Source organism: Chitinophaga caseinilytica, assembly GCF_038396765.1.
Lineage (GTDB): Bacteria > Bacteroidota > Bacteroidia > Chitinophagales > Chitinophagaceae > Chitinophaga > Chitinophaga caseinilytica.
Genome location: NZ_CP150096.1, coordinates 2646929 through 2703262 on the forward strand (window position 1 = coordinate 2646929; position 56334 = coordinate 2703262).

General features: G+C 54.1%; 57 protein-coding genes and 1 riboswitch (1 of these 58 running past the window's edge). Of the genes, 36 read left to right on the forward strand and 21 right to left on the reverse strand.

Annotation, left to right across the window (positions count from 1 at the left end; genetic code table 11):
• The first annotated feature begins 52 nt into the window (after positions 1-52).
• The 3 genes from WJU22_RS11075 to WJU22_RS11085 all read left to right on the forward strand — a co-directional run bounded on the left by WJU22_RS11075 (position 53) and on the right by WJU22_RS11085 (position 1421).
• The gene (locus WJU22_RS11075; protein ID WP_341843300.1) at positions 53-268 is read left to right on the forward strand and encodes a hypothetical protein; all 216 of its coding nucleotides are present in this window, start codon (positions 53-55) and stop codon (positions 266-268) included.
• Between the two features lie 109 nt (positions 269-377).
• Complete coding sequence (locus WJU22_RS11080) at positions 378-920, forward strand: hypothetical protein (protein ID WP_341843301.1); 543 nt, start codon at positions 378-380, stop codon at positions 918-920.
• 81 nt (positions 921-1001) lie between these two features.
• Entirely contained in the window at positions 1002-1421 is a 420-nt protein-coding gene (locus WJU22_RS11085) for a hypothetical protein (RefSeq protein ID WP_341843302.1), read from the forward strand.
• Positions 1422-1804: 383 nt separating this feature from the next.
• Here WJU22_RS11085 and WJU22_RS11090 read toward each other — a convergent pair whose 3' ends face one another.
• Positions 1805-3418: a S41 family peptidase gene (locus WJU22_RS11090; protein WP_341843303.1), complete on the reverse strand. Its 1614-nt coding sequence runs from the start codon at positions 3416-3418 to the stop codon at positions 1805-1807.
• 114 nt (positions 3419-3532) lie between these two features.
• On the opposite strand from WJU22_RS11090, the gene WJU22_RS11095 reads away from it, so the two are divergent.
• From WJU22_RS11095 to WJU22_RS11135, 9 genes are all read left to right on the forward strand, one after another.
• Entirely contained in the window at positions 3533-4387 is an 855-nt protein-coding gene (locus tag WJU22_RS11095) for an N-acetylglucosamine kinase (RefSeq protein WP_341843304.1), read from the forward strand.
• Between the two features lie 4 nt (positions 4388-4391).
• Complete coding sequence (locus tag WJU22_RS11100) at positions 4392-4787, forward strand: hypothetical protein (protein ID WP_341843305.1); 396 nt, start codon at positions 4392-4394, stop codon at positions 4785-4787.
• The gene (locus WJU22_RS11105) at positions 4700-5203 is read left to right on the forward strand and encodes an N-acetylmuramic acid 6-phosphate etherase (protein WP_341843767.1); all 504 of its coding nucleotides are present in this window, start codon (positions 4700-4702) and stop codon (positions 5201-5203) included. The genes WJU22_RS11100 and WJU22_RS11105 overlap by 88 nt, the downstream gene beginning before the upstream one ends.
• A 21-nt stretch (positions 5204-5224) precedes the next feature.
• The gene (locus WJU22_RS11110; RefSeq protein ID WP_341843306.1) at positions 5225-5788 is read left to right on the forward strand and encodes a hypothetical protein; all 564 of its coding nucleotides are present in this window, start codon (positions 5225-5227) and stop codon (positions 5786-5788) included.
• A 104-nt stretch (positions 5789-5892) separates the two neighbouring features.
• Positions 5893-6576: a succinate dehydrogenase cytochrome b subunit gene (locus WJU22_RS11115; protein ID WP_341843307.1), complete on the forward strand. Its 684-nt coding sequence runs from the start codon at positions 5893-5895 to the stop codon at positions 6574-6576.
• Between the two features lie 21 nt (positions 6577-6597).
• On the forward strand, positions 6598-8571 hold the full coding sequence (locus WJU22_RS11120; protein WP_341843308.1) for a fumarate reductase/succinate dehydrogenase flavoprotein subunit: 1974 nt from the start codon (positions 6598-6600) through the stop codon (positions 8569-8571).
• Positions 8572-8600: 29 nt separating this feature from the next.
• A complete protein-coding gene (locus WJU22_RS11125; protein WP_341843309.1) occupies positions 8601-9344 on the forward strand; it encodes a succinate dehydrogenase/fumarate reductase iron-sulfur subunit in 744 nt (247 codons plus the stop codon).
• Positions 9345-9553: 209 nt separating this feature from the next.
• The gene (locus WJU22_RS11130) at positions 9554-10942 is read left to right on the forward strand and encodes a Gfo/Idh/MocA family oxidoreductase (protein ID WP_341843310.1); all 1389 of its coding nucleotides are present in this window, start codon (positions 9554-9556) and stop codon (positions 10940-10942) included.
• 144 nt (positions 10943-11086) lie between these two features.
• Complete coding sequence (locus WJU22_RS11135) at positions 11087-13141, forward strand: S9 family peptidase (RefSeq protein ID WP_341843311.1); 2055 nt, start codon at positions 11087-11089, stop codon at positions 13139-13141.
• Positions 13142-13230: 89 nt separating this feature from the next.
• On the opposite strand, the gene WJU22_RS11140 is transcribed toward WJU22_RS11135, so the two are convergent.
• Positions 13231-13797, reverse strand: a complete 567-nt coding sequence (locus WJU22_RS11140) for an HdeD family acid-resistance protein (protein WP_341843312.1) — start codon at positions 13795-13797, stop codon at positions 13231-13233.
• 140 nt (positions 13798-13937) lie between these two features.
• On the opposite strand from WJU22_RS11140, the gene WJU22_RS11145 reads away from it, so the two are divergent.
• The gene (locus WJU22_RS11145; RefSeq protein WP_341843313.1) at positions 13938-15578 is read left to right on the forward strand and encodes an ABC-F family ATP-binding cassette domain-containing protein; all 1641 of its coding nucleotides are present in this window, start codon (positions 13938-13940) and stop codon (positions 15576-15578) included.
• Positions 15579-15679: 101 nt separating this feature from the next.
• On the opposite strand, the gene WJU22_RS11150 is transcribed toward WJU22_RS11145, so the two are convergent.
• Complete coding sequence (locus WJU22_RS11150) at positions 15680-16072, reverse strand: response regulator (RefSeq protein WP_341843314.1); 393 nt, start codon at positions 16070-16072, stop codon at positions 15680-15682.
• A gap of 270 nt (positions 16073-16342) precedes the next feature.
• Positions 16343-17302, reverse strand: coding sequence for a hypothetical protein (locus WJU22_RS11155; protein WP_341843315.1), 960 nt, complete (start codon positions 17300-17302; stop codon positions 16343-16345).
• A gap of 233 nt (positions 17303-17535) precedes the next feature.
• Here WJU22_RS11155 and WJU22_RS11160 point away from each other — a divergent pair, with 233 nt between their 5' ends.
• Together WJU22_RS11160 and holA are read left to right on the forward strand one after the other, a co-directional pair.
• Positions 17536-18135 carry a ribonuclease H-like domain-containing protein gene (locus tag WJU22_RS11160; RefSeq protein WP_341843316.1) on the forward strand — a complete coding sequence of 200 codons (600 nt, stop codon included), beginning with the start codon at positions 17536-17538 and terminating at the stop codon, positions 18133-18135.
• 30 nt (positions 18136-18165) lie between these two features.
• On the forward strand, positions 18166-19164 hold the full coding sequence (gene holA / locus WJU22_RS11165) for a DNA polymerase III subunit delta (protein WP_341843317.1): 999 nt from the start codon (positions 18166-18168) through the stop codon (positions 19162-19164).
• On the opposite strand, the gene WJU22_RS11170 is transcribed toward holA, so the two are convergent.
• Positions 19153-20088, reverse strand: coding sequence for a bifunctional riboflavin kinase/FAD synthetase (locus tag WJU22_RS11170; RefSeq protein WP_341843318.1), 936 nt, complete (start codon positions 20086-20088; stop codon positions 19153-19155). The two genes, holA and WJU22_RS11170, sit on opposite strands and share 12 nt — an antisense overlap.
• Positions 20089-20186: 98 nt before the next feature.
• On the opposite strand from WJU22_RS11170, the gene WJU22_RS11175 reads away from it, so the two are divergent.
• On the forward strand, positions 20187-21365 hold the full coding sequence (locus WJU22_RS11175; RefSeq protein ID WP_341843319.1) for an AIR synthase related protein: 1179 nt from the start codon (positions 20187-20189) through the stop codon (positions 21363-21365).
• Between the two features lie 100 nt (positions 21366-21465).
• On the opposite strand, the gene WJU22_RS11180 is transcribed toward WJU22_RS11175, so the two are convergent.
• The 3 genes from WJU22_RS11180 to WJU22_RS11190 all read right to left on the reverse strand — a co-directional run bounded on the left by WJU22_RS11180 (position 21466) and on the right by WJU22_RS11190 (position 23882).
• A complete protein-coding gene (locus WJU22_RS11180; RefSeq protein ID WP_341843320.1) occupies positions 21466-22062 on the reverse strand; it encodes an energy transducer TonB in 597 nt (198 codons plus the stop codon).
• Between the two features lie 108 nt (positions 22063-22170).
• Complete coding sequence (locus tag WJU22_RS11185) at positions 22171-23496, reverse strand: M56 family metallopeptidase (protein WP_341843321.1); 1326 nt, start codon at positions 23494-23496, stop codon at positions 22171-22173.
• Positions 23493-23882 (reverse strand): BlaI/MecI/CopY family transcriptional regulator, encoded by a 390-nt coding sequence (locus WJU22_RS11190; RefSeq protein ID WP_341843322.1) that lies wholly within the window; start codon positions 23880-23882, stop codon positions 23493-23495. Before WJU22_RS11190 ends, WJU22_RS11185 begins: the two co-directional genes overlap by 4 nt.
• Before the next feature lie 369 nt (positions 23883-24251).
• On the opposite strand from WJU22_RS11190, the gene WJU22_RS11195 reads away from it, so the two are divergent.
• The 4 genes from WJU22_RS11195 to WJU22_RS11210 all read left to right on the forward strand — a co-directional run bounded on the left by WJU22_RS11195 (position 24252) and on the right by WJU22_RS11210 (position 27772).
• Positions 24252-24944, forward strand: coding sequence for a cell division ATP-binding protein FtsE (locus tag WJU22_RS11195; protein ID WP_126247308.1), 693 nt, complete (start codon positions 24252-24254; stop codon positions 24942-24944).
• 113 nt (positions 24945-25057) lie between these two features.
• Positions 25058-25330: a 30S ribosomal protein S15 gene (gene rpsO, locus WJU22_RS11200; RefSeq protein ID WP_341843323.1), complete on the forward strand. Its 273-nt coding sequence runs from the start codon at positions 25058-25060 to the stop codon at positions 25328-25330.
• 86 nt (positions 25331-25416) lie between these two features.
• A complete protein-coding gene (locus WJU22_RS11205; RefSeq protein WP_341843324.1) occupies positions 25417-26589 on the forward strand; it encodes a hypothetical protein in 1173 nt (390 codons plus the stop codon).
• Positions 26590-26596: 7 nt separating this feature from the next.
• Entirely contained in the window at positions 26597-27772 is a 1176-nt protein-coding gene (locus tag WJU22_RS11210; protein WP_341843768.1) for a S1 RNA-binding domain-containing protein, read from the forward strand.
• A gap of 128 nt (positions 27773-27900) precedes the next feature.
• On the opposite strand, the gene WJU22_RS11215 is transcribed toward WJU22_RS11210, so the two are convergent.
• On the reverse strand, positions 27901-28476 hold the full coding sequence (locus tag WJU22_RS11215) for a hypothetical protein (RefSeq protein ID WP_341843325.1): 576 nt from the start codon (positions 28474-28476) through the stop codon (positions 27901-27903).
• 96 nt (positions 28477-28572) lie between these two features.
• Here WJU22_RS11215 and prmA point away from each other — a divergent pair, with 96 nt between their 5' ends.
• The 3 genes from prmA (at position 28573) to WJU22_RS11230 (ending at position 31101) form a co-directional block, all read left to right on the forward strand.
• Entirely contained in the window at positions 28573-29394 is an 822-nt protein-coding gene (gene prmA / locus WJU22_RS11220) for a 50S ribosomal protein L11 methyltransferase (RefSeq protein WP_341843326.1), read from the forward strand.
• A gap of 118 nt (positions 29395-29512) precedes the next feature.
• Positions 29513-30154 (forward strand): glycerol-3-phosphate 1-O-acyltransferase PlsY, encoded by a 642-nt coding sequence (plsY, locus tag WJU22_RS11225; protein ID WP_341843327.1) that lies wholly within the window; start codon positions 29513-29515, stop codon positions 30152-30154.
• A gap of 140 nt (positions 30155-30294) precedes the next feature.
• The gene (locus WJU22_RS11230; RefSeq protein WP_341843328.1) at positions 30295-31101 is read left to right on the forward strand and encodes a M48 family metallopeptidase; all 807 of its coding nucleotides are present in this window, start codon (positions 30295-30297) and stop codon (positions 31099-31101) included.
• A 71-nt stretch (positions 31102-31172) separates the two neighbouring features.
• On the opposite strand, the gene WJU22_RS11235 is transcribed toward WJU22_RS11230, so the two are convergent.
• Both WJU22_RS11235 and topA read right to left on the reverse strand, forming a co-directional pair.
• Positions 31173-32042, reverse strand: a complete 870-nt coding sequence (locus WJU22_RS11235; protein ID WP_341843329.1) for a transglutaminase-like domain-containing protein — start codon at positions 32040-32042, stop codon at positions 31173-31175.
• A 44-nt stretch (positions 32043-32086) separates the two neighbouring features.
• Positions 32087-34438 carry a type I DNA topoisomerase gene (gene topA / locus WJU22_RS11240; RefSeq protein ID WP_341843330.1) on the reverse strand — a complete coding sequence of 784 codons (2352 nt, stop codon included), beginning with the start codon at positions 34436-34438 and terminating at the stop codon, positions 32087-32089.
• Between the two features lie 210 nt (positions 34439-34648).
• Between topA and WJU22_RS11245 the strand changes: the two genes are divergently transcribed.
• From WJU22_RS11245 to WJU22_RS11270, 6 genes are all read left to right on the forward strand, one after another.
• Complete coding sequence (locus WJU22_RS11245) at positions 34649-35410, forward strand: Rossmann-like and DUF2520 domain-containing protein (RefSeq protein WP_341843331.1); 762 nt, start codon at positions 34649-34651, stop codon at positions 35408-35410.
• Positions 35411-35489: 79 nt separating this feature from the next.
• Positions 35490-36011 carry a 3-deoxy-D-manno-octulosonate 8-phosphate phosphatase gene (locus tag WJU22_RS11250; protein WP_341843332.1) on the forward strand — a complete coding sequence of 174 codons (522 nt, stop codon included), beginning with the start codon at positions 35490-35492 and terminating at the stop codon, positions 36009-36011.
• Positions 36012-36044: 33 nt separating this feature from the next.
• The gene (locus tag WJU22_RS11255) at positions 36045-36986 is read left to right on the forward strand and encodes a geranylgeranylglycerol-phosphate geranylgeranyltransferase (RefSeq protein ID WP_341843333.1); all 942 of its coding nucleotides are present in this window, start codon (positions 36045-36047) and stop codon (positions 36984-36986) included.
• A 1-nt stretch (position 36987) separates the two neighbouring features.
• Complete coding sequence (locus tag WJU22_RS11260; protein ID WP_341843334.1) at positions 36988-37557, forward strand: Maf family protein; 570 nt, start codon at positions 36988-36990, stop codon at positions 37555-37557.
• 82 nt (positions 37558-37639) lie between these two features.
• Entirely contained in the window at positions 37640-38539 is a 900-nt protein-coding gene (locus WJU22_RS11265; protein WP_341843335.1) for a hypothetical protein, read from the forward strand.
• Between the two features lie 364 nt (positions 38540-38903).
• Positions 38904-39497, forward strand: coding sequence for a hypothetical protein (locus WJU22_RS11270; protein WP_341843336.1), 594 nt, complete (start codon positions 38904-38906; stop codon positions 39495-39497).
• Between the two features lie 77 nt (positions 39498-39574).
• On the opposite strand, the gene WJU22_RS11275 is transcribed toward WJU22_RS11270, so the two are convergent.
• The 4 genes from WJU22_RS11275 to WJU22_RS11290 all read right to left on the reverse strand — a co-directional run bounded on the left by WJU22_RS11275 (position 39575) and on the right by WJU22_RS11290 (position 43700).
• Positions 39575-39997 (reverse strand): hypothetical protein, encoded by a 423-nt coding sequence (locus WJU22_RS11275; RefSeq protein ID WP_341843337.1) that lies wholly within the window; start codon positions 39995-39997, stop codon positions 39575-39577.
• A 251-nt stretch (positions 39998-40248) separates the two neighbouring features.
• Entirely contained in the window at positions 40249-41151 is a 903-nt protein-coding gene (locus tag WJU22_RS11280) for a hypothetical protein (protein ID WP_341843338.1), read from the reverse strand.
• Positions 41152-41334: 183 nt separating this feature from the next.
• Positions 41335-42519 carry a homoserine dehydrogenase gene (locus tag WJU22_RS11285; RefSeq protein ID WP_126247278.1) on the reverse strand — a complete coding sequence of 395 codons (1185 nt, stop codon included), beginning with the start codon at positions 42517-42519 and terminating at the stop codon, positions 41335-41337.
• A gap of 2 nt (positions 42520-42521) precedes the next feature.
• Positions 42522-43700, reverse strand: a complete 1179-nt coding sequence (locus WJU22_RS11290; RefSeq protein ID WP_341843339.1) for a PLP-dependent aspartate aminotransferase family protein — start codon at positions 43698-43700, stop codon at positions 42522-42524.
• 210 nt (positions 43701-43910) lie between these two features.
• A riboswitch (SAM riboswitch) is annotated at positions 43911-44023 on the reverse strand.
• 121 nt (positions 44024-44144) lie between these two features.
• Between WJU22_RS11290 and WJU22_RS11295 the strand changes: the two genes are divergently transcribed.
• A complete protein-coding gene (locus tag WJU22_RS11295) occupies positions 44145-45620 on the forward strand; it encodes a DUF2851 family protein (protein WP_341843340.1) in 1476 nt (491 codons plus the stop codon).
• On the opposite strand, the gene WJU22_RS11300 is transcribed toward WJU22_RS11295, so the two are convergent.
• Complete coding sequence (locus WJU22_RS11300; protein WP_126247272.1) at positions 45593-46000, reverse strand: OsmC family protein; 408 nt, start codon at positions 45998-46000, stop codon at positions 45593-45595. The genes WJU22_RS11295 and WJU22_RS11300 overlap by 28 nt on opposite strands.
• 164 nt (positions 46001-46164) lie before the next feature.
• On the opposite strand from WJU22_RS11300, the gene WJU22_RS11305 reads away from it, so the two are divergent.
• Both WJU22_RS11305 and lipA read left to right on the forward strand, forming a co-directional pair.
• Positions 46165-46992, forward strand: coding sequence for a hypothetical protein (locus WJU22_RS11305; protein ID WP_341843341.1), 828 nt, complete (start codon positions 46165-46167; stop codon positions 46990-46992).
• Between the two features lie 30 nt (positions 46993-47022).
• A complete protein-coding gene (lipA, locus tag WJU22_RS11310) occupies positions 47023-47916 on the forward strand; it encodes a lipoyl synthase (protein WP_126247268.1) in 894 nt (297 codons plus the stop codon).
• 162 nt (positions 47917-48078) lie between these two features.
• Here the strand turns inward: lipA and WJU22_RS11315 are convergent, their stop codons facing one another.
• Positions 48079-48798: a hypothetical protein gene (locus WJU22_RS11315; RefSeq protein WP_341843342.1), complete on the reverse strand. Its 720-nt coding sequence runs from the start codon at positions 48796-48798 to the stop codon at positions 48079-48081.
• A 98-nt stretch (positions 48799-48896) separates the two neighbouring features.
• Between WJU22_RS11315 and WJU22_RS11320 the strand changes: the two genes are divergently transcribed.
• A complete protein-coding gene (locus WJU22_RS11320; RefSeq protein ID WP_341843343.1) occupies positions 48897-49805 on the forward strand; it encodes a phosphodiester glycosidase family protein in 909 nt (302 codons plus the stop codon).
• A 3-nt stretch (positions 49806-49808) separates the two neighbouring features.
• On the opposite strand, the gene WJU22_RS11325 is transcribed toward WJU22_RS11320, so the two are convergent.
• Positions 49809-50213, reverse strand: a complete 405-nt coding sequence (locus WJU22_RS11325) for an SdpI family protein (protein WP_341843344.1) — start codon at positions 50211-50213, stop codon at positions 49809-49811.
• Positions 50214-50261: 48 nt separating this feature from the next.
• The gene (locus tag WJU22_RS11330; RefSeq protein WP_341843345.1) at positions 50262-52967 is read right to left on the reverse strand and encodes an AsmA family protein; all 2706 of its coding nucleotides are present in this window, start codon (positions 52965-52967) and stop codon (positions 50262-50264) included.
• A 95-nt stretch (positions 52968-53062) separates the two neighbouring features.
• On the opposite strand from WJU22_RS11330, the gene WJU22_RS11335 reads away from it, so the two are divergent.
• The 3 genes from WJU22_RS11335 to WJU22_RS11345 all read left to right on the forward strand — a co-directional run bounded on the left by WJU22_RS11335 (position 53063) and on the right by WJU22_RS11345 (position 55190).
• Positions 53063-53653 (forward strand): RNA methyltransferase, encoded by a 591-nt coding sequence (locus WJU22_RS11335; RefSeq protein WP_341843346.1) that lies wholly within the window; start codon positions 53063-53065, stop codon positions 53651-53653.
• Positions 53653-54108 (forward strand): TlpA family protein disulfide reductase, encoded by a 456-nt coding sequence (locus WJU22_RS11340; RefSeq protein WP_341843347.1) that lies wholly within the window; start codon positions 53653-53655, stop codon positions 54106-54108. Before WJU22_RS11335 ends, WJU22_RS11340 begins: the two co-directional genes overlap by 1 nt.
• Before the next feature lie 476 nt (positions 54109-54584).
• A complete protein-coding gene (locus tag WJU22_RS11345; RefSeq protein ID WP_341843348.1) occupies positions 54585-55190 on the forward strand; it encodes a hypothetical protein in 606 nt (201 codons plus the stop codon).
• 5 nt (positions 55191-55195) lie between these two features.
• Here the strand turns inward: WJU22_RS11345 and WJU22_RS11350 are convergent, their stop codons facing one another.
• Positions 55196-55804, reverse strand: coding sequence for a hypothetical protein (locus WJU22_RS11350; protein ID WP_341843349.1), 609 nt, complete (start codon positions 55802-55804; stop codon positions 55196-55198).
• A 201-nt stretch (positions 55805-56005) separates the two neighbouring features.
• Positions 56006-56334, reverse strand: the final stretch of a protein-coding gene (locus tag WJU22_RS11355; RefSeq protein ID WP_341843350.1) for a ribonucleoside-diphosphate reductase subunit alpha. Its footprint extends 2044 nt past the window's final position; 329 of the gene's 2373 nt are visible here — the last part of the coding sequence; the start codon falls outside the window, past its right edge; it ends in the stop codon at positions 56006-56008.

Consider the following 56334-nt stretch of genomic DNA (forward strand, 5'->3'; position numbering starts at 1 on the left):
GCACAGTCATTGCGCGGATAGGGAATATTAAACCATCAAAACCATATCTCAGATGAAAAAGTTATTCCTGCTCGCATTCGCCGCCGGACTTTTCGCGGCCTGCAACAACAACGCATCCAACAACGCTGATTCTACTGCTGTTCCGACCGATTCTCCGGCGATGGAAGAAACATCGCCCATGCCGCCGGACACTTCCATGCAAGCCACTGACTCTACCAGCCTGAACCAGGCGCCGGCTACCGACAGTGCTGCCGCACCGAAGCAATAGTTTCGTACGTTGAAAACGCATATAGATCCTCCCGGCTCCTGGCCGGGAGGATTTTTGCTGTTTGGCACAGCAATTGTTCAGATGGGAAACTAACTAACCGGAACGAGCAATGAAACGAAGCCTGATAACGATGTTGCTGCTTTGCAGCCTGCATGTGTTTGCCACCGCCCAGAACGACCCCGGGAACTATGTGTTCCGCTTTCCCGGTACAGACCTCCGCGGCCTGGCCCAGCTCCCGCAAGCCACGCGCGACAGCATCCTCACGGCCTTCTCCCGCTTCGACCCCGCCACGCTCGATTTCTCGCAAGCTTCCCCGCAACACGGCGCCGCGCTGCGCTCCGTGCTCATAGATATGATGGAAACGGTACGCACCGTCATCCGCGACCCTGCTTCCGCCGGTGAAATGGACCGCAAAATGACCGTTCTCCAGCGTAAAATGGATGAAGTCCAGGAAAATATCATCGAGGAAGATGCCCTCAAACAGCTGAAACAGACCTACGAAAACGATCGCGCCCGCCGCACCCGCGAATTCGAATTGCGCGCCTATGGCAGCGACCGTGAGCAGAAAATGGCTAAACGCCAGCTGGAACAGGAGCTGCGCGATCTCCGCAAAGACTACGAAGAGGAGCGGGCGCGCGTCCGGCATCGATGATTCCCCCTTTCATGTCATAGGCCCGGTAGCAGGGAACCCTTATTTTTGGGTCAGAATACCCTATAACCGAACCGTACGCCTATGAAATCCGCACCCTTCTGGTATGCCTTGCGCATATGGCTGGCCAGTGTGGCCATTTCGCCGCTGATTTTCATTATCACCATTTACGACCGCATGCCGGGCAGCATCCTGCTCGATTTTGTGCTGTCGCTGCTCTTGCTGGCCGTGTCCATGCTTTTCGGGCTCCCGTCGCTATTCGTTTTCGGATGGTTGATGGCCCGCAAATTCGCCACCGGGGCAGACGAGCCCGAGCTGAGAAGCTACGCTTCGCGCTGCGCGCCGTTCGTGCTGGCGTTTAACTTTTTAATGCTGTGGGTGATTTTACGGTCTGACGTGCTCGCCGATCCCTGGTTTTACCTCCGGCTGGTGGGCGTGTACCTGCTCACGACCCTGTTCTGCATCCGGTACATGCGGCTTTTGGAAATCACCGGTAAGCATTAAGATACTGCTGCAACGGGACTGGGAATGGCAAAAAAAGATTGATGTGGAAAGGCTTTCGGGCGCTATCGTTTTTTATCCGGTAAAAGATAAAAAATGATAAACGAAACAAATACGATTAAGGCGGATAAGGTCACGTAATACTTCATCGTGCTGCAAAATAAATGCATGCCAGTGGAATTTATGTCGCCCGGGCGTTAAATTTTACGGATGGAAAAAGAGGCAAAGGATGTTCATGACTGCTTTTTCTTTTTATCAGGCAGCAGGACGTAAATAAGGTATATCGCGAAAAGGATGCGAATGATATAGGGGAACATGCTGCAAAATTACGAAAAAAGCCGGAGAGGAAAGGTTCCGCTCCGGCTTTTGACTTGTTATCGGGATAACTACTTGGTTTTCTGCAGTTCCTGCACCGCACGGGTGATCGCGGGATCGCCGGCGTTCGCTACTTCGTAGAAGCCCTCCGTCCGCCAGCGTTGGCGCGCCAGCAAGGCTTTGATACGGGTACGGATCTCTTCGTTGTCTTTCGCCGAAGCGCGGTCCATTTTCACACCTTCTTCCGTGGCCAATGTCCGGAAACCGGCCATCATCTTATCATTCACCTGCCAGTCGCGGTTGAACGACGACGCGTCCTTGAAAGCGGCGAATTCAGCGGCGTTGGCGGTATAATATTGATACACGTAATCGCCGAAAACGTTGCGGTTGTACAGTTCGGTGAGCAGTTCGGAATAACGGGTGGTATCGAAGGGGATGAAAATATCCGGGGTGATGCCGCCGCCGCCGTAAACGATCGCGCCGCTGGGGCCGGGTTTACGGAATTTGAGGCTGGAATCCACCGGGCGGATGCTGTCGCCGTTCACGAATTCGCCATGGCTGTATCGGTTGGCGATATCCTCTTCATAGGCTTCACGGCCGTTTTCGTAGCTTTTCTGGATGCTCCGGTTGGAAGGCAGGTAATACCGCGCGATGGTGAGCCGGAGGGTAGCGCCATTGTCCAGCTCGAAAGGCTCCTGTACCAGGCCTTTGCCGAAGCTCCGGCGGCCGATGATGATACCTCGGTCCCAATCCTGGACCGCACCGGCCAGCACTTCGCTGGCGGAAGCGGAGCCTTCGTCGATGAGGATAGCCAGGTTCCCTTTCTCGAACGCGCCGGGGCGGGAGCAGGTGTAATCCTGGCGCGGGGAGTTTTTACCCTGCGTATAGACGATGAGTTTATTGCCGTCGAGCACCTCGTCGGCCAGTCGGGTAGCCGCATCCAGCAGGCCGCCGCCGTTCTGGCGAAGGTCGATCACCAGCTGCTTCATGCCCAGTTTTTCCAGTTTGCGGGTAGCTTCGAGGAATTCGGTGTAGGTGGTAGCGGCGAATTTGCTGATCTTGATGTAACCCACGGTGGGGGCCGTCATATACGCCGCGTCTACGCTGTTGAGGGGAATAACGCCGCGTTTGATGGTGATGTCCAGTTCCCGGGCGCCCCGGAGCATGCGGGTTTTAACGGTGGAATTGCGGGGGCCGCGCAGCAGTTTGCGGATGGCTTCCGCCGTGATGTTCTTCCCGGCCACGTTCACGGAATCGTCCACTTTCAGGATTTTGTCGCCCGTAAGCACGCCCGCCGCATCCGATGGGCCGCCGGCGATCACGCTGAGGATGTTGACGGTATCCTTGATGATGTTGAATTCCACCCCGATGCCTTCGAAGTTGCCGTCGAGGTCTTCATTCACCTCCTGCACGTCTGCCGGGGGAATATATACCGAGTGGGGATCGAGGTGGGAGAGGAGACCTTCGATGGCGTCTTCCTGGATGGTGGCCACGTCGAGCGTGTCTACGTAATTATATTTCAGGAGGTCGATCACTTCCTGCAGGGAGCTTCTCCTATTGACGAAAAAACTGACGGAATCACCGTTCCGGGCCGCGGGCATCTTGTGCCCCAGGTACATCCCCAGTGCCAGCACACCGGCAAACATCAGGGGCAGCCAAACTTTTATTCTTCTGTTGTCCGACATATGATTATTTAAAACGTTGAGGGGAATCCACCCTTTTGTTTAACTTGTGACAAAAATAACATATTCACAAGCAAAACATCTACATCTCAATCTTAATTTCATAAACGATCGGATATGCCTTCGAAAGTTAAGCTGGTGGCGGATAGTGGGTCCACCAAAACGGAATGGTGCCTGACGGACGGCAAGAAGCGGCAGACCTGGATGACGCAGGGCCTCAGCCCGTATTTTCTTACCAGCGTACAGATAGAAGAGGCCATCCGGGCGGAGTTGCTGCCGCAGATGGACGATGTTTTGCCCGACCAGGTCTATTTCTACGGGACCGGCTGCAAGGCGGAAAACAACGTGAAACTGGTCCATAAAGCCCTCCATACCGTGTGGCCAAAGGCCAAAGTGGAGGTTACGCACGACCTGATGGGGGCCGCCCGCGCCCTGTGCGGCCACGAGCCCGGCATCGTGAGCATCCTCGGCACCGGCTCCAATTCCTGCTATTATAATGGTAAAGAGATAGAAAAGAACAACCCGGGCCTGGGGTTCATCCTGGGCGACGAAGGCTCCGGCGCCTATCTCGGGAAGAAAGTGCTCCAATATTACCTGTACGATACCTTCGACGGGGACCTGCGCTACCGGTTCGACCAGAAGTTCGGCATCCAGCGCGACGAAATCCTCGATAACGTCTACCGCAAACCCCTGCCCAACCGCTATCTCGCGTCTTTCACGCCCTTCCTGGCCGAAAACCGCGGGCATTTCATGGTCGAAAATATCCTGGAAGACAGCCTCAACGAGTTTTTTTTCAATCACCTCTATAAATACCGCGAAAGCTGGACCGTGCCCCTGCACTTCACGGGCAGCGTTGCCTTCCACTTCCGCGACGTCCTCGAAACCCTCTGCAACCTCTACGAACTGCAGCTGGGAAGGGTGCTCAAAAACCCGATGGACGGACTGGCATTGTATCACGAAGATCAAGATTAACCTTATGGCATTCACTAAAGTCACAGAGCAGCCGAGCCAATACCGCCACCTGGAAACCATGACCGTTCAGGAAGTGCTCACCAATATCAACAACGAAGACAAAACCGTTCCCCTGGCCGTGGAAAAGGCCATCCCGCAGATCACCAAGCTCACGGCCGCCATCGCCGACAAAATGCTGGCGGGCGGACGCCTCTTTTATATGGGCGCCGGCACCAGCGGCCGCCTCGGCATCCTCGATGCTTCTGAATGCCCGCCCACATACGGCGTGCCCCAGGGGCTGGTAGTTGGGCTCATCGCCGGGGGGATTCCGCCATCCGCCGGGCCGTTGAAAATGCGGAAGACGACCGCGAGCAGGGCTGGCGCGACCTCCTGCAGTGGAACATCACCGATAAAGACGTAGTAGTAGGCATCGCCGCCAGCGGCACCACGCCCTACGTGATCGGCGCCCTCAAGGCCTGCCGCGAAAACGGCATCGTGACCGGTTCCATCTCCTGCAACCCCGGCTCGCCCGTTTCCGAACATGCGGATTTCCCCGTTGAAGTAGTAGTAGGACCCGAGTTCGTGACCGGCTCCACAAGAATGAAATCCGGCACGGCGCAGAAGCTCGTCCTCAACATGATCTCCACCACCGTCATGATCCAGCTTGGCCGTGTGGAAGACAATAAAATGGTGAACATGCAGCTCAGCAACGAAAAGCTGGTAGACCGCGGGGTAAAAATGGTGATGGAACAGCTCCAGCTCGGCGATTATGAAACGGCCAAAAGCCTGCTCCTGGAATACGGCAGCGTGAAGCGCGCGGTTGAAAGCAGAAAATAAAAAATTACATAAATTGCCGCCATGCATGAGATAGAACCTTTTTATAACTGGCGACATCTGTACACAGCGGAAGAAGACGAGCTGTCGCCGTTCTATGGCCGCGAATACAGCGAATTCGAATTTACCAATACGGTTTATAACTATTACGTCCACCCGCAATGGGACGATTTCGGCGCGCCCAACCTGTACATGAAGCTCCTGTTCGCCGATTACCAGTTCAACTATGCCATCATCGAGCTGATCGGGGAGTGGAACGATGCGGTGGAGAACAACATCATGACGCTCAAGCGCGACGTGATCGACGTGCTCATTTCACATGGTATCAATAAATTCATACTGATCGGTGAAAACGTCCTCAATTTCTATTCTTCGGATGACTGTTATTATGAAGAGTGGTGGGATGATATCCGGGACGACGGGGGCTGGGTGGTGTTGCTGAACCTGCCGCAGCAGACGCGGGAGGAGTTCGAGAGCGCGCGGCTGGAGAATTATGTCCATTTGCTGGACGAGCCGAAGTGGCGAACCTTTCTGCCGCAACACTTGTTTAATCTCGTGGACAACTGGGTGATGAAGCGGCTGGAATAAGCATTTTTCGTGACATTTATCATTTGGTTTTAATTTTTCATGTTATAAATTTGCCCGACATTTCACTTATTTATTCATACTAAAGGAAGCTTAGAACGTATCTTATGAAATGGTCGCAATTCTTTTCAACCTCCATCGGTAAGAAACTGCTGGTAGGAGCCACCGGCTTTTTTCTGTGCACATTTTTGATCGTGCACCTGGCTGGCAACCTCTCGCTGATGAAACACGATGGTGGTCAGGCCTTTAATCTGTATGCGGATTTCATGGGACACAATCCCCTGATCCAGACGCTGGCCTGGGGGCTTAAAGTGGTGATCCTCATCCACGCTTTCCTCGCCATTCAGCTCACCATCCGCAACCAGGCCGCCCGGCCGGTGAAGTACGCCGTTAAGCCCGGCAACAAAACTTCATCCTGGTTCAGCCGCCAGATGGCGATCATGGGCAGCATCCTCCTCATCTTTATCGTTGTCCACCTCGCCAATTTCTGGTGGAAGATGCACTACGGTTCTTTGGACAGTGCTACCTACGACGGCAAGGAAGTAGGCGATCTGTACGCGGCGGTATGGTTTACATTCGAGAACATCTGGCTGGTGGTGTTGTACGTGATCGGCATGATCGCACTGTCTTTCCACCTGGTCCACGGTTTCAAAAGCTCGATGCAGACTTTCGGGTTTAATCACCCGAAGTACAACGGCATGATCAATTTCATCGGCCTCTGGATTTTCGGAATCCTGATCCCGGTCCTTTTCGCGGTGATCCCCGTGTACATTTACATTAATCAAATCTGATAAAGCTAAAGCAAGGATATTATGTTGAACGCAAAAATTCCTGCTGGCCCTCTGGAGACCAAATGGAGCAAATATAAAAGCACCGTGAAGTTGGTAAACCCGGCCAACAAGCGGAAACTCGAGATCATCGTGGTAGGTACCGGCCTGGCCGGCGCTTCCGCAGCCGCAGCCCTCGGTGAGCTCGGGTATAAAGTAAAAGTTTTCTGCTTCCAGGACAGCGCACGCCGTGCACACTCCATCGCGGCGCAGGGAGGCATCAACGCAGCCAAGAACTATCAAAACGACGGGGACTCCGTTTTCCGTCTTTTCTACGATACCGTGAAAGGTGGCGACTACCGTGCCCGCGAGGGTAACGTGTACCGCCTGTCTGAAGTGAGCGGCAATATCATCGACCAGTGCGTGGCGCAGGGGGTTCCCTTCGCCCGTGAATATGGCGGATTGCTCAGCAACCGTTCGTTCGGCGGCACCCAGGTGCAGCGTACCTTCTACGCCGCCGGCCAAACCGGCCAGCAGCTGCTGCTCGGGGCTTACTCCGCCCTGGAGCGCCAGGTAGCCCTCGGTACCGTAAAACAATACACCCGCCACGAAATGCTGGAAGTGGTGAAAATAGACGGAAAGGCCCGCGGCATCATCGCCCGGAACCTGACCACCGGTAAACTGGAACGCCACTTCGGCCATGCCGTCCTCATCTGCTCCGGCGGATACGGCAACGTGTTCTTCCTGAGCACCAACGCCATGGGCTCCAACGTTACCGCCGCCTGGAAGGCCCACAAAGCCGGCGCCTTCTTCGGTAACCCCTGCTTCACCCAGATCCACCCCACCTGCATCCCCGTTTCCGGCGATCACCAATCCAAACTCACCCTTATGTCTGAGTCGCTCCGTAACGACGGCCGCATCTGGGTGCCCAAGAAAAAGGACGATCAACGGAAAGCGACCGATATTCCCGAAGAAGAGCGCGACTATTACCTGGAGCGCCGTTATCCCGCCTTCGGTAACCTCGTTCCCCGCGACGTGGCCTCCCGCGCCGCCAAGGAAAGATGCGACGCCGGCTTCGGCGTAGGCACTTCCAAAATGGCCGTTTACCTCGATTACGCCGACGCCATCAAACGTTACGGCACCATCGAAGCCGGTAAACGCGGCGAAGAGAACGCTTCCGAAGACGAGATCATCAAAATGGGTAAAGGCGTGGTAGCCGAGAAATACGGCAACCTGTTCGATATGTACGCCAAGATCACCGGCGAAAACCCGTACGAAACCCCCATGCGCATATACCCCGCCGTGCACTACACGATGGGCGGCCTGTGGGTAGACTATGAGCTGATGACCACCGTTCCCGGCCTGTACGCCCTCGGCGAAGCCAACTTCTCCGACCACGGCGCCAACCGCCTCGGTGCCTCCGCACTCATGCAGGGCCTCGCAGACGGTTACTTCGTGATCCCCTACACCATCGGCAACTACCTGGCAGACGATATCCATACCAAAGCCATCCCCACCGACCACCCCGCTTTTGTTGAAGCGGAAAACAAGGTGAAAGGCACGCTGGACACACTCATGAACATCAAGGGCAAACACTCCGTGGACCATTTCCACAAAGCCCTCGGTAAAATCATGTGGGACAAATGCGGTATGGCACGCAACGCCAAAGGTCTGGAAGAAGCGATCAAGGAAATCCAGGCGCTCCGCGAAGAGTTCTGGAAAGACGTGCGCATCCCCGGAGAACAGAACGAACTGAACCCCGAACTGGAAAAAGCCGGCCGCGTAGCCGACTTCCTGGAACTCGGCGAGCTCATGTGCCGCGATGCCCTCCAGCGCAACGAATCCTGCGGCGGTCACTTCCGTGAAGAATACCAGGACGCTGAAGGCGAAGCCAAACGCGACGACGAGAACTTTGCTTTCGTTGCCGCATGGGAATATAAAGGCCCCAGCAACTTCGACCTGCACAAGGAAAAACTGGAATTCGAGATCGTTCATCCGACCCAGCGTAGCTATAAATAAGTTTGATAAGGGATATAAAACTGTAAATTATGAAGCTCACATTAAAAGTTTGGCGCCAGAAAAATGCCCAGGACAAAGGCCGCTTCGAAAACTACGAAGTGTCCGACGTTTCGAAAGACATGTCGTTCCTGGAACTGTTCGACGTCCTCAATGAGCGTTTGATAAACGAAGGAAAAGAACCGATCGCATTCGATCACGATTGCCGTGAAGGCATCTGTGGCGCATGCTCCATGTATATCAACGGCCGTGCGCACGGTCCGTGGGAACAAACCACCACCTGCCAGCTGCACATGCGTGCCTACAACGATGGCGATACCATCGTGGTGGAGCCCTGGCGCGCTGCGGCTTTCCCCGTGATCAAAGACCTGACGGTAGACCGCTCCGCGTTCGACCGTATCATCCAGGCCGGCGGTTACATTTCCGTGAACACCGGTAACGCGGTAGACGCCAACGCCATCCCCATCGAGAAGCACGATGCCGACATGGCGTTCGCTGCTGCGGCATGCATCGGATGCGGCGCCTGCGTAGCGGCCTGTAAGAACTCCTCCGCGATGCTCTTCACTTCCGCCAAGGTTTCCCAACTGGCATTGCTGCCGCAGGGCCACCCCGAGCGCACTTCCCGTGCGGAAGATATGGTGATGCAGATGGACAAGGAAGGGTTCGGTTCCTGCACCAACACCGGCGCCTGCGAAGCCGAGTGCCCCAAAGGCATCTCGATCAGCAATATCGCCCGGATGAACCGCGAGTTCTTCGGCGCAGGGTTCACCTCCTGATCTGACAGGTAACACTGACTATAAGGCAATTGCAAAAGCCGGCCTGGGATGAAACGTCCCGGGCCGGCTTTTCACTTTAGGAAAATCCGTTCGCCGCTCAGCGAATGTATCGTCCACTGATCCCTGTATTTGGCCGGAGATGCAGGATGGGCGCGTTTTAGCAGGTGTTTAGCCTTGTTTTTCCTGCGTCGCTTTCCTATCTTGGGGGTATGGCAAATAATTCCCGTCGCAAATTCATCCGCGACCTTGGCAGCACCGCCGCCCTCATCGGCGCGGCTCCCCTCGCGGGCCTCGCAGCAGCACCCGGCCGCAGGGTACTCCTTCATCCCGAAAAGCGCGTGAGCGCCAACGACAAAATACGGATCGCCGGCATCGGCATGGGCATCATGGGTTTCGGAGACGTTTCCTGCGCCCTGAAAGTTCCCGGAGTGGAACTGGTGGCCGTGGCCGATCTGTATGATGGCCACCTCGATAAAGCGAAATCCGTTTACGGCAATCATCTCTACACCACCCGCGATTACCGCGAAATCCTCGAAAGGAAAGATGTTGACGCCGTGATCATCGCCACGCCCGACCACTGGCACGATACGCAAAGCATCGCCGCGCTGGAGAAAGGCAAAGCCGTGTATTGCGAAAAACCCATGACCCAGCAGATCGAGGAAGGGCATAAAGTAATCGCCACCCAGCAGCGCACCAAAGGCATCCTCCAGGTAGGCAGCCAGCGCGTGAGCAGCGTAGCCATGGCGGAAGCAAGGCGCAGGTACCAGGCGGGCGACATCGGCCGGCTGAACCTCGTGGAAGCCAAGATCGACCGGCATTCCGCCCTCGGCGCATGGCAATATTCCATCCCGACCGACGCATCGCCCAAAACGATCGACTGGGATACGTTCCTGAAAGACACCGCCAAAATGCCCTTCGACCCGGTGCGCTTCTTCCGCTGGAGGAATTACCAGGCCTATGGCACCGGCGTTCCCGGCGATCTGTTCGTACACCTCATCACCGGCCTGCATTTCATCACCGGCTCCAAAGGCCCCAATCGCATCTTCGCCAGCGGCAACCTCGTGCAATGGCAGGATGGCCGCGATGTGCCAGACCTCATGGTAGCCATTTTCGAATATCCCGAAACCCCCGAGCATCCGGCTTTCCAGATGCAACTGCGCGTAAACTTCGCAGACGGCGGCGGCGGAGGGGAATACACCCGCCTCATCGGCACCGAAGGCGTCATGGAAATGGGCTGGAACGATTTCACCATCAAACAGCACAGGCTCCCCAAAGCCCCCGGATACGGCGGTTGGGACACGTACAACACCTTCACGCAAAGCGAGCAGGAAGCCTTCGTGAAAAATTATATGTCCAAATACAGCGAGGCAGACCGCGCACAGGCGAAAGCCGAAGAGATCAAATACCACGCTCCGGCTGGGTACGACGATCGCCTCGATCACTTCACCAACTTCTTCGAATCTATCCGCAACGGCAAACCCGTGGTGGAAGACGCCACCTTCGGCCTTCGCGCCGCAGGCCCGGCCCTGGCGGTGAATGAAAGCTATTTCAAGAAGAAACTGATCCAGTGGGATCCGGAAAAGATGAAAATCAAATAATTGCAAAATCGGGGCCCGCGCGGCCCCGGTTTTATTTCGGGGTTTTCCTTATATTCAATCATCCTAAACCACTCATATGCGACTCCAGCCCCTTACCGTTTGTGCAGCCCTCGTGTTGTCGGCCTGCGCGCAAAAAGAAAAAAGATGGAAAAAGTGAATGTGCCGCCACCCGTGGCGGAAAAGATAGATCATAAAATGTCGATCCACGGAGACACCCGGAACGATGAATATTATTGGCTCAACGAGCGCGACAATCCAAAGGTGATCGCCTATCTCGAAGCAGAAAATAAATATACAGACACGATGCTGTCGCCCGTGCGCTCCCTCCGCGACCAGCTCTTCAACGAACTGAAAGGCCGTATCAAGGAGAAAGACGAATCCGCGCCCATCCTCGAAAATGGCTACGTGTACTACACCCGCTACGAAGAAGGCAAAGAATACCCGTTGTATTGCCGTAAAAAGGGGGAAACATCCGCGCCGGAAGAACTCTACCTGGATGTGAACGACCTGGCCAAAGGGCACGCCTACTACCAGGTGGGCAGCGCCGATATCAGTCCGGACAATAAACTGCTCGTTTACGCGCAAGACACCGTGAGCCGCCGCTTGTACAATCTCCGCGTCAAGAACCTGGAAACGGGGGAACTTTATCCCGAATCCATTCCCAACGCCGACCCCGGCATCGCCTGGGCGAAGGATAACAAAACCTTTTTCTACGGAACGAAGAACCCGCAAACCCTGCGCGTCGAGAAAATATACCGGCACGTACTGGGAACGGACCCTGCGAAAGACGTCATGATCTTCCACGAAGCCGACGAAACTTTCAACACCTGGGTGGGCCGCACCCGCTCGCGCGATTACATCACCATCAGCAGCGAAAGCACCCTTTCCTCCGAAACCCGCATCCTTGACGCATCCAAACCTGACGGCGCTTTCCGCGTGTTCCAGCCCCGGCAGAAAGACATGCTCTACAACATCGACCACCGCGGCGATAAATTCTATGTCGAAACCAACCTCGACGCCAAGAACTTCCGGCTCATGGAAACGCCCGTCGGCAAAACCACGATGGACAACTGGAAAGAAGTAATCCCGCACCGGCCAGACGTGCTGCTGCAGGGCTTTACGCTCTTCAAGAACTTCCTGGTGCTGAGCGAGCGCAAAAGCGGTCTTTCGCAGGTGCGCGTCATCCCCGAAAACGGCCAGGAACACTACCTCGATTTCGGCGAGCCCGCTTATGTGGCCTATGTGATCTCCAACCCCGAGCTGGACACCAAAGTGCTGCGCTATAGCTATACCTCGCTGACCACGCCCAATTCCGTGTACGAATACAACATGGAAACGAAGGAAAAAACACTCCGCAAACAGCAGGAAGTGATCGGCGGGTACGATCCGAAAAACTATGTGACCGAGCGCGTCTTCGCCACGGCTACCGATGGTACGAAAGTGCCCATTTCACTCGTATACAAAAAAGGGTTCGAGAAGAACGGCAAGCAGCCGCTTTTGCTCTATGGATACGGTTCTTACGGCAACACTATGGAACCGAACTTCAACAGCAACCGCATCAGTCTGCTCGACCGCGGTTTCTGCTACGCCATCGCGCATATCCGCGGTGGACAGGAGCTGGGCCGGCATTGGTATGAAGACGGGAAGATGTTCAAAAAGAAAAACACCTTCACCGACTTTATCGACTGCGCCGACTACCTCGTGGAAAATAAATTCACCGACTCCGCGCACCTCTTTGCCATGGGCGGTTCCGCGGGGGGATTGCTCATGGGCGCCGTCGTGAATATGCGGCCCGAGCTCTGGAAGGGCGTGATCGCCGCCGTGCCTTTCGTGGACGTGGTGACCACCATGCTCGATGAAAGCATTCCGCTGACGACCGGGGAATTCGACGAATGGGGGAACCCCAAGAACAAGGATTCCTATTTCTACATGAAATCCTACTCGCCCTACGACAACGTGGAAGCGAAAACATACCCCAACATGCTGGTAACCACTGGTCTGCACGATTCGCAGGTGCAATATTTCGAGCCGGCGAAATGGGTGGCCCGCCTCCGCGCCATGAAGAAGGGAGACAATCTCCTGCTCCTCGAAACCAATATGGAAGCCGGCCATGGCGGCGCCAGCGGAAGGTTCAAGGCGTTGAAGGACGTGGCGCTGCAATATGCGTTCATGTTCTACCTGCTGGATATCGACAAATAGATCTTTTTCGCGCGAAATAAGGAAGGGCCGCATCCTATGCGGCCCTTTTTTTAACCCTTTAACGTTATCTATATCTATGGCAAATTCTTTCAGGCATGTTTACCGTGATGGCTGTCATAGCTTTTATGCACTTTCCGGAGGCGGAAGCCCACCGACAGGAGGAAGAAACCGAGGAAAAGGGCGTAAAACCCGATGTACCAGGCCAGCACCACCACGCCGGCGAGCGGCTGCATAAAGAGCAATACCCCGAACGCGACGGACAAAATCCCCGCCAGGATGAGCATCCACTCATTGGTCAGCTCTTTCCGGAGGCGGATGGCCACGAAGATTTCCAGGATCCCCGTCACAATGGCCCAAATCGCCACCAGCGTTACGAGAAATACCGCCGTGATGCCCGGCATGAACAGCATGATCCCCCCTGCAATGATGCCCATAAGGCCGATCAGGAGGAACGTCCACCAGCTTTCGTCTTTCTTCATGATCTGGAAACCGTGGACGATGGAAAATATCCCGTCGACCAGAAAATAGGCCCCCAGGAAGATGACGAGCACGGAAAGGGTCAGGGCGGGCCAGATGAACGCGAAAATGGCGAAAATGATGGCGATAACGCCCCTGAAAACGATATAACCCCAGTATTTGGACAGTTCATGGATCATGGTAATATGATTTGATTGTCATTGATAACAATACATATCCCTAAAATGTTCAATAACCGCGAGTTACGGTAGTTGGGGAAAGCATGGACTTATGGAGGGGATTTCGTATCTTTGCGGCTTCAAATTTATTCAAGCCAGGTATGATCAGTGTAAAAAACGTCACGCTTTCTTTCGGCAAAAGGGTTTTGTTCGATGAAGTGAATATCAACTTTACGAAAGGCAATTGCTACGGAGTGATCGGCGCCAACGGGGCCGGCAAATCCACCTTCCTGAAAATCCTGTCCGGCGAAATCGAGCCGAACAAGGGTTCTGTGGAAATCACCCCCGGCGAGCGCATGTCCGTCCTCAAACAGAACCACTACGAGTTCGACGAGGTGACCGTGCTCAACGCCGTGCTCATGGGCAACAAGAAGCTCTGGGACATCGCGCATGAGCGCGACACGATCTATGCCAAGGAAGACTTTACCGAAGAAGACGGCATGCGTGCTGGCGAACTGGAAGCTGAATATGGCGAAATGGGCGGTTACACCGCAGAAAGCGACGCCGGCGTGCTCCTGGGCGACCTGGGCGTGAAGGAAGACCTGCATCAAACCCTCATGAAAGACCTGAGCGGCGCCTTGAAAGTGCGGGTGCTCCTGGCACAGGCGCTTTTCGGCAACCCCGACATCCTGCTGCTCGACGAACCGACGAACCACCTCGACGTGGAAACCATCGGCTGGCTTGAGAACTTCCTGGCCGATTACGAAAACATCGTGATCGTGGTGAGCCACGACCGTCACTTCCTCGACGCCGTGTGTACCCACGTGGCCGACGTAGACCGCGCCAAGATCAAGATCTTCACCGGTAACTACTCCTTCTGGTACGAATCCAGCCAGCTGATCGCCCGCCAGATTTCCGATAAGAACAAGAAAATGGAAGACAAACGGAAAGACCTGCTGGACTTTATCGCCCGCTTCTCCGCGAACGCTTCCAAATCCAAACAGGCTACTTCCCGTAAGAAAGCCCTCGATAAACTGGTGATCGAAGACATCGAGCCCTCCAGCCGTAAATACCCCGGCATCATCTTCAAGCAACAGCGCGAAGTGGGCAACCAGATACTCAACATCGAAAAACTCGAAAAATCCATCGACGGCCGCAAAATCTTCAGCGACGTGTCTTTCTCCGTGAACAAGGGAGACAAGATCGCGTTCCTGTCTAAAGATCACCTGGCCCTCAGCACTTTCTTCGATATCATCAACGGCGATCAGCAAGCGGATAGTGGCAAGCTCGAATGGGGCACCACCGTTACCAAAGCGTATCTGCCCGACGATAACGCCGCGTTCTTCAAAAGCGATTATAACCTGCTCGACTGGCTCCGTCAGTACGTTCCCGCGCACGTTACGGACGTAGACGAGCCCTTCCTCCGCGGTTTCCTCGGAAGAATGCTCTTCTCCGGCGACGAGATCATGAAAAAGACCACGGTGCTTTCCGGTGGTGAAAAAGTACGTTGCATGGTTAGCCGCATGATGCTGCAAGACCCCAACGTCGTGATCCTCGACGAACCTACCAACCACCTCGACCTGGAATCCATCCAGTCTTTCAACGAAGGCATGAAAACCTTCCAGGGCATCGTGCTGTTCACCACGCATGACCATACGTTCATGCAATCCGTGGCCAACCGCATCATCGAGATCACGCCTTCTGGCATCATCGACCGCCTTTGTTCGTTCGACGAGTACCTGGAAGATGAGCGCGTGAAAACCCTCCGTGCCGAAATGTACGGTGAGCCGGTGAGTGCTTAACAAGATTGAAATCAACAGAAAATAGAAAAGAGCGGAAATTATCCGCTCTTTTTTTATGGGTCACTTTTTTGGGTATTAGCTCCCTCTTGCTGAGGGATTCTTTAGAGGTATTCTTCGATTACTTTCATTTTATGTTTGTCCAGCGGCTTGGTGATGTAAGCCATCAGTTCGGGCGTCCGTTCCACTTTTTCCATATCCTGGATGTTCATGGACGAGGAGCACATGATGATGGGCACATCCTGCGTCAGCTTCGTTTTGAGCTTCCGGAAGGCCTCGATGAAATCCCAACCGTTCATCCGCTGCATGTTCATATCCAGGATGATGAGGCAGGGGAGGCGGCGGGCCGCGAAATCGTTCAGGTCCTCGATGGCGTCTTCTGCAGACAGGAATGAATTGACCCTGACGTCCCACCCTTGCAAACCGAACATCTTCTTCACGATAAAGTGGAAAATCTCGTCGTCGTCGATCACATAAACTACTTTATGCTGTGCCATGTCAATTATATTATCGAATCGCATCATAATATTCCGTTTACTGTCCGCAATTCCATTTTCCGTTAGCATAGGTACTTATCGTATAGGGCCCCACAAAGCATTCCATCTAAAGCCGTTTCACAATTTCTCCGCAAAGAAAGTTAATTTTATTTTAATATTAATATTTTTTAACCTGCAATAACCAAACTTTAACAAGCTGGTATAAAAAAGAAAGGGTATGGCCGCGGCCACACCCTTTTTCTATGAATGTTGGATTGTCTATCGTACTTTTTAGAAGATGCCGCCTTTTTTCAGGTTTACTTTACCGGCACCGATCTTGAACCCGTCCTGGTAAATTTCCACGCTGTAATCACCGGGCTTGAAGTCGGAATTCTGTTTCCAGTCCATGCTTACGGGGGTGTTGCCACCGGCAGCGTAGGAAACGGTTTTCTTAACGGTGTAGAGTTTCTCGGTACCGTCTTCCAGGGTGAAACGGCCGCTGCCGAGGGCTTCAACTGCGAGGGGAGCACCATCGGGAGCCGTGATGGCTACGTAGATCTCCTTGTCGCCGCTGGTAGCGATGCGGTTGTTCAGGTCGAAGGATACGCGCATCATATCCGCACGTTTCGCTTTGGACGTCACTTCTTCCTTCCCGTTTTTACGCACGTTGATGGGAGACAGCTTGATATTGTCTGCGTGCAGCACGGAACCAAGGTCTACCCGTTTGCCGAGGCTGTCTTTCACCACCACAACGGAATCGCGCTCTTTGCGGGCATAGTCGCGCTCGCCGGTGATCACGATCTTTTCGCCTTCCAGGCGTTCGATGGTGGCTACATAGCCTTCGGTCCTGGATTTCAGGTCTTCGATCAGCCTGCGGGCTTCTGCCAGCTGCGCTGCGGTAGCATTTTTGTTGCTGAGGATGCTGGTGATACGGCCTTTCATGTCAGCAATTTCTTTGTCCTTGCTTTTCACGAGGCTGTCCATCCGGCTATTCTGGGAGATCAGATCGTCCAGCCGGGCTTGTGCGGCATCATATTCTGCCTGCAGTTCGTTCCGGGAGTTAGAGATCGTATCGAGCTGGTTTTCTTTGATAGCGATCTCCTTGCTGGTCTGGCTCTTGTCATAATACATATAGCCCCAGGTGCCTACGAGTGCAGCGATGAGGATACCGTATATGAGGCCGTTCTTGTTGCTTTTCGGTTTTTCGGGCCCGGGATTGGGCGTACCAGCGTTAAAGGTGTTTTCCGCCATAATGATTGATGTTTTGTTAAGTTGATTGTTGTTATATGGGTAAAATTTTTCCCTCGAAATTGAAACGTTAAAATTTAACTAAATTACACGCTTTAAAATTGTAGGCTGTGTTATATACCGTTGCGCTCGACCAGTTATTATTGCTTGATATTGAAACCACTCCGCTAACACCTTCGTTGGATCAGCTTCCGGCCGAGTTACAGGCGCTCTGGTTGGAAAAGAATGCAAAAACTTTGCCAGATTCTGAAAATCCTTCGGCCGACTTTTTCGAACGGGCCGGCCTCACGGCCGAGTTTGGAAAGATCGTTTGCATCTCCGCCGGGTTTTTCTTTACGGAAAACGGTCAGTATCAATTACGTATAAAATCATTTTATGGGGACGATGAAAAGGAACTGCTCGCCGGTTTTCTCGACACCGTCACCAGATTTCACCAAAAAATGCAACGTTTTCAATTCGCCGGGCATAACATCCGCGAGTTCGATATTCCCTATATTTGCCGCCGCGCGGTCATCAACGGGCTCATGTTGCCGGCGCCGCTGCTGCTCCACCAGCTTAAACCCTGGGAGCAGCCCATGCTGGACACGCTCCAGATCTGGCGCTTCGGGGACTTCCGGAATTACACCTCCCTCAAGCTCCTGGCCGCCGTGCTGGGCATTCCCACGCCGAAAGACGATATCGACGGCAGCCAGGTAGGGAAGGTATATTGGGAAGAAAAGGACCTCCGCCGCATTGTGGAGTATTGTCAGAAAGACGTGCTCACCGTAGGCCAGCTCCTGCTCCGCTTCAAAGGGCTCCCGCTTATGGAAAAAGACAGCGTGGCCGTGGTCGCGTAATTTGTTGGAACGATAGAAACAGATAGGGTTATGGATTACCAGGATATCATCAAGGATTGGAAGAACAACAAGTTCAAGCCCCTCTACTGGCTGGAAGGGGAGGAAGACTTTTTTATAGACCAGGTGGTCAACTACGCAGAGCATAACCTGCTTTCCGAAGCCGATAAAGGTTTCAATCTCACCGTATTGTACGGGAAAGATACTGACTGGGCCACCATCATCAACGCCTGCCGCCGCTACCCCATGTTCGCCGAGCGCCAGGTGGTGATCCTCAAGGAAGCACAAGCCATGCGCGACCTCCTCAAGATCGAGCCCTACATCGATAAACCCCTCGAATCCACCGTGTTCGTCGTAGCCCACAAGCAGGGCAAGCTCGACGGTCGCTCCAAAATGGCCAAGCTCGTCAAAGAGCGCGGCGTCATGCTGTCCACCAAAAAACTGTACGACAACCAGATACCCCAGTGGGCGGAGGCTTACGTGCGCTCCCAGGGCCTCGCCATCTCCGAAAAAGCCTGCGTCATGCTGGCCGACCATATCGGCAACGATCTCAGCCGCATCGCCAACGAGATCGAGAAACTGATGGTCAACCTTCCGCAAGGCAAAAAGATCGACGAGTCCGACATCGAGAAATATGTGGGCATCAGCAAGGAATACAATGTTTTCGAGCTGCAGAACGCCATCGGGCAGATGGACATGACCAGGGCCATGCGCATCGTCCGGTATTTCTCCGCCAATCCCAAAGCCGCGCCCATCCAGGTGGTGATCCCTTCCCTCTACGGATATTTTTCCAAGATCAACCTGCTTTTCGGCGCCAAGGGCGGCGAAAAGGAAATGGCCGCCGCATTGGGCGTGCATCCTTTTTTCCTGAAAGATTATATGTCGGCCGCGCGCAATTTCGGGCCCAACGGCACCGAGCGCGCCATCCTGCTCCTGGCGCAATACAACCTGCGCAGCATCGGTATCGGCGATGCCGGGAATGAAGACGGGGAGTTGATGAAGGAAATGGTTTACCGCATTTTACGGCCTTGAGGCAACCGCCCGGGCCTGCTCCACATCGTTTTTCATCTGCGCCACGAGCCCTTCCACACTGTCGAACTTCCTGTCTGAACGGATGAATTCCAGGAAATCGACGCGGATGGGTGCGTCGTAGATTTCTTTGTCGAAATCGAGGATGAACACTTCGATGCGCAGCTCCGTGCCGTTAAACGTAGGCCGGGTGCCGATGTTGAGCGCGCCTTTGTGCAGCTGCCCGTCGTTGCCGGCGGTCACCGTCACGGCGTAAACGCCCTGTGCGGGAATGAGCTTGCGGTAGTCGTTAAGGGAGATATTGGCCGTGGGGAACCCAAGCTGGCGGCCCATTTTATCGCCATGTACCACGATGCCGTTGAGGAAATAGGGATAGCCGAGCAGCTCGTTGGCCAGCCTTACATCGCCCTCCTGGAGGCTTTTGCGGATGCGGGTGGAGGAAACGGCGGCGTCCTGGATGACCTGTTGGGGGATTTCCAACAACCTGAAACCGTATTTTTCCTGTTCGGCCTCCAGCAGTTCCAGTCCGCCTTCGCGGTTGTGGCCGAAACGGTGGTCGTAGCCGATGATGATGGTGTGTGGACGGAAGGTTTCGATGAGAAAATCTTCGAGATAGGCCGTGGCGGAGAGTTCCGAGAATTCCCGGGTGAAGGGGACCACCACCAGGTGATGAATGCCCCAGTGCGCGAGGAGCGAAATCTTCTCGTCGAGCGTAGTGAGCAGGCGGACCGATCTGTCGCCCGCCAGCACTTCCCGCGGATGCGGGTCGAAAGTGATGATGACCGTTTCCCCGTTGCAGGCGTGCGCGGCTTCCTGCAGTTGCTGGAGGATGTGCTGGTGGCCGGTATGCACCCCGTCGAAAGTGCCGATGGTGATCACGGCGTTCCGGAAAGCGGGTAATTTCTTTAAATCTCTGTGAACCTGCATGGTGGATCGGTCATATTTGCAAAAACGCCGTGCAAATCTAAATGTTTTGACGGGATTACAATACTTTTGCACTTTAATCGCAAACAAAGGAACCTACCGTGGATCAGAACCTTTACGCCCAAAGAGGCGTTTCAGCCGGCAAAGAAGATGTGCACAACGCCATCCGGAATATCGACAAGGGATTATTCCCCCGCGCATTCTGCAAGATCATCCCCGACCTGCTCGGGGGCGACGAAGCCTGGTGCAATATCATGCATGCAGACGGGGCGGGCACCAAATCCTCCCTCGCATACGCCTACTGGAAGGAAACGGGCGATATCAGCGTTTGGCGCGGCATCGCGCAAGACGCCATTATCATGAACACGGACGACCTCCTCTGCGTGGGCGCGACAGACAACATCCTGCTGTCTTCCACCATCGGCCGCAATAAAAACCGCATCCCCGGCGAAGTGATCGCCGCCATCATCAACGGTACGGAAGAAATCCTCGAAGAGCTGCGCTCCTATGGGATGGGCATCTACAGCACCGGCGGGGAAACCGCAGATGTGGGAGACCTCGTCCGCACCCTCATCGTAGACTCCACCGTAACGGCCCGCATGAAGCGTGCAGACGTAATCTCGAACCACCGCATCCAGGCGGGAGACGTGGTAGTAGGGCTTGCATCCTACGGCCAGGCCACTTACGAGCGCGAATACAACGGCGGTATGGGCAGCAACGGCCTCACTTCCGCCCGTCACGACGTTTTCAATAAATCAGTAGCCGAGAAATACCCCGAATCCTACGACCCCGCTATCCCGCAGGAGCTGGTTTTCGCCGGCAAAAAATCCCTCACGGATATGATCGACGTTCCGGGATTCGGCCAGATCACCGCCGGCAAACTGGTATTGTCGCCCACGCGCACTTATGCGCCGGTGATCCGCCATATGCTGGAGCAATTCCGCCCGCAAATCCACGGTATGGTGCATTGCAGCGGCGGCGCCCAGACCAAGGTGCTGCATTTCATCGAAAACCTGCACGTCATCAAGGATAACCTGTTCCCCGTTCCCCCGCTGTTCCAGCTGATCCGCGAACAATCGGGCGCTGAATGGAGAGAAATGTACCAGGTGTTCAACATGGGCCACCGCATGGAATTGTACGTGCCCGCCGAAATCGCGGAAGACCTCATCCGCATCAGCCAGACCTACAACATCGACGCCCGCATCGTGGGCCGCGTGGAAGCCAGCGAAGGCAAGAAAGTGACCGTGAAAAGCGAATACGGTACGTTCGAATACAAATAATCGCATCAAGGCATATACGAAAAAGCCGGTGGACCATTGGTCGCCGGCTTTTTTCTTATACCTGTTATGGTAATTTGAAAGGAATATTGATGGCTTGAAACTATTGTTTTCCCGTCGTGAATGAAAATCTTATCGGAAGGTTGAATACGGTGGCGGAGGGTTTCCCGTTCAACACGCCCGGTTCCCAGTCAGGCATCATTTTCATCACCCGCAACGCTTCTTCGTCCATCCCGAACCCGGGCGATTCGCCTATGATCCCGAAGTCGGTAAGTTTCCCATCTGCCTGCACGACAAATTTTACGAAAACAGTTCCAGATTTATTTTCAAGGAGCGCTGCTTCGGGATATTGAATATTTTTCTCCAGGAAGTCTATTAACGCTTTTTCTCCACCGGGGAATTGGGGCATGGGCTCGCAGGGAAGGCAACAGATGATTGCATCCGTGGCTGGCGGCAATGGGGGTTCGACGATGCATTCGCTTGAATTGTGGACGCTTTCAAAATCTGCATCTGGCAACGGAAGTTCATTGGGTTTCAGGGAGACGGTATCCGCAGATGGCGGCTCGAACGTTGTTGTGCAACCGCCAATGGTGTAGGGAACTTCCGTTCCTGCTTCCGGCGGCGCAACGGTTTTATCTTTCGGGGAGCAGGCGGCAACTAAAGTCATCAGGCAGATCGGGATGATGGATCGGATCGTCATGGAAGGCCGTTTATATCCAGATGCGTTCCCGGGGAATTTCCACAAAGAAAAGACGCCGCAGGAATGCGGCGCCGGAAATTGTTTGCTAATTATAGTAACGGAAAAAATCTAACATTTTGTTTTTTGCCCGGGCATGAAGGGCGACTGGCCGGGCCAGAAAGAGGTGCTTTTGTCGTCGTCCACCAGTGTGTAGCGGATGGGCAGGTTGAACTCAACGTCCACTTTGCGCCCGTTTTGCACGCCGGGTTTCCATTTCGGCATTCCTTTCACGACGCGGATGGATTCTTCTTCCAGTCCGGCCCCTTTTTTGGCGCCTACGGTCGTAACGTCTGTAATGGAACCATCTTCCCTGATGATGAACTTCACGAATATGGTGCCCTCAACGCCTTTATCCGCAGCTTCATTCGGGTATTTGATTTGCGAGCTGAGGTATTTGTTCAGCGCATCGTCGCCACCGGGGAAAACAGGCGGGTTTTCCACGACGGTGAAGATTTCATTTGACGGTTTTGGGAGGGGGTGGTCAAACGGTGTTTGTTCCTTTTCCTCCGGTTTGGCTGCTACTACATCTTCTTTGTTCTGTGTGCAGGATACGGCGAAAATGAGCCCTGCGGCCAGGGGCAACGCCATCAGCTTGCGGACGGCGGCATAACGTGTGTTGTTTTTGCGGGTAAGCATCATGATTCTGCGTTTTACGGGAGGTTGGGAAAAGTGGTGAATGAGTAAGTTGGCGGAAGGGGCGCAAAGCACCTGGCGGAGGAGGTTTTCCGCATAGGCTTTCGTTTGGCCGTTGCCCGCGGGTACTTCGTCTGCTTCGAATTCGTGGACTACCTGCAGCTCGCGTTTCACGAAATGGAAGATGGGATTGGCCCAGCAGAGCGCGGTAACGAGCTCCATGAACAGCGTGTCCCAGCTATGGCCTTTGCGCACATGCGTTTGCTCGTGCTGCAGAATATGGCGGCTTTCGGCGGAATGCTGCTCTGCGGCCGGGTTCCAGAAGATGAAACGGAAAAAGCTGAAGGGCGAGGAAACGGCGGGGTGGAGGATGAGCTGGTAATGCTGGCCTTCCTGCCTGCGCCCCCCGCGGATGAGGCTGCGCAACTGCCAGACGGCATATCCGAAGCGGGCCAGTAAAGCCACCGCCACTGCAGCATAAGCGAAATACGTCCAGTGCCAGGAGCCCGTGGTAGGGCCGCCGGCGTTACCGTTGACGTTGAACGCGGATGCGGTGTATTGAAGGATGGCGGCCGAGCCGGCGGAGCTTCCGGGCAGGGGGATGCTGATGAGCGGCAGCAGGAGGCTCACGGCCGTGAGGCCCAGCAGGTAAGCCCGGTTCCAGCGGTGCTGGCGCTGGTTGCGGAGCGCCAGGCAGTAATAGGCGAACAGCAGGCCGGAACAAAGGGCCGCTTTTGCGAGGTACAGCAGGATCATGCTCATGGCGCGTCGTTTTTAGGTGGTTCGGTAGGGTTGGATTCCTTGATCTCGTCCAGCAACTGCTGCAGGTCGGAAACCGACATGTTTTTTTCCTTCACGAAAAACGAAACGAGGTTCGAGAATGAGCCGCCGAAGTACCCTTTCACGAGGTTCTTCACCGTGCGGCTGCTGTATTCGTCTTTGGAGATCAGCGCATGGTACTGGTGGCTCTTCCCGAAGGCTTTGTAACCGGCAAACCCTTTATCGACCAGTATCTTCACGAGTGTAGACACGGTGTTGTAATGCGGTTGCGGTTCGGGGAGGAAGGTGATGATGTCTTTCACGAAAGATGGGCCCAGCTCCCAAAGGGCCTGCATGATCTGTTCTTCCGCTTTTGTCAGTGTTTTCATTGTGTCGCTGTTTACGGAGTCGGTTAGTTGTGTGATGATGTTGAACTCCTGTTGTTGCTGATGAATCCTCGATGATCGGCTTGTTTCGTCAATATGTATGGCTTCGATGTCCTCTTTAATTATTTTACCTGATTTTTCGCCTGCTTTCTGCCTTCGTTGTTATATTGTGGCGCAATGCTTCCGTCCGCCGGATTTTTAACAATTTCCCGCTTGTCGTGTTTGATCAAAGCGGCGGCGAAGGAAGGAATTTCGGTTGTTGATACGAATGTATAACTATTTTCTTAGTTTACAAACTAATTTTATAGTTATTAACGTATGCGGGTCTTTGCCAGGGATTTAATTATTTTTGGATTTTAAAACAGGAAATTGATGGTTGATCAACCGATAGTTCAGCTGACGAACGCTAATATTTACCAGGGAAGTTCTTTGATCCTGTCTGACGTGAATATCTCGATCAACAAGGGTGAGTTTGTGTACCTGATCGGGAAAACGGGCACGGGCAAGTCGAGCCTGCTCAAGACGCTCTACGGCGATCTCGTGTTGCGGGAGGGGAGCGGGCAGGTGGCCGGGTTCGACCTTACGAAGATGGACTGGAAGAAGGTGCCTTACCTTCGCCGGAACCTCGGTGTGGTGTTCCAGGACTTCCAGTTGTTGACGGACCGTACCGTGCATGAGAACCTGAAATTTGCGTTGAAGGCCACGGGGTGGACGGACCAGAAGCAGATCGAGGACAAGATCGCGGACGTGTTGGAGAAGGTGGGGCTGGCTACCAAGGGGTTCAAGATGCCGTACGAGTTATCGGGCGGGGAGCAGCAGCGGGTAGACATTGCCCGGGCGCTGCTGAACGGGCCGAAGCTGATATTGGCGGATGAGCCCACGGGCAACCTGGACCCTGAAACTTCCGACGGGATCATGCAGCTGCTGTTCCGTATCTGCCGGGAAGACGGTACTACGATCGTGATGGCGACCCATGATTATATTGTGTTGCAGAAGTTCCCGTCGCGGGTGCTGCGGACGGAAAACGGGCAGGTGACGGACAATGCAGCAGTAAATTTTGCATAAGTAAAGCATTGGTTTACAGTATAGGTGGTCCAAATAATTCTATTTGGAACTTGCCATATTACTTCTTACCTTTGCACCGGAAAAATAGCGAGTAATAATTTATTTTATCAAAGATGTCTTACTTAACTGTAGAAAAGAAAGCAAATATTTTCAAGGAATTCGGTGGTAACGAAAAGAATACCGGTTCTGTGGAAGCGCAAATCGCCCTGGTTACTGAGCGTATCAACAGCATTTCCGCTCACCTGAAGCAAAATAAAAAGGACTTCTCCACTCACCGCGGTCTGATGAAGATGGTAGGTCAGAGAAAGCGCCTGCTTTCCTATCTGTCCAAAACCAACCTCTCCGGCTACCGCGCCCTCATCGAGAAGTTAGGTATCAGAAAATAATCCGAATTTATTGATAGCGCTATTCCCAACTATTCTGGTTGGGAATAGTTTTTTTGTATGTGTACCATTTTAATCCTCACACAAGTATGAATCTCACACCTACTTCGGTTAAATTTGATATAGGCGGAGGTCGTGAAGTGACGATCGAGACCGGCAAAATGGCCAGACAGGCCGATGGCGCCGTTACCGTTCGTTGCGGCGATTGTATTCTGCTGGCTACTGTGGTGGCCAATAAAGAGCCCAAAGCCGGGCAGTCTTTCTTCCCCCTTACCGTAGATTACCAGGAGAAATTCGCTTCTGCAGGCCGTATCCCGGGTTCCTTCTTCAAGCGCGAAGGCAAGTTGAGCGACTCCGAAGTGCTTGTATCCCGTTTGATCGACCGTGCCCTGCGCCCCCTGTTCCCCGATGATTATCTCTGTGATGTTCAGGTGCTGGTGACCCTCATTTCCTCCGATCCCGAAGTTATGCCCGACGCCCTCGCCGCACTGGCAGCGTCTGCCGCCCTCGCAGTGTCCGACGTGCCCATTCAGGAGATCATCTCCGAAGTGCGCATCGGCCGCATCAAAGGCGAATTCATCATCAACCCCACCCGTACCCAGCTCGCTGAAGCCGATATGGACTTCATCGTAGCCGCTACGGCGAAAAATATCATGATGGTGGAAGGCGAATCCAAAGAGTGCCAGGAAGAAGACCTCGTGAAGGCCATCGAACTCGCTCATGACGCCATCCGCATCCAGGTGAAAGCACAGGAAGAGCTCCGCGGCCTCATCGGTAACCCCGCCAAACGCGAATTCGCCCTGCCTTACGCCAACGAAGAACTGAAAGCGAAAATCGAAGCCTTTGCCGCCGGCAAAATCCTCGAAGTTTCCAAATCCGCCCTCGGTAAACACGAACGCGGCGATGCTTTCGGCAAAATCGAAGAAGAACTGAAAGAGCACCTCGGCGAACTTTCCGAAGAAGACGCCCCGCTCGTCGGCAAATACTTCCACAAGCTGGAAAAAGAAGTGGTGCGCAACATGATCCTCGATCAGAGCATCCGCCTCGATGGCCGCGTGCTCGACCAGGTGCGCCCCCTCGCTATGGAAATTGACCTGCTGCCCAGCCCCCACGGCTCCGCACTGTTCACCCGCGGCGAAACGCAATCCCTCACCACAGTGACCCTCGGTACGCCCGACGACGAACTGCTGGTAGAATCCGCAGCCGTTTCCAACTACGTTAAATTCATCCTCCACTACAACTTCCCCCTTCTCCACCGGTGAGGTGAAGATGATGCGCGGCCCCGGCCGTCGCGAAGTGGGCCACGGTAACCTGGCCATGCGCTCCCTGCGCATCATGATGCCCGGTAGCGATTACGCCTACACCGTGCGCGTAGTGTCCGATATCCTCGAATCCAACGGTTCTTCTTCCATGGCTACCGTTTGCGCAGGCTCCCTCGCCCTCATGGACGCTGGCGTGCCCCTGCCCAAACACGTATCCGGCATCGCAATGGGCCTCATCTCCCGCGCTTCCGACGGCAAATGGGCCGTTTTGAGCGACATCCTCGGCGATGAAGACCACCTCGGCGATATGGACTTCAAAGTAACCGGTACCCGCGATGGCATCTGCGGCGTGCAGATGGATATCAAGGTAGACGGCCTCAGCATGGACGTAATGCGCGCAGCGCTCGCCCAGGCACGTAAAGGCCGCCTGCACATCCTCGACGCGATGTACAGCACCATCGAAAACGCCCGTCCTGAACCGAAACCGCACGCTCCGCGCATGGAGAAAATGACCATCGACCGTGAATTCATCGGCGCGGTGATCGGACCCGGCGGTAAAGTTATTCAGGAAATCCAACGTGAAACCGGCACCAACATCAACATCGAAGAAGTTGGCCAGCATGGTGAAGTTTCCATCTTCGCAACCCAGAAAGAAAACCTCGACAAGGCCGTTCGCTGGATCAAAGGCATCGTTGCCCAGCCCGAAGTTGGTGAGGAATACGAATCCGTGGTGAAAAGCGTAATGCCTTACGGCGCATTCGTTGAATTCCTCCCCGGCAAACAAGGCCTGCTCCATATCTCCGAAGTTTCCTGGAAACGCCTCGAGAACATGGACGGCGTGCTGAGCGAAGGCGATAAAGTGAAAGTGAAACTGGTAGGCACCGATCCCAAAACCGGTAAATTCAAACTGAGCCGCAGGATACTCATGCCGAAACCCGAAGGTTACGTGGAACGCCCCGAACGTGAAGAACGTGGCGACCGCGGAGACCGTGGCGATCGTCGTGACCGTGGTGGTGATCGTGGAGACCGCCGTGGCGGTGGCGATCGTGATCGCGGAGGCGACCGTCGTGATCGTGGTGACCGCGGAGACCGTGGAGACCGTGGCGATCGCGGGCCCCGTCCTTCCCAGCAAACCGAACAGAACGACGGTCCTGAACTGGGCCCCGTGTTCGACGAGCAATAAGAATCGTGTGAATAGCTTACATAAGAAAAACGCCTCCGGAAACGGGGGCGTTTTCATTTTTGGGTATGCTTTACCCATAAAAAAACGCTGCCCGGAAGCAGCGTTCTATGTTTTAGCGGGATCGGCGTTTATCTGCCTGCGTTATACACCTGCTCCACGAATACCTCACTTTCGCGCCAGATCACTTTTCCCTTTTCCAGCTTGAAGATCCGGAACGATTTGCCGTTCACGTCCTCATAATCCAGCTTGTAGAGTTTCACGCGTTTGTTGGTGGAACGGTCTACCACCTGCACTTTGCCGGCTTCGAGCAGGTCGGGGATGATTTCGTCGATATAGGGGAGGATGATGCCTTCATTGTCGTTCCAGAACAGCGTGATCTTGTCGGTGCTGTAGCTGAGCGGATTGGCTTTGGACGCGGTCCAGAACTTGCTGGCCAGGCTGTAATGGCGCTGTACTTCTTCGGGGTTCAGCGGAGAAAATTGGATGTTGCGGAAAACGGTTTTATCGTACTGCTTCTGGACCAACACGGTATCGAGGTTTTTGAAATAATCTTCGATGTCGAGTTTGTCGATCACCAGCACCGCGTTGGGCACCTGGTAAAAGACGGAGTCTTTTTTCTCGTATTCGTGCGGTACGATGGTGGATTGGGCGGATAAGGCGAAATTGCCGCCCAGTAAGGCTGCGAGAACGATGAGCTTTTTCATAGGATAAGGTTATATTTAATAAAAATCAAATATAAATACAGTCGGGGAATTGGCCAAGAAAATTGAGGTGGGGGAGGAAAAATGTATCTTGCGCCCATGTCTTACATTGCCATAACGATTGCCGCGCCGCAGGAGCTGCGGGATGTGCTGGTCGCCCAATTGAGCGACATGGGTTACGAAGGTTTCGAGGAGCGCCCGGATGCGCTGGTCGCGTTTATTCCCGAGGGGGATTTCATCGAGAACGATTTGCAGGGGCTCGTGGGGTCTCACGGGGTGGATTATACGAAGGAAAGGATCGAGCAGGCGAACTGGAACGCTTTGTGGGAAAGTAGCTTCGAGCCGGTGCTCGTAGACGATTTTTGCGGGATCCGCGCGGGTTTCCACGCGCCTTTGGGCGATGCGGTGGCGCATGAGATCATCATCACGCCGAAGATGTCTTTCGGTACGGGGCACCACGCCACCACGTTTTCGGTAGTACGACTCATGCGGGATGTGGACTTCAGGGGGAAACAGGTGTTCGATTTCGGGTCGGGCACGGGCATCCTGGCGATTTTGGCGGATAAGCTGGGCGCTGCGGAAACGAAAGGTATCGATATAGACGATTGGGCGGTGGAAAACGCTACGGAAAATGCGGAGATGAATGCTTCGGGGAATGTGCATTTCAGCCGTGCCGATAGTCTTTCCGGCGAGGAAAGCGGCCGGTTCGACGTGGTTTTGGCCAATATCAACCGTAACATTTTGTTAGCCAATATGGGGGAGATGAAAAGAATCCTCAAAAAACACGGTATATTGATTTTGAGTGGTATATTGCAGGAAGACGAACCTGCAATTGTTAAGGCGGCCCTGGCAGAGGGGCTGCGTCCCGAAAAACGGGCAGAGAGGGAGCACTGGCTGGCGCTTTCATTCATCGCCGGTTAATGTGGAAAAATTATCATATTTTAATTACTGATTTAAGCGTAATTACCTTATCATTGCAGTGAAATTTACATTCATTTTAACACTTTAATTGCTACCTTAGCAGTTCTAACTTATTGTGATGACAGAATTATTGCTAATTATCTGCGCCTATCTGATTGGCTCTTTTGCTACCGCTGTGTGGGTGAGCAAGGGAGTTTTCGGTATCGATATCCGCGAGCATGGTTCCGGTAATGCCGGCGCTACCAACACGTTCCGCGTGCTGGGCCCCAAGGCCGGTACGTTCGTGATGTTGGTAGACATGCTGAAAGGCGTGCTGGCTGTCAGACTATCCTACCTTATGCCTCACGATTCAACCGAACAACTGATCAACCTGCAGGTGGGCCTTGGCCTGGCTGCCGTTGTTGGCCATATATTCCCCATATGGGCGGGTTTCCGCGGCGGTAAGGGTATTGCCACCCTCTTCGGGATGGTGCTCGCCATTCAGCCGCTCGTGGCCCTTTACTGCGTGGGCGTTTTCCTCATGATCCTTTTCCTCACCCGGTACGTATCGCTCAGTTCCATCCTGGCGAGCATCGCGTTCCCGGTGCTCATTCTCTTCGTATTCCGCGAAGAGGAAACGTATTACCGCATTTTCGCCATTGCCGTTGCTGTGATGGTCGTGCTCACGCACCAGAAGAACATCGTTCGCCTGCTCAGCGGTAACGAATCCAAAGTTCCTCTCTTCAAAAACAGGAAAAACAGGCACGGCAGCGACCTGTAATTTCCCCGTTCCCGCAAATCCGGCACAACGATTGTATTCTTCTTTCAGGAATTGGTAAATTCGCCGCAACAACCGTTCGCAGCAACGTGTTATTGTATTGCGCAGCGACTATCACCTTCTTCTATTAAACTATCGACCCGATGAAAAAAATTGCGTTGTTATTGGTTGCAGGAACCGGTCTTATTTACGCCTGTTCGAGAGTGCCCATCACCGGCCGCAGCCAGTTAAACCTCATTCCGGAAGCTACCATGCAATCCATGGCGCTACAGGAATACCAGTCTTTCCTTTCCCAGAACAAAGCCGTTTCGCCGGGCAACAGCAAGGATGCTGCCATGGTACAACGGGTTGGGGGGCGCATCGCCCAGGCAGTAACCACCTACATGACCCAGCATGGCATGGGCAATGAAGTGGCCAGCTATAAATGGGAATTCAACCTCGTCAACGACAAACAGGTAAACGCCTGGTGTATGCCCGGCGGCAAAGTGGTGGTTTACACCGGCCTGCTTCCCGTGACCCAGAACGAAACGGCGCTCGCCTGCGTTATGGGCCACGAAATCGCCCACGCCATCGCACGGCATGGTAACGAGCGGATGAGCCAGGGCCTCGTGGCACAGGGCATCCAGATCGCCGGCGCCGTAGCCCTCAACAAGAACCCCCAGGCCCAGAATATCTTCATGCAGGCCGTGGGCGTTGGCGGCCCGCTCGGCCTCATGGCCTACGGCCGTCAAAATGAGCTGGAAGCAGACCATCTCGGCGTGATCTTCATGGCCATGGCAGGTTATAACCCGCAGGAATCCATCTCTTTCTGGGGCCGTATGGCGCAGGCCAGCGGTGGACAGAAACCCCCGGAACTGCTGAGCACCCACCCGAGCGACGATAAACGCATCGCGCAGCTGCAAAAGCTCATGCCCGAAGCCATGAAGTACTACAATCCTTCTTCGAAATAATCTGAAATTTTATCCATAAAAAAGCGGTCCTGGTTTAGCCGGGACCGCTTTTTTTATACATCGGTGTCACGTCAGTCGAGAATGCGGGCAAGGTTCAGCAGCTCGTCGTGCTTATACTGTTCCTTGTCGTTGCGGAAGCATTTCGCCGTTTCCTCCAGCAGGAACTGGACGATGCGGGCATTGCTCTGCGGTTTGTAGAACTCGGGATTAACGGGCACGTTTACGCGCTTGAGATAGGTATCCACATCCTGCTGCGTATAAATCTGCCCCTGGATGGGGTCGATGAAGAAGAGGATGCGATAGTCTCCCGGGTCTGCCGGCTCCGTGAAATCATAAAACGTATCGAAATACGCGAGAATGAATTGCCGGGGAATCTTGACGGCATATACCGGCAAATCGAGCATGGCGCAGAGGGCCTGGTACACAATCCCGTTTGTGAGGGGATTGCCTTTGCGGCTTTCCATCACCTGGTTGATGAAGAACTGGTTTTTGCGCTGGTAGCTTACTTCTTCCCCTTTGAGGCCGAAATAATTGTAGATCATGCTGTTGAGGACATTGATCTGCTCCAGCGGGGTGAGGTAATTATTCAGTTCGAGCCAGATATTGCGTTTGATGCGGTCGATTTCGGTGTGGACAGACTGTTCCGTGAGGTCGGGGTATTGGTATTTAGCGGTGAGCAATGCACCCTTGATGAGCTCCTGCGAGCCACCGGAATGCCAAACCCGGAAATCCTCCTGCAAGTCCTGGTAATGGACGCGATGGATCAGCATTTCGATGCGTTCCTGGATATGTTCGTCGATCGTCGTTTCCCACAAATGCTCGAGGTTGGGGATGATTTCTTTCCCGAACATGAGGATTTTGTTGGCCACGGTGTCGAACACTTCCTGGTCAGGATCGTCCAGCAGATGGAATAACGCGTTTATTTCCCTTGTTTCGTGCAATGGAATGAGTTAAGGATTCTTGTCTTTAAGTTACGAATTTTTGCCTAGTCCGCTTTCTTTTTGCGGGGCGGTGCCTTTTTCTTGGGTGGGTTGGCTTTCAGCTCTTCGATGATGGCTTTGGCTTCTTCCACGGTGATATCGGCGGCGGTCTCATGTTTTTCTTTCGGCAGTTTATAGTTGCGCAGGCCTACTTTCAGGTACGGACCGTAGGGGCCTCTCAGCACCTGGATCTTTTCCTTTTCGAACACCTTGATGGTACGTTCGTCTTTGGCCTGGCGTTTCTCGACGATGAGCGGCGCTACTTCTTCCAGTTCCACGGTGTAAGGGTCCATTTCCTTTTTGAGGGAATAGAATTTCTTATCGTGTTGTGCGTAGGGCCCGAACCTGCCGATGTTCACGGACACTTCCGTGCCTTCGAACAGGCCGAGGTTGCGGGGGAGGCGGAACAGGTCCATGGCTTCCTCGAACGTGATGGTCTCGATGCTCTGGGTCTGTTTCAGTTTGGCGAAACGGGGCTTTTCCTCGTCGTCTACCTTCCCGATCTGCACCATGGGGCCGAAGCGGCCCATGCGGGCGGTAACGGGCTTGCCGGAGGCGGGGTCTTCGCCGAGGTGGCGTTCTCCCTTCACTCTTTCCGCTTTTTCCAGCGTTTCTTCCACATTATTATGGAACGGGGCGTAGAAGTCGGACAGCATTTTGTTCCATTTCTTCTTGCCGCCGGCGATTTCGTCGAATTCTTCTTCGATGCGGGCGGTGAACCCATAATCCATTACCCGGTCGAAATATTGTTTCAGGAAGTCGGTCACCAGCATCCCGAGGTCGGTCGGGAAGAGTTTTGCTTTTTCGGCGCCGGTATTTTCCTGGTCGGTTTGTTTGCTGATTTTGTCGTTTTTCAGCCACAGGATGCGGAAATCCCTTTTCACGCCTTCCTTGTCGCGCTTCTCCACATATCCGCGTTTCTGGATGGTGGTGATGGTGGGGGCGTAGGTGGATGGGCGGCCGATGCCGAGCTCTTCGAGTTTCTTTACCAGCGAGGCTTCCGTGTACCGGGGAGCGGGGCGGGTGAATCGTTCGGTGGCTTTCATTTCCTTCAGTTCCAGCGCCTGTTTCACGGCCAGGGGCGGCAATACGCCTTCCTGGTCCTCTTCGTCGGCATCTTCATCGTCGCGGCTCTCCATATATACTTTCAGGAAGCCGTCGAATTTCAGCACTTCGCCGCTGGCGGTAAGCTCTTCGTGGTTGGTGGAGATATCGATCTTGGCGATGGTTTTCTCCAGTTCCGCGTCGGCCATCTGGCTGGCGATGGTGCGTTTCCAGATCAGTTCGTAGAGGCGTTTGAGGTCGGAATCGTCTACCGAAGCGTTTTCCATGTAAGTGGGACGGATGGCTTCGTGCGCTTCCTGGGCGTTTTCGTTCTTGTTTTTGTATTTGCGGGATTGATAGTAGCGGTCGCCCCAGTTTTTGTGGATGGCTTTGCTGATATCTTCCATGGCGGTGTCTGACAGGTTAACGGAGTCCGTTCTCATGTAGGTGATCTGCCCGGATTCGTAGAGCTTCTGGGCGAGGAGCATCGTTTTGGACACGCTGTACCCGAGCTTGCGGGAGGCTTCCTGCTGGAGGGTGGAAGTAGTGAACGGGGCGGCGGGGGATTTTTTCCCCGGTTTCACGGTCACGTCTTTCACCGTATAGGCGGCGCCGACGCACTGTTCGAGGAACTTTTCGGCGTCTTCCGCGGTTTTGAAGCGGGAGGGGCCGTCGGCCTTGAAGGCGATGGTCCGGCCCTGGATGTCTTTGGCCATGAACCAGGCCTCTACCTTGAAGGAGCTGGTGGTCTCGAACTGGTTGATCTCGCGTTCGCGCTCTACGATCAGCCTAACGGCAACGGATTGTACGCGGCCGGCAGACAGGGAATTGCGCATGCTCATTTTGCGCCAGAGCACGGGAGACAGCTCGAAGCCCACGATCCGGTCGAGGATACGGCGGGCCTGCTGGGCGTTCACCAGGTTCATGTCGAGCAGGCGGGGCGTACGAACGGCTTTTTCGATGGCGGGTTTCGTAATCTCGTGAAATACAATGCGTTTGGTAGAGGAGGGATCGAGGCCGAGCACTTCGCAAAGGTGCCATGAAATGGCTTCCCCTTCGCGGTCCTCATCCGTTGCGAGCCAAACCTCCTCGGAGTCTTTCACCAGTTTTTTTAATTCCTTGACAACCTTTTCCTTGTCTTCCGGTATTATATATTTCGGTTTGAAATTATTCTGAATGTCGATTCCCATGTCATCCTTCTCCAGGTCACGGATGTGACCGAAGGAAGATTTCACTTCAAAATCCTTTCCTAATATTTTCTCAATCGTTTTCGCCTTTGCCGGGGATTCTACAATCACGAGATTTTTAGCCATGAACGCCTTTTTATGTCTGTAATTACGCTGAAATTTGTATCAATATTACAAATCCGATTGATGCAATTATATAAAAGTAGGATGATATAAAAAATAGATAAGGTTAAATACTTGAATTCCAGCGTGCAACAGACGCCATATTATTATGTTATCTCCTTTTCGCCGAAAGACGCTTATATTACATATTCATTTTTACTTACATCGAACGCCATGGACATCGTCATTATCGGATCAGGGAATGTAGCGCATTGTTTTGGTCACCTCATGAAGCTGCACGGCCATCCTGTAAAGCAGGTGATCAGCCGTAACAAGGACAACGCCCGGGTGCTGGCGGAATCCCTCGGCGCCGAATCTTCCGGCGACCTGATGGACATTCATATGGAGGCAGACGTGTACCTCCTGGCCGTGGGAGACGATGCCCTCGCCCAGCTGAACAACGATCTCCGCCTGGGCCGCCGCATCGTGGTGCACACCGCGGGCGCCGTTCCCCTGTCGGCCATCGGCAATATTTCCACCAACACGGGCGTATTATACCCCTTGCAAAGCATCCGGAAGGAGAATAAGTCCTACCCCGAAATCCCCCTCATGCTGGAAGCCTCGTCTGACGAAGTGCAGAAGCGCCTCCTGGCCCTGGCTCAGAGCATCAGCGGCTCCATTTCCATCATGAACTCCGAACAACGGCTCCAGATGCACCTGGCCGCCGTTTTCTGCAATAATTTCACCAACCACCTCATCGCCCTCGCCAAATTCTATTGCGAACAGGAAGGGCGCGATTTCCAGTTGCTGGCGCCCCTCATCCGGGAAACTTTCCAGCGGCTCGACAAGTTCCCGCCGGAAAGCGTACAAACCGGCCCGGCGGTCAGGAACGACGAAAAAACCATGGCCCTGCACGAATCCCTGCTCGTCAATTACCCCTCCATGGCCCAGATTTACCCGTTGCTGTCGGAAAGTATTCTCCAGTTCCATAAATGATTGGCGGTCTCCCGATTAACGAATATTTTTGCGCACCGGCCCCCCGGCCGGCCAACGCAGAAACGACAGATTGATAGTTATGAACGTATTGGAACATTTTTCCCGCATCCGCACTTTCGTGTTCGACGTAGACGGTGTGCTGACCGACGGAACGGTACAGCTGCTGCCCGGCGGCGAACTGAGCCGTAAAATGAGCATCCGCGACGGGTACGCCCTGCAGCTGGCGGTGAAGAAAGGCTACCGGATCGCCATTATTTCCGGCGGAAGGTCGGAAAGTGTGGTATCGAGGCTCAACGGACTGGGGATCAGCGACGTGTTTACCGGCGTGGCCGACAAAGTGGAGAGGCTGGAGGCCTATGCCCTGGAGCACGATCTTGTTTGGGACGAGATCCTGTTCATGGGAGACGATATCCCCGATTACCGCGCCATGCAGCTGGTAGGGCTGGCAACCTGCCCGGCAGATGCGGCGCCGGAGATCAAATCCATCAGCCGTTACATTTCGCCCATCACCGGTGGGGCAGGATGCGCGCGCGACGTCATCGAAAAGGTGCTGAAGCTCAATGGCGACTGGCAGCTCGACGAGGGCATCAGCGCCAGGTAGCCCAATCCGAAATCACTTCCATAAAAACATATAATGACCCTTATCGCAGCTTTTTTCAGGATGATCCGGTATCCGAACCTGATCTACATCGCGCTCACGCAGTTGCTGTTGCAGTTTTGCGTGGTGGCGCCCGTGCTGCAGAAAAGCGGGCTCGAGCCCTCCCTTACCTGGCCGCATTTCGTGCTGCTCTGCATTTCCACGCTGATGGTGGCGGCAGGCGGCTATATCATCAACGATTATTTCGACATCAATATAGACCTGGTCAACAAGCCGGAAAAAATGGTGGTGGAAAAGATCATCAACCGCCGCTGGGCCATGGCCTGGCATACCATGCTCAACATGGCCGGGGTTTCCATCGGTTTCCTCGTGGCGTTCAAGATCGGCCAGTTTTACCTGGGCTTCATCCAGGTGATCTGCACCATGTTGCTGTGGTTCTATTCCACGTCGTTCAAGCGCCAGGTGATCATCGGCAATGTCGTGATCTCGCTGCTGACGGCGCTCAGCGTTGTGGTGGTGGGTTTTTACGAGAAACAGATTTATGAGAGCTTCGAGGCGATCATGTCGCCCGCAGGCCGGAAGCTCATCCAGGTCATCGGCATTTACGCATTGTTCGCGTTCCTGTTGTCCATGATCCGGGAGATCGTGAAGGATATGGAAGACATGATCGGCGACAGCAAAGACGGTTGCCGGACGCTGCCCATCGTTTGGGGCGTGAAGAAAACGAAGAATTTTACCATGGTGTTGATACTGGTGCTGGAATTACTGTTACTCGTGTTGATGGGCGTAACTTTTGCACGGGGTTGGTATCCCGCGGTGGGATATGTGGGCCTGTTCGTCGTTTTCCCGCTCGCGTGGTTCATCCAGCGGCCGTTGGCGAAGGCGTACCAGCCGGAGCATTACCATTCCATTTCCACCTGGATCAAGATCGTGATGCTGACCGGCATCCTGTCTATGGTGTTTTTTAAAATCATGTAGCATGTATTCCCGCAAACCCGTTATACTGGCCAGCCAGAGCCCCCGCCGCGCGCAACTCCTGGAGCAGGCCGGCATCCCCTTCGAAGTAAAAGTAAGCGCGGCCGACGAATCGTGGCCCGAAGGCATGCCGGTGCCCGAAGTGCCGGAGCACATCGCCCGGCAGAAAGCGAAGGCGGTGCAGGCCCATTACGGTGCAGACGATATCATTGTGGCCGCAGATACCATCGTGGTGCTGGATGGCGACGTGATCGGCAAACCGGCAGACCGGGCAGACGCCATCCATATCCTGGGCCGGTTGAGCGGCCGGGTGCATACGGTGATCACGGGCGTGGTGATCGTCCGCAACGGCGAGGAACAGGCGTTTTCACAGACCACGGAAGTGCATTTCAAACCGCTGACCACCGCGCAGATCGAGTTTTATGTAGACAACTACCAGCCTTACGATAAAGCCGGCGCCTACGCCATCCAGGAGTGGATCGGGGCCGTGGGGATCGACGGTATCAACGGCGATTTCTACAACGTGATGGGGCTGCCCATCAGCCAGGTGGCGGAACGGTTGGCGAAATTGTAATTAACCTTGCCTGACCATCACTTCGCCATGTAAACGATTTGCAACGATGATTTGATGATATTACATCCCTTACCTGATAAAAATGAAGTATAATTTCCCGAGAACTTTCGTGGCCGTGTTTGCGGCGCTGTTAGCCCTGGCGTCCTGTTCGCCCAACGACGATGTCCCGACGTTACCGGGAAACGAAAACGGCGATGACGTTTACCTGTACGGCTGGACGGAATCCGACCCTAACCAGCCCGCCGGAGAAATACGGTTGAACAAGGTGGAATACAATCCGAACCAGATAATCAGCGGGATCGTCCAGTTCGTAGATAAAACGGAAGCGGGGAAGCGATACACTTCAGAAAAGTTCATATACCTCGATAAGAAATTGGTAAAGCGCGAGTTGTACGATCAACATGATGTTCGAATTGATTACATCGACTACGAGTATAAAGACAACCGCCTTTTCCGGACAATATCTTATGGATTTGACGCAAATTCGCGGTGGTATTTGTCACACATAGATACTTTCCAGTACAATGCTTCCGGGCAATTAGCGGGCAACCTGGTATTTGTGCCGGGTGGCGACAGCTACGAAGCGGCACGTTATGTATTCGAATACAGCTGGGTCAACGGGAATGCAACGGAGATGAAACATTATCGCTGGGAGGGAGATCAGCGCATTCTGACCGGATACTTCAAATTTCTGTATGGCGGTGTCCCTAATTTCTATGGCCAGTGGTTCAAAAATAATTTGTTGGCCATGCGATATGGCGTGCCTGGTATCGATATTCATTACCTGAGCCACGATCTATGTACCGAACGTGTCAATCTGCATGTTCAGGCCTATGCTGCCGACTCTACACATTTCGTATATGCTTTCGATGAAAATGGATTACCGAAAACGCGGACAGAAACTTACAAATCTGTTACCCAGTCCGGTACTTATGGCTGGAGCCGGCGGCATACTTTCGAATTCAGGAAGCGGGTACAGTAAAATGGCAGTCCAGCTAAGTATCAGTATTACTACGCAAAAATGGCTTCGCGAAGCAGGAAGGAGACGCATTCTGTAATATTATTATATCTTCGCCAAGCTAACGCATGGAAGTTGACCGAACCCCGCGTGCCCGGAAACCGCGTTCAGACAACCGAATACCTATGAAGAAAATGCTACCCGCCGCGCTGATGATGCTGGCGGCATGCAGTAAAAAAGATGCACCAGTAACACCCCGCCCCACCGAACCCGTCTGGAAACTGACGGAAATCGCCGGAGCCGGTGAATCCACTTTTTTTACTACAACAACGCCGGAGAGCCCTCCGCGTGGACAACCCGTACCACCTCCGGGACAGACTCCTCAGCAGTGGCCTGGGCGGGCGGGAAGCTCGTTTTTACATATCTTTTCTTCGGTCAGCAGCAACGGATCGACCGCTCTTTCCTGTACACCGGCGATCGCCTCACCCGGGTCCAGTATCATAATTTCGATCATAGCGGCCAGTGGGCCGTCACCGACTACGATTCCCTCGTGTACAACGGCAACCGGCTGGCCGAGCTGCATGTCGTGAATGCAGGCGCCCGCAACCAGCTGTTCAAATTGTATTGGGAAGGAGGGAACGTAGCGCGCTGTGAAAGCTTCGACGTTATCGCCGAAACGATCGTGCTCACCGGCATCATCAAATATCAGTACACAGACCAACCTGCACTGGCGCGTGTTTTCCCGCCGTGGTGCTATTTCATCTGGACTGGCCGCGATTTTGCGGCCCTCAGTGAAAATGAGCGGTCGGTGGAAGAAGGGTCTTCGGCTATCGGCACCCTCCGCTGGCGCAATTCCTACGGGCACGCCTACCTTACGGGTGGACGGCTGGAAAGCATGAGCTGGCGGCGCGAAGATTTCTCTGCTCCCGCAACGGCCGACTTCGCCCGTCAATTCGCCTATCAACTTTATCAAACCCAATAACATCACCCGGTCCGTATACAACAAAAAAAACGGGAAGCACATGGCTTCCCGTTTTTTTTGTTGAGAAAATACTTTCATTAATACGCCGACATCGGCACGTTGGCGAATTCTACCGCATACGAGCCGGTGGGGCCGGAAGAAGGCATCGGCGGGCCGGAGAGCCAGCGGATCACCACGGTGCCGGATGTGGAAATAGTGCATTCCATCAGGCGGCCATCGGCCTGCACTTTGGTGCCGCGCACCCGGGTGGAGGAGGTGCAGCCGGTGATGGTACCGATCGCAACACCGGTTTCCCATTGGGCCTGGGTGTACGGATTGGTAGCGAAATAGTGCGCCGCGAAATTGATCATCGTATACGTGTACGACGTAGCCGGGTTGCCGGTCAGGGAAAGGCTGAAATTTGTCTGGGTAAACGAGCAGCTGAACCTGGGAGCGGGCACTTTTGTCTTAGCGGGCTGGATGGCGGAGCTTTCGGACGTGAAAACAGCGAACGCTGCCATAAGGGCGAAGGTTGCACAAACTTTTCTAAGCATAATAAAGGGTTTTTTGGGTGAGGAATTATGTAGTTACAAGATACTACCCAGATAGACATACATGTTTGCAAAGGCTACCTCATTTTTCAATGCGGACGGCGTATAGCCGACATGTTTATCCGGTAAATTAATATCCTCATCCGATAGATTTACATCATTGGCGGCAGGGCAAAAAAAGGGAAGCACCTGGCTTCCCTTTCATATCCGGTTAAAAGTTGCTATCGTTTGCTGTAACCGTAGAAGAAACCCCTCCGGTTTACGGGGCTTCCGGGCATGGAATGTGAGGTCTGCTTCTCGTTCATTTTAACAGGAAGGCCTTCCGTATTGAATTCCCAGGTACATTCCGCGGTGTGGAACGGTTCATTTTTATGGTTGATCTCTTCTTTTTTCAGAATAAGCCCCGAACTGAAAATGTGACTATAAGTGAAGGAATGCAACCAGTAATGGAACGCGATACCGCCGGTGATGTATGGATTGGACTTCCCTTCAAGATAAGTATGTTTGGTCGTAAATGTGCGGACGGTGTCTCGTGCACCAGGGCCGGTACGGTTATATGACCAAAGCTCGCTCAGATAGTTGCCATTCCAGATGCAGCGGGTATATTCATACGGGTTGCTGGCATAGCTTGTGTCGTCGAGGTAGATGGGCCGGTAGTTTTCGAAGGTATATTTCTGGACGGTGATTTGAGGGTAACCGGTGGTGTGGTAACTTTTGATGGATAGTGTATTTCCGGTAAGCGTCACATCAGATGAGGAAGTGATCACCATGGGCCCATCTAAATTTATCTTGCCTTTCCGAAGTACGCGCTTCAGCACTTCGCCTTCGTATACGAACCTGGTGGTGTATTTCGACGTGTCTCCGTGCTCGGCTTTGCGGGCAAAGGTGATCCGGTCCAGCGTTCCATTGGCGTTGTAGAGGAAGTACGTAGTATCCGAGGCAACGGGATTCATCTCTCCTTTATCAACTTCCCAGTCGAGCTGATAAGACGGTTCAACGGGATCGATGATCGGTTTCGGTACATCGGTGTCGTTCGAGGAACAGGCAGCGAGTGAAAGCAGTGCCGCAAATAAGGGAATTCGTGTATGCACACGGGTGCTGAAGGTCAACATGTTCTTAGTCATAGCTGTAAGGGATTGCGTTACAATGTTTATATTCAGATGCCAAGGTAAGGAATATATTGCCGGAATGAAAACGATCCTTGATGCGGTGAGGTGATTACGGTAACCCGCACACGCAGGGAGCGGGATAAAATAAACGGTCCACCATTACTGGCGGACCGTTTTTTTATCAATCAGTTGTGGAGACTATTGTTCCAAAACCAGCAGGTTCACATCTTTATTTTTCAACCATTTCGCTTCTTTCAGCTTCTGCAGGTTGATGGTGCCTACCACGTAACGGCATTCCGGGGATTCGTATTTCTCGGAGATGTTGTAGAACGAGGCGAGGTCTACCTGGTCGGGCGATTTGAAGCGCAGGTATACTTTCAGCTGTACATCGTTGGTGAACGAAGGTTGGTTCTGCTGTTTGATCTTTTTGTATTCGTAACGGTAATTGTAGAGCAGCGCCGAAATGTCGCTCAGCACGGCGGAGCCGGTGGCGGTGCCGCCCGCGCCTTTGCCTACGAAGAACTGTTTGTCGGTAAACGCGGATTCGAGGAGCACGCCGTTGTATTCGTTGTACACGTCATACAGCAGGTTGTGCTCGCGGATGAGGTGGGGGAGCACATAGGCGTTCACGCTGCCGTTCTGGCGGCGGCAATTGCCGATCAGCTTGATGGTGCAATTGCGCTGGCGCGCGAAGTTGATATCGAAATCGTTGAGGTGATTGATGCCGAAGTTGAACACTTCTTCGGGCTTCACGAAAGTGCCGAATGCGTGCAGCAGGAGGATGACGATCTTGAATTTGGGATCGTAGCCTTCCACGTCGAGCGTAGGGTCGGTTTCCGCGAAGCCGAGGTCTTGCGCCTGCTGGAGCGCGGTTTCGAAGCTGAGGTGCTCTTCGAATATTTTGGTGAGGATGTAATTGGTAGATCCGTTGCAGATGCCTTCCACGGCGTTGAGGAGGTCGTTATCGTAATATTCCTCCAGGTTGCGGATGATGGGAATGCTGGCGCAGCTGGAAGCCTCGTAGAGGAAGGGCACCTTGTTCTCTACCTGCAGCTGGTAGAGCGCAGGCAGGTTTTCGGCGATCATGCGCTTGCTGGCGCTCACTACGGCTTTGCCGTTGCGAAGGGCGGTGCTCACGATCTCGAAGGCGGCCTCGGTTTCGTTGATCAGCTCCACCACCACGTCTATGGTAGGATCGTTCAGTATCTCGTTGGCGTCTGTCGTGAAATAGCTCATGTCGATGGGACGCGGCTTGTTCGGGTCTTTGATACAGATTTTCTTGATCCGGGCGTTGATGCCTTTCGTTCTGTTCAGCACTTCATAGAGGCCCTGGCCAACACAGCCGAAGCCGAAGATGCCGAGATTGATAGTCTTCTGTTCCATATTTATTGCAGTACGGTAATTTGTTTGCCGATAGGCTGGTTAAGTTTATCTAAAGCTTGTTTGAGATCGTTGATAAGGTCTTCCGCGTCTTCGATGCCGATAGACAGGCGGATGCAGGAATCCTGAAGGCCTGCCTTGCGGCGGAACTCTTCCGGGATGTTGCGGTGCGTCATCGTGACCGGGTGGGCCAGCATGCTCTTCACGCCGCCGAAGCTTTCGGCCAGTTTGAAGAGTTTGGTGGTGTTGACGATGCGGATGGCGTTTTTGATCAAATCTTCCTTCAGCGAAAAACTGACCATGCCGCCGTAGGCTTTCTGCTGCTTCCGGGCGATGTGGTGGTTCTTGTGCGTGGCCAGGCCGGGGTAGAATACTTTATCGACCGCCGGGTGCTCAGCCAGCCAGTTGGCGATGGCCAGGGCGTTGGCGCACTGTTTTTCCAGGCGCAGGCTGAGCGTTTCGATGCCGCGGATGGTGAGCCAGGCTTCGAAAGGACTGAGGATGCTGCCGGAAATGTTCTGGTTGAACTTCAGCTGATCGGCCAGGGGCTTGCTGTTCACCACCACGAGCCCCGCAATTACGTCGGTATGCCCGGCCAGGTATTTGGAAGCGGAATGGATAACGATGTCTGCACCCAGGGGAATGGGCTTTTGCAGCAGCGGTGTGCTGAAAGTATTGTCTACCACCAACAGAATATTATGCTGCCGCGCGATCTTGCTGATGGATTTGATGTCGGATATCTTCAGCGTGGGGTTGGTAGGAGATTCCAGCCAGATGATACGCGTTTTCGGGGTGATCTTTTCGAGCACTTTGTCCGTATCGCTCATGTCCACGAAATTGACCTTGATGCCGAAGCGCTCGAACATGTGGTTGAAGATGGAGAAGATGCCTCCGTAAGTGTCTTCCACGGCCATGATCTCGTCTCCGCTCTTGAGGAGTTTCAGCACCGCGTCGATGGCGGCCATGCCGCTGGCGAACCCGAATCCGGCGTAGCCTTCCTCGAGGTTGGTGATGATGTCTTCCAGCACTTTTCTCGTAGGGTTGTTGGCCCTGGAGAATTCGAAGCCCTTGTGGATCCCGGGGCTTTCCTGCACAAAGGTGGACGATTGGTAGATAGGTACCGAAATCGCACCGGTCAGTTCGTCTACCGGGATGCTGTGGATCAATTGCGTAGATGGTTTCATCTGTGTTTGGTTTTGTTTGTCCGCTCCGGCATTCCCCTGCTGGCGGCGGGCATGGTTGATCATTGTTTTTACGAAACGGCCGTGCCGCAACGTTCACTGCAAACGTACAGGTTAAATTCACATTATGTCAGTCGGAAACAAAAAAGCCCTTCCGGGGGTTGGAAGAGCATATCGCTACATTATAGTTGCGCTACAAGGAAAATCTCTGCCAACTTATCTTTCCCCGTAATCCGGGGCCGGAATTAGCACCTTTTTCCCGCCGTGGGCGGAATTGGTTGCTAAGGCTTCACAGGGCCAGTACCCTCTGCCTTTCTGGATAAGTGATATTTAAGAACTGATCGCAAAGGTAAGGCGACGAAGGCCAGATTTCCAAATTCCTTCCGCGATTTTCGTTTTTGCTTTATTTTTTATGGTAAATTTTGAACGAAATCTAATACTTTTTTCATGAAACCGTTTGTTGACCCCCTCTGCCCGGAATCCCTCCTGCAGTTCATCTGGCTTTCCGGTAGGTTTAACACCGACCGCCTGGCCACCGTGGCCGGCGAGCCGCTCGAAATCCTCCATCCCGGCCAGCTCAACCGCCACGCCGGGCCCGATTTCTCCGCCGCCCGTATCCGCATCGGCCCGCTCCTGTGGGCGGGAAATGTGGAAATCCATTATCGTACGTCCGACTGGCTGCGGCACGGCCATCAGCACGACCGGCGGTACGACCGGGTGATCCTCCACGTCGTTTTCCAGCACGATGCCGATACGGGGAACATTCCCGTACTGGAGCTTCAGCCCCGCGTTCCCAAAATCCTGCTGCGGCGTTACCGCGCGCTGATGGACAATGCTGATGAGCTACCCTGTTCGCGCCTGCTGGCGCGCGTGCCCGACAGCGCCTGGGAAGACTGGCTTGCCCGGCTGGCTGCGGGGCGGATGGAGCGCAAGGCCGGCGTGTTCCTTGGCTGGCTGAAGCAAACCGGTTCCAACTGGGAGGAAGTGTGCCTCCGCGCCGTGGCCGCCTGCTTCGGCATGCCGGTCAACACCGACGCTTTCCGCGAGCTGATGGCCGCCACGCCCTGGCGCGTGCTGACGCGCATCCGCCACAGCGCCCTTTCGCTGGAAGCCCTGCTGTTCGGCCAGGCGGGCTTGTTGCCGGAGGATCCCAAAGAACCCTGGCCCGCGAAGCTCCAGGAAGAATACCGTTTCCTCTGCCGGAAGTACAGCCTCGAATCCATGGCGCCCCATGCCTGGCATTGGCTCCGGATGCGGCCCTCGTCGTTCCCGACCATGCGCATCGCCTGCCTGGCGGCGCTTTTGCACAAGGAGCCCCATCTCTTTTCCGCCATGCTCGACAATGAACGCCCCGAAAGCCTGGAAGCCCTCCTCACCGTTCAGCCCTCGGCGTATTGGGACGATCACTACCGGTTCGGGATACGGTCTGTCCGCACGGCTTCCATGGGCCGGCAGGCCGTGAGGCATGTGCTGATCAACGCCGTGGCGCCGTTGCTGTACGCCTACGGGCAATACCTGAAAAGCGAGGCGCTCCAGCGGCGGGCGCTGGCGCTGTGGCAGGCTTTGGGCGCGGAAAGCAACCGTATTCTGCGCGCCTGGGCGCGGGAAGGCGTGGAAGCGCGCTCGGCCGGGGAGTCGCAGGCGCTCATCGAGCTGCGGCAACAGTTCTGCGATGAGAAAAAATGCCTGGATTGCAGGATAGGAAAGGGGTTGCTGGGAGATGAACATTGGCTCGCGTCTGAGCTTGGCGAAGAAGCTGGGCCGGATTGGGGGAGGAAGATGCAGGGCTTGAATGGTGACACGAAAAAGCCGCCCTTCGCGGGGTGGCCGTATTCGTTTTCCGGAGAGACTTTGCAGGAGGTTGTAACCCCTTGTCCGGGAGCGCCGTTGTACGGTTACCAGGTGAAAGTCACATCCTGCTGAATGTCTGGATGGAGGCTTTTGGCAACGGGGCAGGTGAGGGCCGCGTTTTCAAGGATCTTGCGGGCGGTATCGTCGAGCCCGGCGGTTTGCGGCACCGCGATGAGCACTTTCACGCCGGTGATGCGGCGGGGATCGGTGCCCATGATCTTGTCGATGCTCACGGTAGTGCCGTCGATGTTCCAACCCTTGTCGCGGGCTTTGATGCCCATGATGGTGAGCATGCAGGAACCGAGGGCCGAAGCTACCATGTCGGTCGGGGAAAAACGTTCGCCTTTGCCGTTATTGTCTACCGGCGCATCGGTCTCGATAACGGAGCCCGAGCGGGGATGGGTAGCGGTAGTTCTGAGTTCGCCGTTGTAAAGGATGGCAGCGGTATGCATTGTAAATGAATTTTGATGTAAAAATAAGCGTATTTTTAAGAATGGCCGCCGGGTTCCGGGAATAGCGGACGGGCCGGGCAACTACGAACAAATTTGTGTATGTTTGTATAGGAATAAAACATAAAACGATATCCCGCGTTTAATAATCATAATTGCGCAACACGGTGAAAAAATTCAACACACTTTTACTCCTCCTGCTGGCTTCCCTCGCTTTGCACGCACAGTCTGACCGCTCCGACAAAAAAGCGGAAAGGGAACAAAAAAAGCTTCGGAAAATTTCCCTGTTCCGTGAGATCGAAGAAGGTGAAAACCTTTACAACCGCGAATTCTCCGGTGGCGCACGCCTCAATACCGACGGGTGGACGGGCTTCCTGGAGATGGGTTTCCGCAAAAGCGCATCCACAGTGAATTTCTTCCAGTTCGAGTTTTCGGAGAAGAAAGATCCGAAGCAAGACCGTTCCTCCACTTTCGTACCGGTAATGGGCTATTATATCAGCACTTCCCCTTACGTTTACGGTAAGATGAACAACTTCTACCAGGCCAAACTGGGCCTCGGCCAGAAGCGGCTCATCGGTGGCAAAGGCAATAAGAACGGGGTGGAAGTGAACGCGATTTATTACGGAGGGATTTCCGCCGGGCTCGTGAAACCCTATTACCTGGAGCTCATGAACGACGCGGGCGACCCGGATTCCCGGAAACTCCAGAAATGGACACCCGAAAACAACGACGAATTCCTCGACAAAACGAATATCTACGGCGCCGGCGGATTCTCCAAAGGCTGGGGCGAAGTGAAATTCACCCCCGGGCTCCATGCCAAACTGGGCTTCCGGTTCGACTGGGCCAAGTTCAACGACGTGATCTCCGCCCTGGAAGTAGGGGTAAACGCGGAATATTATACGAAAAAGGTGCAAATTATGGTGGATCAGGACGGTAAGTCCTTCTTTTTCAACGCTTATGTAGGTTTGCAGTTAGGTAAACGTTGGAATAAGTAACTTTGTACTTTATTAAAGAAAGGATTTGCGATGCAAGAATTACCCGTAATCGCCGCCGGACCGGCAGCGCCCAGAGTGAAAAAGCCCGATTGGCTTCGCGTGAAGCTGCCCATCGGAGAGAACTACAGGCAGGTCAGGAACCTTGTAGACACCCATAAACTCCATACCATCTGCGAAAGCGGCAACTGCCCGAACATGGGAGAATGCTGGGGTGCCGGCACCGCCACTTTCATGATCCTCGGCAACGTCTGCACCCGCTCCTGCGGTTTCTGCGCCGTTGCCACCGGCCGCCCGGAACCTGTAGACTGGGATGAGCCCCAGCGCGTGGCGGAAGCCATCTATCTCATGAAAGTCAAACATGCGGTAATCACCTCGGTTGACCGCGACGAGCTGAAAGACGGCGGTTCCATCATCTGGAACAATACCATCAAGGCCGTGCGCGCCCTCAACCCGGAAACCACCATGGAAACCCTCATCCCCGACTTCCGGGGCATCTGGGAAAACCTGGACCGCGTGATCGAAGCTGCTCCCGAAGTGGTATCGCATAACCTGGAAACCGTGGAACGCCTCACCAAGCAGGTCCGCATCCAGGCCAAATACCACCGCAGCCTAGAAGTGATCCGCCGGCTCAAACAAGGCGGCATGCGTACCAAATCCGGTATCATGCTCGGCCTCGGAGAAACGAAGGAAGAAGTGGTACAAGCCATGCAAGATCTGTACGATAACGGTTGCGACGTCGTAACCCTCGGCCAGTATCTCCAGCCCACGCCCAAACACCTCCCCGTGGTGCGCTTCGTGCATCCCGACGAATTCGCCGAGCTCCGCGAGATCGGTTACAACATGGGCCTCGACTATGTAGAAGCCGGACCGCTCGTTCGCTCGTCTTACCACGCCGAAAAACACATTTTCAGCGGCCGTAAATAAGGCAATCTGACATGTAAATAGTTACCCGGAGCCAGAAGGCCCCGGGTTTTTTTGTGCTTCGATTGAGTTCCAAACAACCTGTGTACTGAAGATTTTCGCGTGAATGCATGGATGCAAAACGCGTGAATTATCCATGCCTATTTCGGAAGGACGAATAACTTTTTAGTGATGATGCCCATGCGCATGATGATGTCCGTGCGCCGAGGTTCCTGTCTGCGCCGCTTTCGCTTCGAGCACGAAATCCGTCGTGTGGACGATACCGTGGATTTTGAACTGGATCCAGGCGCGGTAAATACCTTCCTGCGGCAGCTCCGCGTGTAACACGAAGCGCCCGTTGCGGACTTCAGGATGCACGTGCACGAAGGCTTTCGAATCCTGGTGGATGAGCACGGCGTGCGCTTTTTCACCCAGGTAGTTATCGATTTGCGCGGGATCGATGTGCGTTCCGTTTTTCGTGAGCTCGGCAGAAAACATGGCGTGTCCCTGGTGGAGGGGGCCATGATCGAGGTGCAGTTCCAGTTTGTATTCCCCGGAAACGGCCGTCAGTCGCGGATGGAAAGCGACCTGCGGTTGAGGGATATCTCCTTCCACCTCCAAAGCAAATTTATTGATCACCTGGTGCTGGCCTTCGGGAACATAATCGGCGAAAAGCCAGAATGGGCCGCCATGGGGGAGTGTTGTGTGTACGGAGAAGCTATCGCCGTTTTCTACGGGATGGATATGTGCGAAGAAAGTAAGATCGTTGTTGACGATGATGGTATGGATCTTCCGCTCATGGGAATCCTGCAGGCGGAAAGGCGTGGCCGTACTGAAGTGGTACGCGGTTTCGCGGCCGGCTATGATGGGTTTCGTTACGTTCAGGTGCAATTGGTAAGTGTTCATCGGGTGTGTGTTTTGTAAGGACAAAATTAGGGCACGTCCTGCCCGCGGGCTTTACAGATTCCGGGAAACTATTTACATAGTTTTTATATTTTTCGTTCATGAAACCACTGCTGCTTATCCTTACCATGCTTCCCGCCGCTGCCATGGCGCAACTCCGCTGGCAGCCCTCCTCCGCCGCCCACAACGAAGGCCTTCCTGAAGGGGCCCGCGTATATCAAACTACCGATTCCGTTTCCGGCCGTCCGTTCAGGGCGTTCTATCTCGAGATCGATCCCCGGGCAAAGGATCTCCGCCTTTCCGTCGAAGCCATTCCCGGAAAACGGTATACGCCCGTTCAGTACGACAGTATCCTCGGGCCTACCGCCCTCGCCATCATGAACACCACTTTCTTTTCGTTCAAAGACAACAGCAACCTGAACATCGTCGTGAAAAAAGGAAAAGTATTCGCCGTCAATCCCCAACCCGCGGCCGACGCGTCTCCCAAGCGCTACGTGACCCGCGGCGCCTTCGGGATCAACCGGAAGGGGGAGCCAGACATCGCCTGGGTATATAATGTCGGAAAGAAGAAAACGCCCTATGCATACAACGCACCCGTTACCGGCGCGGAACCTACCCGCCATTCACCCGCCGGCGCGCACCGCTGGAAAGTGCGGGAGGCCGTGGGTGGCGGCCCGGTGCTCGTGCAAAACGGCCAGCCTTTCATTACCAACGAACCGGAAGGCATGGGGAAAAGCATCGCTGCGCTGCATCCGCGCTCTGCGGTGGGTTACCGGGCAGACGGTACCATTTTGCTCATGGTGATCGAAGGGAGGAATAAAGGTGTGGCGGAAGGCGCCAATTTCGAAGAGATGGCGAAGATTTTTACAGACCTCCGTTGCGTGGAAGCCCTCAATCTCGACGGCGGCGGCTCGTCTGCATTATACGTGAACGATGAAAATACCATCAAACCCTCCGACCCCGCGGGCCAACGACCCGTACCGGCGGTGCTGGTACTGCACAAAAAATAACGATCACACGGCGGGCTTCTGGTTCCCGCCGTTTTTATTTCGCGGAAGGCCGTCTTCATCGAAGACCTGGAGCAAATGCCATTCCGTGAAGCCCGCCAGCAGCAGAGCCCCCACGATCACGGGCGTTACGGTCAGGTACAGGAAAAGCTCGGATTGCCGCCGGAAAACCAACCCCATCAAAATCCCGAACGGCACGAGGAGCCAGCCGAGCCACCGCGAAATATACGCGGCGTAACGGTTGCCTTCGTTCCAGGTGTCCTGGTTGATGGTGGAAGAAAAAGTACGGTAACCATACCAGGTTTTCATGCTGCGGGGAGGGTAGCGCCGGATCATGTAACCCATGAACAGGAACAGCAGTCCGGCCAGCAGACTGGCGTTACAGAAGGGGCTTTGTAAAATGCTGTCCATAAAAAAAGCGCGGCACAAAATGTGCCACGCTTATAAATACAATCGAATTTACTGCTTTGTTGAATCCGGTGCGGTGTTTTTGCGTTTGATCAATCCTTTCAGGGTATTGTTCAACGTTTTTTCCGCCGCTTTGCCCGCTCCCTGCAGGCCGCCGCCGGAGCCGGTGGAATCTTTTCCGCCGAGCAACTGCTTTTTCAATTCATCTTTCGCCGCATTCACCGCTTCGTTTTTCACGTGCGTCAGCGAATCTTTCACGGTTTGTTTCGCGGAATCTACCTTGTTCTTCACCATGGCGGTGGCCTGGTCTTTCAGGTTGTCTGCCGCTTTGCCGGCCGCTTCTTTCAGATCGGTTTTTACGGAAGGTTTCATGATGTTGCCGCCCATGAGCACGTTCAGATACACGGTGTCGCCCACGTTCACGTTGATGCCTTTGCTGCTGGCCTGTTTCACGAGGTTGTTCACGAGGCCGGTAGCCTGGGAGCCCAGCAAAGTGCGGGGCAGGGCCAGTTGCATGGTATAATCCATCGTTTGGTCGAAACCGTGCGAGCCGCCGATGAGCATATTGAAATTGTTGAGTTTCACGCGGAAGGGGTTCACCGTCATCCGGCCGTTCTGGAACGCGAAGTAGTTCTTGATGTCGCGGATGGAAATGTCTTTCAGGGCAGACACGTTCAGCTGGTTAGCCAGCTGGTCCATCGGCGCGAACTTCTTCAGGAAGCCCTGGATGAGCAGGAGATTGCCGTCACCGGTGAGCGTGTTCAGCTGGGGCGACATATCTTTCCCAAGCTTGCCCGTTACCGTCATCTGCGAGCTCATTTTCCCGCTGAGGAACTGCGCGATAGGCATGAGTTTCTGTACGGTGTTGAAAGTCTTGAACGTTTCCTGCACGTCGAGCTCCTTTACGTCGTACGAAATATTGATATCGGGATGGTCTTTGTCGTTTTTGGTGGAATAGGAGCCGTCGATTTCCATGGAGCCCTGCAGCGCGTTGGCTTTGATGTCTTTCATGATCACGGCTTCGTCGCGGAGGAGCAGTGTGCCGTTGAGGTTGCTGAGGGCGAGGTTGTCGTACTGCACTTTCCCGGCCTGCGCCTGCAAGGTGAAGTCGAGGTTGTTGGGTACGGCGAAAGGCGCGCTGGCCGTGGTATCTGCCGGTTTGCCCGAGGCGTCCGCTTCCGGGGTGCCCATCCACTTGTTCAGGTTGATCTGATCGGCTTGCAGGGCAAGTTTGCCGTTAAGTGCACTGTTGCGGAAAAGGTAGGCGAGGAGGTTATTCACTTCGCCGTTGGCGTTGAAGTTGGTGCCGAGGTATTGCCCCTTGAAGTCGGAAACGGTGACGTTTTTCGGGTTGAAAGACATGAGCATCGACGATACTTTCACGCCGTCCGGGTAATCCTTGCTTTGATATTCGAGGTTCGACAGGGCAACTTTGCCGGAGGCGTTGAACGATTCGTATTGTTCCCGTTCGATGGCGCTCATGTACCCGCGGGCCTGGAGGTCTGCATCGAGCAGGCCGGCCAGTTTGGTGCCTTTTTCGAACTTCACGATCTGGGTTACCTTGCCGAGGTCGAGGCGGCCTTTGGCGGCGGCGTCGAGGTAAAGGTCGGACACGGGCGTTTTGATCATGAGGCGGAAATCCACCGGACTGTCGTCCATTTCAAGATGCGCCTGGGGCACGTCTACGATGGTATGGTCGGGCACGCCGTCGGGGTTGGTGACGTTCACGGCGAGGTTGATATTCTTCACCGGTTTGGGAAGATCGGGGTATTGGAAGAAACCGTTCTTCACGCCGAGATGCACTTCATACGCCGGCATCTGCTGCTCCGAGTACACACCTTTCACGAAGCCGTTGAGCGTGGCGTTTCCGGAGGTTTTGATGCTGGAAAAATCTTTGCTGTAGACGGCGGGTACCAGTGAAAGGATGTCTTTGAAATCCGTACTGGGCGCCTGGAAACGGATGTCCATGTTATAGGAGCTGTCGTTCACCAGCTGGAAGAACCCTTCGGTACTGAGTTTCAGGTTATTGACGGAAATTTTATCCGTTTTGAAGGTGTATTTCCCGGCTTTGTTGTCGATGTTGACGTCGGCGAGGATTTCCGTTTTGGCATCGAGCAGGTAGGGGATGAATCCCTGTGCGAAGCTCACCGCACCCGCGGTGGTGCTGGTGCTGAGTGTGAAGTTATCCTGTGTGAAATCGCCTTTCCCTTTGTGGTTGAGGCCGGCGATGGCCAGGTGCATATGGCCCTGGTGGTCGTCGTACTTCACGGTCGCGTCTTCGATGCTGTATTGCTGGAGGCTGAAGGCGAATTCGCTGGACGAAGTATCGGCGGGCGCGCCGGCGGTGGCGGTGTCCGGTTTCACGATGTCCCAGTTCGGGCGGCCTTCTTCATCAACCACGGCATAGATGCGGGGCTGGATGAGGGAAACGTTGTGCACGTTGATCTTTTCGCCGCGGATGGCGCTCATGAGGTCTACGGCCAGGTCGAGCCGGCGAACGGCCAGCAGGGTGTCTCCGGCGAAGTGGTTCACGCCGGTGATGTGGAGCTCTTCGAGCGCCACGGCCAGCCGCGGAAAGCGGCGGAAGAGGCTGATATCCACGTCCTTGAAATCGACCTTGGCGTTCAGGTTCTTGTTCAGCTCGGCTTTGACCTTCGACATGATCTGGCCTTTGAACAGGTACGGAATGGCAACGAGCAGTGCAATGAGCACCAGCAGCCCGATGCCGATACCCTTCAGTATCTTCTTGAGTTTCATAGGGTGAAGTTGTTGTGGTTTACGTGTTGGCAAATGAAGCTACGGATCATATCGGTAGTAAATTCGTTATTTTTGACACAAATATATATAACGGCATGACACCGGAACGGAAAGAACGGCTTTTATCGGTAATTAACAAACGTCAGGCCAACCTTACGGTGGTGCTGGAAAATGTGGAAGATCCGCATAATGTGTCCGCCGTATTGCGTACCTGCGACGCCGTCGGCATCCAGGACGTATACGTGTTGACCACCAAAGTACCGCGCCACAAGCGTTGGGGCGTGAAAAGCTCGTCGAGCGCCGCCCAGTGGCTCACCGTTCACCAGTTCACGGATACGAACGAACTGGCCACCGCGCTCCGCGCGAAATACGACAAAATTTATACCACACACCTGGCAGACGGGGCTATGAGCCTGTACGACATCGATTTTTCGGGATCGGTGGCCCTGGTATTCGGCAACGAGCAAACGGGCGTGAGCCCCGAGATCCGGGCGTTGGCCGACGGCAATTTCGTGATCCCCATGATGGGCATTATCCGTTCGCTGAATATTTCGGTGGCCTGCGCGGTGAGCATTTACGAAGCCATGCGGCAAAAAAGCCTCGCCGGGCATTACGCCGCCCCCTCGCTGCCGGATGCGCAGCGGAATGGACTGCTCGCCGAATGGGGCTATAAAGAAGATGAATAATGAACGTTTTCGTTTTCATACTGGCGATGCTGGCCGGACCGGCCGTGGAGCGGGTAAGTCCTGCGGAGCTGGAGGCGCGCCTGGCCGCAACCGATTCTCCCATGGTGGTGAACCTCTGGGCTACCTGGTGCGGCCCCTGCGTGGAGGAGCTGCCGCATTTCGAAAAAGCTTCCAAAGCATTTCCGGGTGTGAAGTTCGTGTATCTCAGCCTCGATCTGGATGAAGCCTATCCCCGGCAGATCGATTCGTTCGTGAACAGGATCGGTTTGAGCGGGGAAGTGTGGTGGATGGCGGAAACCAACGCCAATAAATTCGCGTCGCTGATAGACGCGTCGTGGAAAGGGAGTTTGCCGGCCACTTTGTTCCTCCACCCCGGGAAGAAGTCCCGGAAGTTTGTGCAGGGCGCGATGGATGAGGGAGCGGTGATGCGGGAGGTGGCGATGTTGTTGAAATGACGAACCTATGAAATTATGAAGAATGATATTATTGGATTATTTATACTACAACGCCAGTAAGATGTATGAAAGTTATGGCGAGAAAGACTCGGATTTTACAGGGGCCTTAGTTGTGACTTTATTAGTGGCATTGAACATAGTGACCATTTATTTACCTCATTGTTGTATTGATATACGGCAAAGGGATATTTTCTCATCCGTTAATCGCCGTAGGAGTGGCTATCGGCGTTCTGGCATTTTTTATCAGGCGGTACTTTTATCAGCAGCGGTTTTCGTTGAAAGCCATAGAAGCAAAATGGCTTGGAAAAACGGATAAGGAAAGGATCAGCATAAAACATGAGCAAATCTTGTATGTGTTGATGAGCATAATTGTTTTCTTCGGATTAGCCATTTATCGGGGGCAGAAATTATAATCCGGCAGCGGGAACAAATACTTTCAAACTATGCTAAACGGCGTATTCAAATCCCTGTATCCCATGGTTACAATGATAGCCATGGCTATTGGCGCCAGTGCGCAAAGCGCACCCGTGGTTGACATTAAATCGGTCAGTGTGGAAAAAGTTCGCTGCTATGACCCCTACGACAAATTAGACGGCTACCGCCTTGTGATCTCCGTTCACAGGCAGGACACTATTTTACGGACGCCTGCGAATGTATATAACCTCGATATGCTCAAAGATCTGCCAGACAGTTTCAGGCTGATCCTTATCGATAAATTATTACAATTCAAAGGAGACACTTCCCGTTGCTGCAAGAAGATCGGAATGTTTTATTACGATGGAATCGAAAGGACATGCTACGGAAAACCCAAATCCAGCTACTTCAGCATTCAGATCGACGCGCTTTTCATGATCAACAAAATCGTGTATCCCTTCGGTACAAGTTTGTATTCCTGCCGGCCGGTGGTCGTAAATCCGCGAACGAAGAAAGAGTTGAACGAACGGCACGGGGAAATTATCAAATACTACAAAGTGTATGAACGGAGTTATCGGGCGGCCCGGGAAAAAGGCCGGTTAGACGAAACTTTCCGGTTCAATACCCGGCGCTATGCCTGGTTCGGGGCTGCCTTCATGCATGATTGAGGCAATCAGGATATCCGTGCCTTCTTCACCTGATCCTCCACATAGGCGCGGAAAATCCCGTCGAGCCCTTCTGCCCGGGTGATCTCATCCCATTCTTCCCAGTCCTTTTCCGTCACTTTTCCCCGGTCTACGAACAGCTCAGTAATATTGGCCGCGGTATTTTCATTGACGAGCCCGCTGCCCGCGAACGCCGCCAGCAGCGCCGTTCCCGCCACTTCGTCGGGGAATCCGGCCCCTGCGTCGAAATAATACGCAGCGATCGTTTTGTACAGGCATTGGATGGATTTGATGGCGGCTTCGGAGCGGTACAGGTTCCGCGACTGCCGGATTTCCTTCACCCAATGCGCCACCATATCCATATCGGCCAGGCTGGCGCGAACGTCGGGCTCACTGCTGCGCAGCAGCGATTCGTCGGCCGAAAGTACCAATGCTTCTTCGAGGAATTGCAGGGAATGGAGGACCATGTCCATCACAAAAGCGTTATCGATCTCGGCCGAATCGAAATCGGTCTCTATCCACTTTACGAGGGAGGGGTGCGTGCCGCGAACGCCCTGGTAGAGCGTTTGCATGATCTGCAGGCCGCCCAGCCCGTTTAATTTATCAGGTAACATCATGGGTTAATTGTTGGGGTACGGAAAGTTACCGGATAAAACCGTTGTGGCTTGGCAGCGGGGCGCAAACTGGCAACGGGGGCGGGTGGAATATCAAAAGCGGACTTCGGGCTGCGGGGCTTTCCGGCGAAATGCACGGCACAAAAAAGCCCGGAAGCTTTCGCTCCCGGGCAGGGTTTTTATTATCTGCAATGAATAACCGGATTAGGCGCTGCAGGTTACGCAGCCTTCTTCCATGGTGCAAACCGCACCTTCCACGATCTCCATTTCGCCGGAGCCTTCGGCAGGCATAACGGGCACCATGTTCTGGCCGCCCTGTTTTTCCACCGTGAACTGAACGGCTTGCGCTGCCGCCTGCGTGCGGAGGTAGTACATGCCGGTCTTGAGGCCTTTCTTCCAGGCGTAGAAGTGCATGGAAGTGAGCTTGGAAGCCGTCGGCTTGTCTACGAACAGGTTCAGCGATTGCGACTGGCAGATGAACGCACCGCGGTCGGCCGCCATATCGATGATCGTACGCTGTTTGATTTCCCAAA

Bases quoted from the DNA above. Each gene is read 5' to 3' on its own strand.
- WJU22_RS11260 (WP_341843334.1), top strand. From the start codon at position 36,988: ATGTATTCCCGCAAACCCGTTATACTGGCCAGCCAGAGCCCCCGCCGC.
- WJU22_RS11345 (WP_341843348.1), top strand. From the start codon at position 54,585: ATGGTTACAATGATAGCCATGGCTATTGGCGCCAGTGCGCAAAGCGCA.
- plsY (WP_341843327.1), top strand. From the start codon at position 29,513: ATGACAGAATTATTGCTAATTATCTGCGCCTATCTGATTGGCTCTTTT.
- WJU22_RS11145 (WP_341843313.1), top strand. From the start codon at position 13,938: ATGATCAGTGTAAAAAACGTCACGCTTTCTTTCGGCAAAAGGGTTTTG.
- WJU22_RS11170 (WP_341843318.1), bottom strand. From the start codon at position 20,088: ATGCAGGTTCACAGAGATTTAAAGAAATTACCCGCTTTCCGGAACGCC.
- WJU22_RS11155 (WP_341843315.1), bottom strand. From the start codon at position 17,302: ATGGCGGAAAACACCTTTAACGCTGGTACGCCCAATCCCGGGCCCGAA.
- WJU22_RS11280 (WP_341843338.1), bottom strand. From the start codon at position 41,151: ATGACTAAGAACATGTTGACCTTCAGCACCCGTGTGCATACACGAATT.
- topA (WP_341843330.1), bottom strand. From the start codon at position 34,438: ATGGCTAAAAATCTCGTGATTGTAGAATCCCCGGCAAAGGCGAAAACG.
- WJU22_RS11325 (WP_341843344.1), bottom strand. From the start codon at position 50,213: ATGGACAGCATTTTACAAAGCCCCTTCTGTAACGCCAGTCTGCTGGCC.
- WJU22_RS11150 (WP_341843314.1), bottom strand. From the start codon at position 16,072: ATGGCACAGCATAAAGTAGTTTATGTGATCGACGACGACGAGATTTTC.
- WJU22_RS11195 (WP_126247308.1), top strand. From the start codon at position 24,252: ATGGTTGATCAACCGATAGTTCAGCTGACGAACGCTAATATTTACCAG.
- WJU22_RS11205 (WP_341843324.1), top strand. From the start codon at position 25,417: ATGAATCTCACACCTACTTCGGTTAAATTTGATATAGGCGGAGGTCGT.
- lipA (WP_126247268.1), top strand. From the start codon at position 47,023: ATGCAAGAATTACCCGTAATCGCCGCCGGACCGGCAGCGCCCAGAGTG.
- WJU22_RS11080 (WP_341843301.1), top strand. From the start codon at position 378: ATGAAACGAAGCCTGATAACGATGTTGCTGCTTTGCAGCCTGCATGTG.
- WJU22_RS11100 (WP_341843305.1), top strand. From the start codon at position 4,392: ATGGCATTCACTAAAGTCACAGAGCAGCCGAGCCAATACCGCCACCTG.
- WJU22_RS11130 (WP_341843310.1), top strand. From the start codon at position 9,554: ATGGCAAATAATTCCCGTCGCAAATTCATCCGCGACCTTGGCAGCACC.
- WJU22_RS11245 (WP_341843331.1), top strand. From the start codon at position 34,649: ATGGACATCGTCATTATCGGATCAGGGAATGTAGCGCATTGTTTTGGT.
- WJU22_RS11140 (WP_341843312.1), bottom strand. From the start codon at position 13,797: ATGATCCATGAACTGTCCAAATACTGGGGTTATATCGTTTTCAGGGGC.
- WJU22_RS11330 (WP_341843345.1), bottom strand. From the start codon at position 52,967: ATGAAACTCAAGAAGATACTGAAGGGTATCGGCATCGGGCTGCTGGTG.
- WJU22_RS11110 (WP_341843306.1), top strand. From the start codon at position 5,225: ATGCATGAGATAGAACCTTTTTATAACTGGCGACATCTGTACACAGCG.
- WJU22_RS11335 (WP_341843346.1), top strand. From the start codon at position 53,063: ATGACACCGGAACGGAAAGAACGGCTTTTATCGGTAATTAACAAACGT.
- WJU22_RS11285 (WP_126247278.1), bottom strand. From the start codon at position 42,519: ATGGAACAGAAGACTATCAATCTCGGCATCTTCGGCTTCGGCTGTGTT.
- WJU22_RS11295 (WP_341843340.1), top strand. From the start codon at position 44,145: ATGAAACCGTTTGTTGACCCCCTCTGCCCGGAATCCCTCCTGCAGTTC.
- WJU22_RS11180 (WP_341843320.1), bottom strand. From the start codon at position 22,062: ATGACGATCCGATCCATCATCCCGATCTGCCTGATGACTTTAGTTGCC.
- WJU22_RS11115 (WP_341843307.1), top strand. From the start codon at position 5,893: ATGAAATGGTCGCAATTCTTTTCAACCTCCATCGGTAAGAAACTGCTG.
- WJU22_RS11125 (WP_341843309.1), top strand. From the start codon at position 8,601: ATGAAGCTCACATTAAAAGTTTGGCGCCAGAAAAATGCCCAGGACAAA.
- WJU22_RS11265 (WP_341843335.1), top strand. From the start codon at position 37,640: ATGAAGTATAATTTCCCGAGAACTTTCGTGGCCGTGTTTGCGGCGCTG.
- WJU22_RS11315 (WP_341843342.1), bottom strand. From the start codon at position 48,798: ATGAACACTTACCAATTGCACCTGAACGTAACGAAACCCATCATAGCC.
- rpsO (WP_341843323.1), top strand. From the start codon at position 25,058: ATGTCTTACTTAACTGTAGAAAAGAAAGCAAATATTTTCAAGGAATTC.
- WJU22_RS11230 (WP_341843328.1), top strand. From the start codon at position 30,295: ATGAAAAAAATTGCGTTGTTATTGGTTGCAGGAACCGGTCTTATTTAC.
- WJU22_RS11210 (WP_341843768.1), top strand. From the start codon at position 26,597: ATGATGCGCGGCCCCGGCCGTCGCGAAGTGGGCCACGGTAACCTGGCC.
- WJU22_RS11300 (WP_126247272.1), bottom strand. From the start codon at position 46,000: ATGCATACCGCTGCCATCCTTTACAACGGCGAACTCAGAACTACCGCT.
- WJU22_RS11090 (WP_341843303.1), bottom strand. From the start codon at position 3,418: ATGTCGGACAACAGAAGAATAAAAGTTTGGCTGCCCCTGATGTTTGCC.
- WJU22_RS11135 (WP_341843311.1), top strand. From the start codon at position 11,087: ATGGAAAAAGTGAATGTGCCGCCACCCGTGGCGGAAAAGATAGATCAT.
- WJU22_RS11075 (WP_341843300.1), top strand. From the start codon at position 53: ATGAAAAAGTTATTCCTGCTCGCATTCGCCGCCGGACTTTTCGCGGCC.
- holA (WP_341843317.1), top strand. From the start codon at position 18,166: ATGGATTACCAGGATATCATCAAGGATTGGAAGAACAACAAGTTCAAG.
- WJU22_RS11085 (WP_341843302.1), top strand. From the start codon at position 1,002: ATGAAATCCGCACCCTTCTGGTATGCCTTGCGCATATGGCTGGCCAGT.
- WJU22_RS11275 (WP_341843337.1), bottom strand. From the start codon at position 39,997: ATGGCAGCGTTCGCTGTTTTCACGTCCGAAAGCTCCGCCATCCAGCCC.
- WJU22_RS11190 (WP_341843322.1), bottom strand. From the start codon at position 23,882: ATGAAAACACTGACAAAAGCGGAAGAACAGATCATGCAGGCCCTTTGG.
- WJU22_RS11255 (WP_341843333.1), top strand. From the start codon at position 36,045: ATGACCCTTATCGCAGCTTTTTTCAGGATGATCCGGTATCCGAACCTG.
- WJU22_RS11120 (WP_341843308.1), top strand. From the start codon at position 6,598: ATGTTGAACGCAAAAATTCCTGCTGGCCCTCTGGAGACCAAATGGAGC.
- WJU22_RS11340 (WP_341843347.1), top strand. From the start codon at position 53,653: ATGAACGTTTTCGTTTTCATACTGGCGATGCTGGCCGGACCGGCCGTG.
- WJU22_RS11320 (WP_341843343.1), top strand. From the start codon at position 48,897: ATGAAACCACTGCTGCTTATCCTTACCATGCTTCCCGCCGCTGCCATG.
- WJU22_RS11350 (WP_341843349.1), bottom strand. From the start codon at position 55,804: ATGATGTTACCTGATAAATTAAACGGGCTGGGCGGCCTGCAGATCATG.
- WJU22_RS11185 (WP_341843321.1), bottom strand. From the start codon at position 23,496: ATGAGCATGATCCTGCTGTACCTCGCAAAAGCGGCCCTTTGTTCCGGC.
- WJU22_RS11215 (WP_341843325.1), bottom strand. From the start codon at position 28,476: ATGAAAAAGCTCATCGTTCTCGCAGCCTTACTGGGCGGCAATTTCGCC.
- WJU22_RS11290 (WP_341843339.1), bottom strand. From the start codon at position 43,700: ATGAAACCATCTACGCAATTGATCCACAGCATCCCGGTAGACGAACTG.
- prmA (WP_341843326.1), top strand. From the start codon at position 28,573: ATGTCTTACATTGCCATAACGATTGCCGCGCCGCAGGAGCTGCGGGAT.
- WJU22_RS11095 (WP_341843304.1), top strand. From the start codon at position 3,533: ATGCCTTCGAAAGTTAAGCTGGTGGCGGATAGTGGGTCCACCAAAACG.
- WJU22_RS11250 (WP_341843332.1), top strand. From the start codon at position 35,490: ATGAACGTATTGGAACATTTTTCCCGCATCCGCACTTTCGTGTTCGAC.